Origin of the sequence: Dyadobacter sp. SG02 (assembly GCF_900109045.1) — a bacterium.
Classification (GTDB): Bacteria; Bacteroidota; Bacteroidia; order Cytophagales; family Spirosomataceae; genus Dyadobacter.
The window spans coordinates 1-40,839 of the sequence record NZ_FNYL01000025.1 but is presented as its reverse complement, the minus strand read 5'-3'; the positions used below and the strand labels follow the sequence as shown (position 1 = coordinate 40,839).

At 51.1% G+C, this 40,839-nt stretch carries 36 protein-coding genes; 17 read left to right on the top strand and 19 right to left on the bottom strand.

The features are described 5' to 3' along the window. On the top strand, window positions 1-228 hold a 228-nt coding region (locus tag BMW93_RS34565; protein WP_143061713.1), incomplete at its 5' end, for a transposase. A 126-nt stretch (window positions 229-354) separates the two neighbouring features. On the opposite strand, the gene bla is transcribed toward BMW93_RS34565, so the two are convergent. After that, window positions 355-1,242 (bottom strand): subclass B3 metallo-beta-lactamase, encoded by an 888-nt coding sequence (gene bla, locus BMW93_RS34560; RefSeq protein WP_090387317.1) that lies wholly within the window; start codon window positions 1,240-1,242, stop codon window positions 355-357. 200 nt (window positions 1,243-1,442) lie between these two features. Between bla and BMW93_RS34555 the strand changes: the two genes are divergently transcribed. The 3 genes from BMW93_RS34555 (at window position 1,443) to BMW93_RS34545 (ending at window position 5,748) form a co-directional block, all read left to right on the top strand. Continuing rightward, window positions 1,443-2,912, top strand: coding sequence for a hypothetical protein (locus BMW93_RS34555; protein WP_090387328.1), 1,470 nt, complete (start codon window positions 1,443-1,445; stop codon window positions 2,910-2,912). Window positions 2,913-2,989: 77 nt separating this feature from the next. Next, window positions 2,990-4,819 carry a cytochrome-c peroxidase gene (locus BMW93_RS34550; RefSeq protein WP_090387315.1) on the top strand — a complete coding sequence of 610 codons (1,830 nt, stop codon included), beginning with the start codon at window positions 2,990-2,992 and terminating at the stop codon, window positions 4,817-4,819. Window positions 4,820-4,938: 119 nt separating this feature from the next. Beyond that, window positions 4,939-5,748, top strand: coding sequence for an alpha/beta fold hydrolase (locus BMW93_RS34545; protein ID WP_090387312.1), 810 nt, complete (start codon window positions 4,939-4,941; stop codon window positions 5,746-5,748). Here the strand turns inward: BMW93_RS34545 and BMW93_RS34540 are convergent. The 14 genes from BMW93_RS34540 to BMW93_RS34475 all read right to left on the bottom strand — a co-directional run bounded on the left by BMW93_RS34540 (window position 5,738) and on the right by BMW93_RS34475 (window position 20,615). Next, window positions 5,738-6,976 (bottom strand): RNA polymerase sigma factor, encoded by a 1,239-nt coding sequence (locus BMW93_RS34540; protein ID WP_090387310.1) that lies wholly within the window; start codon window positions 6,974-6,976, stop codon window positions 5,738-5,740. The genes BMW93_RS34545 and BMW93_RS34540 overlap by 11 nt on opposite strands. A gap of 9 nt (window positions 6,977-6,985) precedes the next feature. Next, entirely contained in the window at window positions 6,986-7,321 is a 336-nt protein-coding gene (locus BMW93_RS34535) for a YciI family protein (protein ID WP_090387308.1), read from the bottom strand. A 198-nt stretch (window positions 7,322-7,519) separates the two neighbouring features. Continuing rightward, window positions 7,520-9,418, bottom strand: a complete 1,899-nt coding sequence (locus BMW93_RS34530; RefSeq protein WP_090387306.1) for a PKD domain-containing protein — start codon at window positions 9,416-9,418, stop codon at window positions 7,520-7,522. A 26-nt stretch (window positions 9,419-9,444) separates the two neighbouring features. Next, window positions 9,445-10,320, bottom strand: coding sequence for an anti-sigma factor (locus tag BMW93_RS34525; protein ID WP_090387304.1), 876 nt, complete (start codon window positions 10,318-10,320; stop codon window positions 9,445-9,447). A gap of 66 nt (window positions 10,321-10,386) precedes the next feature. After that, window positions 10,387-10,998, bottom strand: coding sequence for an RNA polymerase sigma factor (locus BMW93_RS34520; RefSeq protein ID WP_229241135.1), 612 nt, complete (start codon window positions 10,996-10,998; stop codon window positions 10,387-10,389). 88 nt (window positions 10,999-11,086) lie between these two features. Further along, a complete protein-coding gene (locus BMW93_RS34515) occupies window positions 11,087-12,556 on the bottom strand; it encodes a hypothetical protein (RefSeq protein WP_090387326.1) in 1,470 nt (489 codons plus the stop codon). Window positions 12,557-12,572: 16 nt separating this feature from the next. Further along, window positions 12,573-13,832: a caspase family protein gene (locus tag BMW93_RS34510; protein WP_090387301.1), complete on the bottom strand. Its 1,260-nt coding sequence runs from the start codon at window positions 13,830-13,832 to the stop codon at window positions 12,573-12,575. A gap of 29 nt (window positions 13,833-13,861) precedes the next feature. Further along, window positions 13,862-14,653 (bottom strand): hypothetical protein, encoded by a 792-nt coding sequence (locus tag BMW93_RS34505; RefSeq protein ID WP_229241133.1) that lies wholly within the window; start codon window positions 14,651-14,653, stop codon window positions 13,862-13,864. Window positions 14,654-14,728: 75 nt separating this feature from the next. Then, window positions 14,729-16,204 carry a DUF4384 domain-containing protein gene (locus tag BMW93_RS34500; protein WP_090387299.1) on the bottom strand — a complete coding sequence of 492 codons (1,476 nt, stop codon included), beginning with the start codon at window positions 16,202-16,204 and terminating at the stop codon, window positions 14,729-14,731. A 39-nt stretch (window positions 16,205-16,243) separates the two neighbouring features. After that, complete coding sequence (locus BMW93_RS34495; RefSeq protein WP_090387297.1) at window positions 16,244-16,840, bottom strand: hypothetical protein; 597 nt, start codon at window positions 16,838-16,840, stop codon at window positions 16,244-16,246. 121 nt (window positions 16,841-16,961) lie between these two features. After that, complete coding sequence (locus BMW93_RS34490; RefSeq protein WP_090387295.1) at window positions 16,962-17,777, bottom strand: hypothetical protein; 816 nt, start codon at window positions 17,775-17,777, stop codon at window positions 16,962-16,964. A gap of 11 nt (window positions 17,778-17,788) precedes the next feature. Then, the gene (locus BMW93_RS35640; RefSeq protein ID WP_177194289.1) at window positions 17,789-18,391 is read right to left on the bottom strand and encodes a hypothetical protein; all 603 of its coding nucleotides are present in this window, start codon (window positions 18,389-18,391) and stop codon (window positions 17,789-17,791) included. Window positions 18,392-18,412: 21 nt separating this feature from the next. Continuing rightward, window positions 18,413-19,537, bottom strand: a complete 1,125-nt coding sequence (locus tag BMW93_RS34480; protein WP_090387293.1) for a caspase family protein — start codon at window positions 19,535-19,537, stop codon at window positions 18,413-18,415. Window positions 19,538-19,754: 217 nt separating this feature from the next. After that, window positions 19,755-20,615, bottom strand: coding sequence for a GNAT family N-acetyltransferase (locus tag BMW93_RS34475; protein ID WP_229241131.1), 861 nt, complete (start codon window positions 20,613-20,615; stop codon window positions 19,755-19,757). A gap of 222 nt (window positions 20,616-20,837) precedes the next feature. Between BMW93_RS34475 and BMW93_RS34470 the strand changes: the two genes are divergently transcribed. The 5 genes from BMW93_RS34470 to BMW93_RS34450 all read left to right on the top strand — a co-directional run bounded on the left by BMW93_RS34470 (window position 20,838) and on the right by BMW93_RS34450 (window position 28,338). After that, window positions 20,838-21,533 carry a response regulator transcription factor gene (locus tag BMW93_RS34470; protein WP_409013134.1) on the top strand — a complete coding sequence of 232 codons (696 nt, stop codon included), beginning with the start codon at window positions 20,838-20,840 and terminating at the stop codon, window positions 21,531-21,533. 332 nt (window positions 21,534-21,865) lie between these two features. Then, complete coding sequence (locus BMW93_RS34465; protein ID WP_090387291.1) at window positions 21,866-23,116, top strand: TolC family protein; 1,251 nt, start codon at window positions 21,866-21,868, stop codon at window positions 23,114-23,116. Window positions 23,117-23,130: 14 nt separating this feature from the next. Continuing rightward, complete coding sequence (locus BMW93_RS34460) at window positions 23,131-24,219, top strand: efflux RND transporter periplasmic adaptor subunit (protein WP_090387289.1); 1,089 nt, start codon at window positions 23,131-23,133, stop codon at window positions 24,217-24,219. A gap of 133 nt (window positions 24,220-24,352) precedes the next feature. Next, entirely contained in the window at window positions 24,353-27,472 is a 3,120-nt protein-coding gene (locus tag BMW93_RS34455) for an efflux RND transporter permease subunit (RefSeq protein ID WP_090387287.1), read from the top strand. Window positions 27,473-27,630: 158 nt separating this feature from the next. Beyond that, a complete protein-coding gene (locus tag BMW93_RS34450; protein WP_090387285.1) occupies window positions 27,631-28,338 on the top strand; it encodes a hypothetical protein in 708 nt (235 codons plus the stop codon). 102 nt (window positions 28,339-28,440) lie between these two features. Here BMW93_RS34450 and BMW93_RS34445 read toward each other — a convergent pair whose 3' ends face one another. After that, window positions 28,441-28,776 (bottom strand): FKBP-type peptidyl-prolyl cis-trans isomerase, encoded by a 336-nt coding sequence (locus tag BMW93_RS34445; protein ID WP_177194288.1) that lies wholly within the window; start codon window positions 28,774-28,776, stop codon window positions 28,441-28,443. Between the two features lie 275 nt (window positions 28,777-29,051). Next, entirely contained in the window at window positions 29,052-29,984 is a 933-nt protein-coding gene (locus tag BMW93_RS34440; protein ID WP_229241129.1) for an alpha/beta fold hydrolase, read from the bottom strand. A 120-nt stretch (window positions 29,985-30,104) separates the two neighbouring features. Here BMW93_RS34440 and BMW93_RS34435 point away from each other — a divergent pair, with 120 nt between their 5' ends. The 7 genes from BMW93_RS34435 to BMW93_RS34405 are packed head-to-tail and all read left to right on the top strand — an operon-like array spanning window position 30,105 to window position 36,999. Beyond that, a complete protein-coding gene (locus BMW93_RS34435; protein ID WP_229241127.1) occupies window positions 30,105-30,488 on the top strand; it encodes an S-adenosylmethionine decarboxylase family protein in 384 nt (127 codons plus the stop codon). Between the two features lie 3 nt (window positions 30,489-30,491). Then, window positions 30,492-32,369, top strand: coding sequence for a DUF4178 domain-containing protein (locus BMW93_RS34430; protein WP_090387279.1), 1,878 nt, complete (start codon window positions 30,492-30,494; stop codon window positions 32,367-32,369). 12 nt (window positions 32,370-32,381) lie between these two features. Further along, window positions 32,382-32,564: a hypothetical protein gene (locus BMW93_RS34425; protein ID WP_143061790.1), complete on the top strand. Its 183-nt coding sequence runs from the start codon at window positions 32,382-32,384 to the stop codon at window positions 32,562-32,564. Between the two features lie 24 nt (window positions 32,565-32,588). Beyond that, window positions 32,589-32,795 carry a DUF350 domain-containing protein gene (locus BMW93_RS34420; protein ID WP_090387275.1) on the top strand — a complete coding sequence of 69 codons (207 nt, stop codon included), beginning with the start codon at window positions 32,589-32,591 and terminating at the stop codon, window positions 32,793-32,795. Then, complete coding sequence (locus tag BMW93_RS34415; RefSeq protein WP_090387273.1) at window positions 32,796-34,328, top strand: polyamine aminopropyltransferase; 1,533 nt, start codon at window positions 32,796-32,798, stop codon at window positions 34,326-34,328. Beyond that, window positions 34,325-35,938 (top strand): FAD-dependent oxidoreductase, encoded by a 1,614-nt coding sequence (locus BMW93_RS34410; RefSeq protein ID WP_090387271.1) that lies wholly within the window; start codon window positions 34,325-34,327, stop codon window positions 35,936-35,938. The genes BMW93_RS34415 and BMW93_RS34410 overlap by 4 nt, the downstream gene beginning before the upstream one ends. Window positions 35,939-35,943: 5 nt before the next feature. Beyond that, window positions 35,944-36,999, top strand: coding sequence for a hypothetical protein (locus tag BMW93_RS34405; protein WP_090387269.1), 1,056 nt, complete (start codon window positions 35,944-35,946; stop codon window positions 36,997-36,999). A gap of 29 nt (window positions 37,000-37,028) precedes the next feature. Here BMW93_RS34405 and BMW93_RS34400 read toward each other — a convergent pair whose 3' ends face one another. Together BMW93_RS34400 and BMW93_RS34395 are read right to left on the bottom strand one after the other, a co-directional pair. After that, complete coding sequence (locus BMW93_RS34400) at window positions 37,029-37,790, bottom strand: LytTR family DNA-binding domain-containing protein (RefSeq protein ID WP_090387267.1); 762 nt, start codon at window positions 37,788-37,790, stop codon at window positions 37,029-37,031. Next, window positions 37,778-39,511 (bottom strand): sensor histidine kinase, encoded by a 1,734-nt coding sequence (locus tag BMW93_RS34395; RefSeq protein ID WP_177194287.1) that lies wholly within the window; start codon window positions 39,509-39,511, stop codon window positions 37,778-37,780. The genes BMW93_RS34400 and BMW93_RS34395 overlap by 13 nt, the downstream gene beginning before the upstream one ends. Window positions 39,512-39,769: 258 nt before the next feature. Here BMW93_RS34395 and BMW93_RS34390 point away from each other — a divergent pair, with 258 nt between their 5' ends. Beyond that, the gene (locus BMW93_RS34390) at window positions 39,770-40,537 is read left to right on the top strand and encodes a phytanoyl-CoA dioxygenase family protein (RefSeq protein WP_090387262.1); all 768 of its coding nucleotides are present in this window, start codon (window positions 39,770-39,772) and stop codon (window positions 40,535-40,537) included. The last annotated feature ends 302 nt before the right edge of the window (window positions 40,538-40,839 follow it).

Below are 40,839 nucleotides of genomic sequence, written 5' to 3'. Positions count from 1 at the left end.
CAAGTAAATGTGGACCTGGAAAGACATAAACAGCAGGCAGACGAGTTACTGAAAAGTGAAGAGGGAATCCAGAAACGAAAAAAGCGGTGCTTTGATGTCGAACCTGTCTTCGGCAATATCAAGCATAACCACAACTTTCGCCGGTTCATGCTCCGTGGCAAGCAAAAGGTTGAGATCGAATGGGGATTGATTGCGATAGCACAGAATATCAGGAAGAAGGCAGCTTAGATAGGCTTGATCTAGCTCAGGAACTGCCCATGCCGCTAAAATCTTATACCAATCGGAAAACACGTTTGTAAACCATTTAAAACAGAAGCCCGTCCCAAAAATGATTTGAGACGGGCTCGAATAAAATTATCGTGGGAGTTTGATTTTTTCATCGTAGCGCTTTTTTAGCTCGGCCAGGGATTTGTCGTATCCTGCTCTGTCAAAAAATGCTTCCGGGCGGTATGGGTCGGTTGGTTTATGTTTTTCGTGCAGGTCAAACTGGCTTGCGTGCGACGAGAGCCAGATATCGAACTGTTCGTTCTTCATAATGGCCAGCGTTTTGGCATAATCCTTCCCAACCTCGGGGTAACCGGGCATGCCCGACAATTTCGTCTCGTCCAGAATGCTCGGCATATTGGCGATCAGTACTTTGTAAGCACGTTTTTCGTCCCTTACCGTGAATGAAAAACTGCTCGCGCCGGGCGTATGGCCGGGATGGTGTAAGAGTTTTACCTGCATCGTGCCCAGTTTGACAATTTCCCCGTTTTTCAGCAACTGATCGGCCTGCACGGGTTCGAAACTCTCGCCATGGCTGCCTAATGCGTAATCGGAAGCACCGCCGTCGGCCATGGCTTTGGCATCTTTTTCCTGGATCATCAATTTGGCACCGGTAGCTTTTTTAATAGCCGCCATTCCCGCCACATGGTCGTAATGCGCGTGTGTGGCAAGCAGTATTTTAATGTCTTCGAATTTGAAACCCAGTGCCTGCACATGCTTGCGGATAAGCGGTACCGACTCTTCGAGGCCGGTGTTGATCAATATATGGCCCTTGGGCGTGGCAATGAGGTAGCAGGCCAGGTCGTAAGTGCCTACGTAATACAGGTTACCGGCAATGCGGAAAGGGCGGTAGTCTTTCGACCATTCGGCCTGGACGAAGGGCGGTTTGTAGGTTTTGGTTTGTGCCTCGGATGCGAAAGGGGCGAGCAATGCACCAGCAAGAAGTGTTGTTAAGAGTGTTTTTTGAAGCTTTGGCATAGGAGATGGATGGTAAGCGGGCAAAGATAGACGGGAGGGGGCGGTAATGCAACCCGCGGCGACCATGATCTATGTTCAGCCGCAGGCCATCGCCGGTCAAATAGCGCCATCTTAACAAACTGATAATAAATGCATAAACTCCGCGAAAAGTGAATGGCTGTTCTTTGTGCTACTATTCACTTAATCAGTTTACATTCACCATGAAGCCTTTATTTACTTACTCCGCATTGGCCGGCTTGCTCGCGCTTGGCGCATGTACGGACCACCGCGATCCGAACAGCCCGGACATTACCCTGCAAAACCGCTCGGTAACACCTGTTTTGGCCAAATTGCTTCCAGGTGCTACTTCCGGACGTGTTGCGGCCAATACCGTAAACCTTTATTCACTCCTGAGCAGCGACGATCAACTCGAACAATCTCCCGCCTACGTTTTCGGTGGATCGGCAGATGGTGCCGGCCTTTTCCAGAATGCCGATGGCAACTATACGATCCTGGTAAACAATGAAGACAATTTCGCCGTATCGCGCATTACGCTCGACAAAGGTTTCAAGCCTGTAAAAGGGGAATACGTGCTCAATTCCGACGGGGGGACCTGGCGTTTGTGTTCGGCTACATTGGTAACGCCTGCCGAGCATGGTTTTGGCCCTGTTTTCCTTACTTCGGGTGAAAGCGGACAGGAATCACGTACGCACGCGCTGAACGTGGATGCGAATGTAAGCCAGGCGAATATCTCCCGCGAGGTAGCTGGTCTTGGCCGTTGGAGCGCTGAAAATGCTGTTCCGCTTCCTAAAACTGCCTATCCGGGCAAAACCGTGATCGTGATCGGCGACGACGATTCGGATGTGAATGCAGGCCAGGTGGCCATGTATTTGTCGAATACCGTGGGTGACCTCGACAACGGCTCGCTTTACATGATGAAACGTGCCGACAATAATCAGAAGGAAATGGATATGAAGCCGGGCTCGGCCTATGATGTGGAGTTTGTCAAAATCGATAACCACAAGACCTTGACGGGAGCGCAGATCAACGGAAAAGTGAATGATCTGAAAGCTATTAAATTCGGACGCGTGGAAGATGTGGATTATCGTAAGGGCGGAGCCGCACAAGGCCGCGAGGTAATTTTCGCTGTAACGGGCCAGGATAACAGCGGTGTTAATGCCGATTATTCACGTTCGAAATACGGCCGCATTTACCGCGTGGTACTCGACGCGAATGATCCGCTCAAAGGCAAACTGGAAGTATTGATCGACGGCGACGACCGTACCGGTATCGCCAAAACATTCCAGAACCCGGACAACGTTTGCGCGACGTTCGACTACGTCTACATCATGGAAGACCCGAACGGTTACGGCGACGAAAAGCATGATGGTTATGTATACCAATTCAATCTCAATACTAAAAAACTCACTCCTGTACTGGAAATCGACCACCGTCGTACCGAGGCTGATGCGGCCAAATACAATGTGGGCGGTACGTCTACATTCGGTTCATGGGAAAGCAGCGGGATGATCGACGTGTCGGATGTTACCGGCCGTCCCAACACATTCATGCTCGGCATTCAGGCGCACACATGGCGCGGTGATAAATATAAGGGAGTCGATGGCGGCTCGGTCCGGAAATCGGAGAACCAGGCCAGTCAGCTGATCCTCATTGAAGGTCTGCCTCGTTAATTACATAGTTTTCAGACTCCTGGCCGGAATTTTCGGGCCAGGAGTTTTCCTTTTGCATCAATACCCGTTCCTGCACCATGCTGAAATTCGAACGTAACCCCAATTCATTCATTTACCGCCACAGGAGGCTGCTATTTTCCCTATTCCTGATCATCGTCATCCCGCTGGTCGTATGCCTGATCTGGTGGCTCACACGCCCGGAGGTATCCCCCGCAGAAGGGGTAAAACGGACTTTCATGCAGAATATCACCGCATTCGACAGTGCCGTGAGCCGCTTGCAGGCCGATATCCGCGCGAAACGTCCGGCAGCCATTCAGGCATCTTTCCGACGCGCCCGCATTGCCTACAAGCGCGTCGAATTCATCTCCGCCTATTACAGTCCCGAAACCACCCGCGCCCTCAACGGCCCCAATATCCCCGAAGTGGACGACGACCTGCGCGTGAACGAGCCCCAGGGTTTTCAGGTTCTGGAAGAAATGGTGTTTCCCGAGGTCGCTACGGATGCTTATCCCGACATGCTGCACGCCGCCAACGTCATCCGTGCCAATGTGAACCGCCTGCGCAAGATTTCAGAGACTAATGAATTGACAGACAGTCATATATTCGATGCTATGCGACTCGAAGTTTTCCGGGTGGTGTCGATGGGTATCACCGGGTTCGATTCGCCCGTTGCATTTCACTCTCTGCCCGAGGTCGCCTCGGCGCTTGGCAGTGTGCAGCAGCAGCTGACACATTATACTTCCCAAAGTGCGGACAATGGGCTGGCCATCCGGCTCGACAGTGCCTTCAATGCGGCCATCGCGTACGTGCGCAAGTCGCGGGATTTCAATGCGTTCGACGGGCTGGAATTTATTAAGGAATATGCGAATCCGCTCAGCAGCCGGTTGCTCGATGCGCAGAAGGCGCTGGGTATTCCTGTTTTTGCCGAAAAAAGATTACTGTCCCCGTCCGCGCGTACGCTTACGGATTCAGGCGTTTTCAATGCTGATTACTTCGTCAACTTTGAAGAGCAGACTATGACCTCGCAACGCGTTGCATTGGGTAAAATGCTGTTTTTCAATCCAATACTATCCAATAATTCGGGCCGTACGTGTGCTACCTGCCACCAGCCCGATAAAGCATTTACCGATGGTGAGCCAAAGAGTTTCGCGATCGGTTTCAATGGCATTCGGATCAGCCGCAATGCGCCTACTTTGCTCAATGCCTCATTTCAGGCAGCTCAGTTCGCCGACTCGCGCGTAACCTTTCTCGAAGACCAGGCCAGCGACGTCATCCGCAACCCCGAGGAAATGCACGGCTCGCTACCCGACGCCGTGGCGGCGCTCCGCAAGCAGGACGAATCCCGTCGCCTTTTTGAAAAAACCTATTCCGACGGCGTAACCGAAAGCAACCTCAAAAACGCCATCGCCAGCTACATCCGCTCGCTTTCCTCTCTCGATTCGCGCCTCGACCGACATTTCCGCGGTTCCGGGAATGCATTGACCGTCGAGGAAAAGGCCGGTTTTAACCTTTTTATGGGGAAAGCCAAATGCGCTACCTGTCATTTCTTCCCGCTTTTCAACGGCACCGTGCCGCCTGCCTACCTCGAAACCGAAAGCGAAGTACTCGGCACCCCGGCAACTGCCGAGGGAAAGACCGTCGACCCGGACGTTGGCAAATTTGTACTCACCAAACGCGAGCCGCACCGTTACGCATTCAAAACACCCACTATTCGCCACGTCGCGCTCACCGCACCGTATATGCACAATGGTGTTTTCAAGACACTGGAAGAAGTCGTCGATTTCTACGATCGTGGTGGCGGGAATGGTTTAGGGTTTAACCTGGAAAACCAGACATTGCCGTTTGATAAACTCGATTTGAAAGATTCAGAAAAAAAGGCGCTTGTAGCATTTATGAAAATATTGTAACGACAATTTAAACGACCAACGTTTTACATTCAATTTTTTAAAACATTACTGACAATAGGTTGTCATTCTGGTGCGATTTCTTTGAAGTGAAATTAATATTCACTTCAAACAACAACCCTATGAACACGATCATCAGCAATGGTACGCCGATCAGTTACAATGTGTATGGCAGCGGCCCCGCTACGTTGCTTTTCGTCCACGGCTCTTTCATCGACCAGACCTATTGGAAAGAGCAGGTTTCTTTTTTCAAAGAGAAATACAAAGTCGTGACGATGGACCTGGCCGGCCACGGCGAATCGGGAACGAACCGGGAGGAATGGACGCTTCGAGGCATGGCAGAGGATGTCGTTAACCTCATCAAAGAATTGCGACTCGACGACGTGGTCCTGATAGGACATTCGCTTGGCGCAAACCTGATCCTGATGGCCGCCACCGCCTTTCCCGAACCAGTTATCGGCTTCATTGCAGTCGATAATTTCAAAAACCTTGCAACACCACTTCCTCCTGAATACGACAGCCAGGTCACGGAGATCATCGAAAGCTCCAAAAAGGCCTATGCCGATACTAATGAGCATTACGCCCGGATGGCACTATTTACGGCTGGTACGCCGCAATGGATTACCGACAAGGTGGTGAGCGCGTTCCGCAATTCCTACGAACCGATGGGCCGGCAGACTTTGCCTCAATTTTTTATAATGGATCAGATCGAACGGGAAGTTTTGCCTTTATTGAAACCCAAAATGAACCTGATCAATGTCAACTATATGCCGACCAACGTGGAGGCTCTGAAGAAGAATGCCGTGAATGGCTATGCATTGATCGAGATTGCCGGTACGTGCCATTACCCGATGCTCGAATCGCCGAAGGCGTTGAACGAGGCGCTCGACGAGGTGATCGATGGGGTGTTGGAAGCAAAAATCACGGCGTAATACCTGCCAGTCGTGCGTATTCGGATTCCAAAGTTTGAATCTCGGCGGGAGATTTGGCGAGGTCGAGCGCCCGGCGGTAATGTTCCGCGGCTTTTGGAACGGAAACGGGGGCGTAAAGGTAGCCGAGTAATGCGTGGTAGTAGGTGTTGCCTACCAGTCCGAGCTTTTCGGCTTCCGCCAGTCCGGCTTCGTGACCATACACTTTGGCGAATGCAAATGTCCGGTTAAGCGCCGTCGCAGCTGAGTATTCGATGACGATCAGCTGGTTGTATAAATGCAGGATATGAGCCCATTTCGCCGTTTCGGGTGGTGTGGTATGCCAGTAGGCAATACCGGCTTCGATGTGGTATTTGGAAACCGCATTCCCCGAGCAGGCGTTGACGAGGTAATAATGTCCGCGGTCGATCTGCTCCTGGTCCCACAGACTTTGGTCTTGTGCTTCGAACAGAATGGTATGGCCGTTGTCGTTCAGCCGCGCTTCGAACCTGGAACTTTGGTAGCACATCAGGGCAAGCAGGGCTTCCACCTGGCGCGCATTGGTGAGCGGGTTGTCCGCGAGCATGAGCGTGAGGCGCATCGCCTCCGCGCACAGGTCCTTGCGTATGAGGATGTTGCCGGATTTGGAAAAATATCCCTCATTGAACAGCAGGTAAATCGTTCGGAGTACCACGTCGAGGCGCGCCTGAACGTCGGCAGGCTGTAAAGTACCTATTTGAAACTGGTCGTTGCGCAGGTTGGTACGTGCCCGCAAGAGGCGTTTCTTAATCGCCTCCGGTTTGGCAAGAAACGCGTCGGCGATTTCGGCAATACTGAAACCGCAGAGGATTTGCAATGCCAGGCTGATCTGGCTTTCGGGCGAATTGGCGGGGTTGCAGACGGCGAATATCATCGCGAGCTGGCTGTCGGCGATTGTTTCGGTGGTGAAGTCGAATGCCGGTTCCGCGTGGTCAGGGCCGCGCAACAGGGTGGGAGAGACTTGCGTTTCGAAAATGCGGGTATGTTTGAGGTAATCCTTCGTTTTGTTCCTCGCCACGGTGTACAACCAGGCCGTCGGGTTCTCCGGTATGCCTTGCGAGGGCCAGGTTTCGGAAGCTTTCAGGAACGTCTCGCTCACGATATCTTCGGCGATTTCAATATGTTTTAACCCAAAATGACGGCACAAGACCGCCGTCATTTTGGTATACTCTTTTCTGAAAAGTCCGGGCAGTATTTCGGTTTTTTCAGTCATTTCTAAAAATTATTTGCGCTGTACGATTTCCCTCACCTCGATATTCCCGCCGATTTTAAAAATCGGGTTGGCCTTCGCGAGCTCGACGGCTTCTTCGATCGTCTCGGTCCTGACTATGACATAGCCGCTGACGAATTCCTTGATTTCGGTAAACGGGCCGTCGGTCACGACATTGTCGGCATACACGGTTTTGGCGCTTTCATTGGATAGGGTGTTGCCTTTGTCGGCGAGTTTGTTCTGCGCCGCGATACCGGCAAGCCAGTTCATGCGCTCCTGTATCTGCTCGGGCGTGGGTCGGAAGTCGGTCTGATTGTTAAGCCGGAAGATTAATGCGAATTCTTTCATGATACACAATGATTTGATTTACCCTGTGACGATCCTGCGGTTCGGACGGGGACAATGCGATTTGAAATAAAACGGATTGTAACAAAAACGCAAGACGATCGTCTACACCATGTCAAGTGTAAGCAACGGCTTCACATCCAAAAACAAAAGAGCAGGCGGTTCGTCTGCTCTTTTTTATAGTTTCAAATAGCATGTATTTTAAAGCTGGTAGCGGACGATGAAGGTATTTTTGACTGTCGATGTGCCGGTCAATGGAACGTCGTTGAATTTGGCATTCCCCTCAAACCAGCCTGTGGCGTAAACATAACCTGACGCGGCGTAAATTCTGTTTACCCGGTCGTCTCCGGGTCCGCCGCCCGTTTTGGCGAAGCCGGTGGGGTTCAGTTGCCCGGCGCTCACCGCTGCGATGATGATATCCTTGCCGCCGTCGGTTGTCAGTTGCGTACCGGTTGCTATCGGGAACCGCCCGTTGCTTTCGTAAGTTCCAGCTATCAGAATGGTACCGTCGGAGGTTACCGCCAGGCCACCGTGAAAATCGTCTTTGAGTTCATTGAAGCCGTTAACCCCTTTCTGAACGTCACCGTTTGCATTCCATTGGCCGAGGTAAACGTTTTGGAATGCCGAAGTCGGCAGGTTTAGTTCGTCCAAATTAGCCTGGTGCATGCCTGTGACGTACACATTTTTCGAAGCGTCTGCCACAATATCGTAAGCATATTCATCAACGCCCGAACCCGTCTTTTTTGCCCATTGGAACTGACTGGTATTCGCGGCCCATTTGGCAACGAATACATCGTTTCCGCCTGCGGATGTCAATGCCGGGGCAATGGACGGGAATGCAATGGAACCAGCGAAACCGCCCGTGATGTAGGCATTACCTTCCGTATCGACGAACATATCCTCCGGGCGCTGGGCGTCGGCGCCTCCGAGGATCGTCGGCTGACCAAGGTCACCTGTCGACGCGTCCACGAACGCGAGAAAGCCATCCATGCCGTTGGCTAACAATGCATTTCCGCCAAAATCGACGTTGGACGTCTGTGAGTTACCGGTGAAGAAGCCCGTCAGGTATATTTTGTTATTAAAATAGCCGATCGAGCGTCCCTGGTCTTCGCCTGGTCCGCCAAATGTCTTGATCCATTCGCGATTGCCGTTTTGCGCGTTGAATTTCGCCGCAAAGCCATCCAGGCCACCTTTTGGCGATGTGCCTCCCCCGACGAGCGCGCCACCCAGGAAGCCCGTTACGTACACATTACCGCTGGCATCGAGCGCAAGCCCGTTTGCGTGGTCGTCACCGTTGCTACCGGCCACCACGGCCCAAAGGCATTGCATGGAGCTGTTATATTTGGCCACAAAGAAATCAGTAGAACCGGGTTGCGATTGTTTCGAAATGCTACTACTGAACTGGACCGTGCCCGCAGCTTCGCCGCACACGAAGATATTACCGCTGTTGTCTACGATAATGTCTGTCGTAAAGTTGCTCCCTCCCGAAATGCTGATGGCATCGACGCTCGGAGCCAGCGTTTTGATCACAATGGTATAAGTTTGGGTATCAGTCACATTCTGATCATTCTTTACCGTCAGCGTCACCGTGTAGCTGCCTGCATTTAAATAGGTGTGAACGGGGTTTTGTTCGGTGCTTGTGTTGGTGGCTGAGCCCGTATCGCCGAAATCCCATTGATAGGTAGTCGCATTTTTGGACTGGTTATTAAATGTCACCGTCGCGGGAGCAATGCTGTCGTTGGTAATGGTGTATTTAAAATCCGCCTCCGGTGTAGAAGCGGCCGGGGCATCGATCTTAACCGAGCGGGTTTCTCCGCTGGTACCACCGTCAACGCCCCGCGCCATGAGTTTTACCTCGTAGATTTTGCCGGCTGTAAATTCATGTTTAACCGGATTACCTGTTAGCAATGGACTTCCATCATTAAAATCCCATTGCAAACCTATTGCATTCTCCGATTCGCTCGTAAATGTGACTTCGCAAGGCGCCTGGCAGCCGTTTTCCGGCGTGAAACTGAACTTTGCTACCGGCTTCGACGGCATATCGATGTGGCAGCTGATGGCGGCCGATGCAAGGAGCATGTAAATTATAAATCGTTTCATTGAATATCGGTGGAGGTAATTAATGGCTATTGGATTTTGGCGAGTAGTTTCCCGGCCTGTTTATGATAGGTATTTTCAGGATCTGCAATGACCTTTTTCAGCTGCGCTTCGCAGTTTTTCAGGTCGTTTTGCTGCAAATAGGCGAGGGCCTTGTACCAGTTTGCCGTGCCTTTCAACTGCTGGAAACGGCTCGTTTCAACCTGGTCGAATTCTTGCAAAGCCAGCGCGGCGTTCTGTTTGGCAAGATAACGGATACCCTGCTGTACACGGGCAGTGTCCGAGCGCCATTGCGCAATGGCAGAGGGGCTTACACCGAGTTTTTCCTGGGAAAAAGGGCTTTCTAGCGTCGCATTCGGATCGAAATAGGTGGCGAAGAACTCGCTCGCATTCACACGCGCAGGAGCTGGTTGGGCGGGCTGCTGTACGGGTGCGTTGGTTTTGGTGGTATCTGGCCGCTCTTCCGGAAGTACTTGCGTGGCAGTGTCTTTTACGACCGGCGTTTCGGGCGTATCGGAAGCTACCTCGGTGCTTTTCGGGCCGGAATTGAAATACCAAACCAGTCCGACGGCAATCAACACACTTGCCGCAGCTGCCAGGTATCGCCAGCGCGCATTTTCTTTCGGACTATGGGGTGCGAGCGGTACCACCTTCACATCGTCGTTTTCAGGTTGAGGGTTATCCGGTAATGCGCCTTCGCTTTTCAGTTGGGCATGAATGTCTTTGAAAAGCGCCTTGTATTCATTCGCTTTCAATCCGTTGCGGATCCTGCGCTGGGAGGCTACCTCTTCTGTCAGTTCTTTGTCGGCATTCATCCGGTTTTCGAATGCCGCCCGATCATCCGGCGTACCCTGTCCGCTCAGGTACTGGTGGATTTCGTGAAAGGTTTCTTCCGATAATTCCATATGTTCAAAATCGAGATTCGCTGGTGATACTTAAAGATTGATACGCGTTTCCGCCGATTCTTATCATTACAAATGAAATTTCTCTTTCAGGTATTTGGCGCATTTAAAGCGTTTTACCGTAGCCGAGGCCTCGGTCATGCCCAGTTCACCGGCAATGTCGCGCAATGAGCGGTCTTCTACGTAAAACCATTTCAGTACTTTCCGGCAGTCCTCGGCCAGGAGTTGAAACGCCCGGTCGAGTTTTTTGAATATCCAGCTGCGCTCGTCCTCGTCGTAGGCCTGCGAAACGGCGTCGGGGAGATCGGTGGAAAAGGCGTTGCCGTCATCGTCCACCCCAGCGATCCTGAACGAGCCGCCGGTCGTGCCCCGGTATGGTTCATCGTCGTCATTATCCGCCGTAAGTCGTGTTTCGAGCCTTACTTCCCCGCGTCGCGTGAGTTGTTCGAGGCTTTTTTTCCATTGGTTGATGTAAATCCGGTGAAAATAGGTGGTAATGCGCGTTCCCTCCTGGTAAACATAGCTGCCGTCCCGCACTTTGCTCACAAAAATGGCCAGGCATTCCTGTAACAGATCCTCCGCCTGTTCCTGATTGCTGCCCCGTTTCAGTACATAGGGAATGCATTGCTGATAGGTTTGCAGGTACAAACAAGAAAATGCTTCATTTTTTTCATGGAGCAATTCATTGTAAAATATTAAATCAGAATCACGATAACGTTTGCAGGAATCTGTCATTCAAATTGACATTAACTTCATTTCATTCATTAACTTAAAACAGCTTTCTTTTCGCTTGTGTCGTGATCGGAATAGTGCATTTTGCAACCTTTTCCCTACCATTATATGCGGCGGTAATATCCACGACGCTTTTTAAGTCGTCGAGGATAAATGTAAAGCCATTTTGCTCCTTTGTTTTTTCAATGGGTTTAAAATTGCCCTCGGTGGCGTAGGCAAGGAGCATTTCAAATCCAAATGGGGCCGCGCATTCGAATTTCTCGGGTATGTCAATCCATTTGCCCACGGCATCGGCCGCGATCCGGAAATCGTCGTTGCGTAACCGTACGATATTCTTGGCGGCATCCTGATAGATCATCCGAACCGTGCAAGGTTTGTTGGCCCTTACCTTCAACCTCATAATATCTCCTTCGCGGTAGGATTGTGGCCCATATCCTTTATCGGTGCTCACTTCGAGCAGCAGGGTAGCGGCATCGGGCGTGTCCTCGCGTGTAGTCTTTTTTTCGGTGATCTCGCGCAGGCGCTGCGCCTCACGCACGAGATGTTCCGCGGGCTCTATTTCCGCGTTGGGAATATTGAGGAGCAATATCTCGGCAAAAATCTCGCTGCCCACCGGCTGGTCGTACCCGTCAAACAGCTGCACGCCGATTTGCAGGAAGTTACCGGTCTTCTGATAGCCGCCTTTCAGTTTCAGCAACATTTCCAGGCTGCGTGTGGTGCTTAATCCAACCTGAATATCGCCGCTCAGACGCGTGAGGGCCGATTTCAATGTGCCGGTGAGTTGTTTGGAAAAATCATTGGAAACGCCCAGCCCCTGAAATGTGACCTCCTCGATAGCCAGCTTCCTTACGCCGTTTTTAGGAATGGCGCGCACAACCTGGCCCGACAGTTTATCGATTACTTCTGGTAAGGTGATGAATTCGAGAGGGTTACGTTGGTCGGTGAGAGAGACAATGCTTTTGCCTTTGGCTTTCAGGTCAGTGTCCATGAAGCCGATCCTGGCTTCGGTTACCTGATTGTCGGTGATTTTGATAAATACCCCCGCGCGACAAGGTACATTCTCAATTTGTAACCGCTTTTGCCCCTGGTAGTTGCCGAAAAGCGACTTTGAACCGTAAAACAATACCAGGTAACCTTCCGGAATTGCCTTAAATTCCGCTTCTTCCCAGTCGATGTGGTAGGTCAGGCCACTCTTTTTATAGCTGATGAAAGCAATGCGCTCGTATTCGTTGAAATCGATCGTTTTGGTGCCCTTATGGTCGGGAATAAGGTCGTTTTCGAAGCGGGCGTCGTCGCGCAGGCTCGCGCGCATGCGATAGCTGGCCTCGTCACGTTCCTCAGGGTCAATGATATACGGGTTTGTCAGCAGCCCGAACGCCGACTCGAAATCTTTCAGCACCTGTTTCACACGGTCGGCCGCTTTGATCTTGTAATACGGGCTCAGCTCTTGCCCGAATGAGCAATGCAGCGGTAAAACGAAGAACAGAACGGTCAGAAGCCGTTTCATAGCGCGGTGGATCATGTTACCTGGTCCGGTTCAGGATCAGTTCACGGGTGAGCAGGCTGTTTTCCATCGGGATCTGTTGGCGGTTCGTCAGTTCCATGACGCGTACGCGCACGGTGCGGAAAATGTCTTCCAGCCGCAGATCGGGCACATCGAGTGCTTTCAGCAGTTCCGAAGTGTAAGGACTGTTTTTACCGTCGCCGTCCAGGGCGGTAGAGCCGGGCTTGGTCGAAAACGTGATGAGTGTGCCCGGCGGCGCGCTCATGCCCGCGAGCCCTTTCGCACCCGAGCTGCGCGTCCAGGTACGGCTTAGCGGATTGTCACGGCAGGCGTCGAGGATCATAATGTTGGTGCGCTGCGAGTTTTCGTCGACTGCGGCCATCTGGTCGAGGATTTCGTCCGCCGAAATGGCCAGTACTTTCAGCTCCATTTCAGATTGCGGGCTGATATCGACCGGCATCAGGTAATTTCTACCTGCCACCTGAATGCCGTGGCCCGCGTAGTAAAACAACGCCACCTCGAAATCCTGGCTCTGCACGCTACTGCCAAATTGCGCCACAGCCGCGCGCAAATCGCCCTGATTGGCGTCAATTCGCTCTATTACCGTGAATCCAAGTCCCGTGAGCTTTTGCGAAATGGCCTTTGCGTCGTTTTCGGGGTTTTGCAACGCACTGCCCGATTTATATTTCGAGTTGCCGATCACTAATGCGATGCGCTTTTTAGCTTTTTCATATAATATGGAAAGCGTTTCCGAATGGGCCGCGCCCGATCCGTTGCTCGCGATGAGCCGGACGGTATTCTTACCTTCTTTCAATGCGATCTGCTGGGAAATCTGCACACCACCCGAGCAGCCTTCTTCCTTCACCGTTTTGAACGACCGCGTAGCCACGGGTGCCAGCGCCCCATTCACCTCGATCTGGATTTTCTCGGCCTCATTTACCACGCAGGCAGTCAGCCTTACTTCTGATTTATCACTGTATGAAATATTGCTCAGCCATTTGATTTCCGGCTTCCCGGTCGTATTGTAAGCATTGAAAACGTCCTTGATCCCGTTGTTATAAACGATTTCGGCAATGTCCTTCACGGGCACCGTCACGAGATTACTTCCATTCACAGATTTGTATTTTACCTGGTCGGGATAAACCTCTCTGATTTCCACCACCTTCTTTTCGCGTGTCCGCAAGTAAAGTGTATCGGCGGAAGTGTTCCCTGCAACAGCCGGTTTCGTGTGACAGAATGCCAAACAGATAAGTGCAAAGAGGGTAAAAATGTGCTTCATAACATTAAAAAGGGATAATAGGGCGGGGCTTAAAACGAAAGCGCAATCCTCAGGCCGGTTGTTTGGTACGAGGCATCGTAGAATGGCTGCAACGAAAGTTCTTTCTGTTTTCCAGCGAGTTCGGTACGGGCTTTCTGAGCTAATTGCATATTTCTAAGTCCGATCAGGTCCAGCGCGAGGCCTCCGATCAGCGCCGCAGCGCCGACATAAATGCCGGGCGAACCGAATGCGGAAAAGCTCTCTTGTTTTTGGAGATCGCTCGCCGGAGGCGCTGTTTTATAATTCGTCTGGTACCAGGCCGTGTAACTGTCGTTAGTGCCCTGTATCGCCTTTTTGTACTTGTCGTAATCGCCTGTCAGCTTCACCATCGTAATGGCGCCGGCCACAATGGCTACGCTGCCCGCGGTGAGGAACATGGTGCTTCTTTTCTGGTATTTCAAAATTTTGCGTTCCAGGTTACCCCGGTCGGCAGGCGGGTTTTTAGGCTCCTGCCTCGCCGGTTCGGATTGGATTACAGGTTCTGTTTTTCCGTTTTCATATTCGATTCTCGAAACGTCTGTGCGGAAAAGAAAATAGTCGGGACCGTTGGGATTATCATACCTTTTGTACCGGATATATTGGGAATCGGTACCTAAAACTTTCGCCTTGATTTCCTTTCCGTTTTTCTGAATGATTTTGTCCTGCGCGTGGGCATCGTACGAAAAGAAAATGTTAAAAAGCACCATCAAAGCCGGCATTATGCATGCTTTCAGGATGAAATTATTTCTGCCAGAACTGATTTTATTGCCTGCATTTTGACTGGTAGAGAATGACTTGTCCAAAACGGAGAGGATTGATGGTGATATTTTGATTTAAAAATAAGCAATTTGTATTAGCTACCGGTTTGGGAAGGCTATTTATTGGTGTACTATTTTTACAAGAACAGGCACCACGCTTCCCTTGGGATCACCTTTTACTTCATAGGCAATCTTGCCGGAATCGTAGGCAATTTCTTTGGGAGAAATAAATTCTTCGCCTAATGCCGCATATGCCTTTTGTACGATCGTCCCTTCTGCATTTTTTACCTTATTGGCCAGTTCGTCGAGGTTTAATTCGTTTTGGGAAATGAAAACCACGAAATAATCTTCGCCCTTCACCTCGTCCAGCGTGAACGACGCGTTGGCGGAAGGCATCAGCACGGTGCTGTTCGCAGGTACCATTGCACTGGTAATTACTTCTTCGGAATTGTAAGGAAAGAGCGTCGAAACACGGTTCTGCTGGTCGGAGCCGAGGATATACACGTAGGATTGTTTGGAATTGTTGATCACCATCTTGAACCGCGTTCCCGACGAATAGGGCTGGCTCATGTTGTAGGTAATCATTTCAATTTTGCTGTCTGGCTGGTCCGGCGTTACCTGGATGCCTTTGTAAAGTGTTGAATGAACGGGCATTCCGCCGTTGCTGATGGAGAAATCGACATTGCCTTTGAGCGTCACTACCTGCGGTTGCGGTTTGGCGGCGGGCTCGGGGAAAATCTGGTAAGCATTTCTTGTAAACCGGACAAGGTCATCGTATTTGGCCCATGTGAAACCATTGCTGCCCCAGGCTTTCCCCCAACTGTTGGCGATCAGGAATGAGCCGCCATTCATATTGTCGTCGTAACCCACCACTGCCATCGCGTGGCCGCCAGCCGTATTGTCGACGCTCTCTCCGGGTGCGGCCTGCCAGAACTGGGCCGCTTCCTCGATGAACGAGGGCGGTACCATCATTCCGATCAGTACGGCATTTTTGCCCTCCACGAGCGCCGATTTGATCGCATTGATACGTTGCCCGGGCGTTGCATCCTTGTCTTTCGGATTGAAAAGCGTGGCATAGTCTGCGATTTTGTAGTTGGCTGCCGCATCATCACATTGGTCATATTTGGCATCGCAATTTGCGGGTGCGCAGCTCAAAAGCGCGGTACCCTTTGTTTTCATCACTTCCAGGGCATCTTCCAGGAAAACACCCTCCGCGCAGCTATTATCAAGACCCGATTTAACTTGTCCGTACAACCAGCTGGGCGAGAATGCCGTCGCAGCGATCTTCGCCGGCTGGCCACCCAACCCAAGCTTGCCCGCTTCCATGGCCGTACGCATATAATACGCGGCCGACCATCCCACGCATGTTCCGTCCAGGCCCTGGTCGGCGATCTCGGGCAGGAGCTCACGGAGGTTGTACGATACAGGCAAAGCGCCTTTCAGTTTCACATTGGACGATTTCCGCGGCAGACGAAGGTATTTGGCGTCGTCCATTTTTAATCCCATCCGGCGGGTTTGTGCCAGCGATTCGGATGCTGGGGAAAGGGCGGCCCATGCTAGCATGGACAAGGCGGCAATTTTAATGGAGGATCTCATTTCTGGTGGTTGATTACGGTAGATAAGTATTCAGTCAGGTTAATTTTCCGTTAATGTAAGCTCGATGATCTGCCAGTAGCTTTCGGCTCCGGACGGCGATTTTTCCCGTATCGGTTTACGTTTCATCGACGTCACTTTTTCGGGAATCGGATAATCCCCGTCGAACCGGTTTACTTCGTGGAAAGTCGTGCTCCGGCAGTACCAGCGCTCGTTCGGGCCTTTGCGAAACTGGTCGTTTAGTACCAATGTGGCTTTTTTGAGTTTATAGGAAGCCTGACGATCGCGGGCGCGGGTGAGAAATTCGCCACGGGTGAGCCGCAGCAGCTGTCCGCCGGCGCTTTCGAGGTTGATATACCCACTGGTTGTGAAGAGCGAGTCGCTCCGGTCGCGAAGCTGTATAAACTCGTTGTCGGAAACGCGGTGTTGCAATTTGCCGATGAATGCCAGCGCCGTATCGATTTTCGCCCTGGCCGAAAGGTCAAGCAACGAGCCTCCGGGAGCCGTCGCTCCGGGAGCCGCCGCTCCGGGAGCCGCTGCTCCGCGAGCCGCCGCTCCGTTGGCCGGCAACCCCGCGCACCAGCCCAGGATCACAAGCAAGGTGCTGAACATCAGTTTTGAAATCGAAACACTTTTCATCGGCTTTATTTTTTAAGGTTTTGTGATACCCGGGGATGGGCTTTGGTAATTAATTCGCTCCCCGCGCTAAACCTTATCATTCTTCACTGCATTTTTTGACATTTTAAATCCATCCGGAAATCTATTTTTCAATGAGGTCGCTGATCAGCCAGCCCGAGTTTTCCTTCTCCCTTATAAATTCGCTGAGTTCTATATCCCAGTTTCCGGCAGTCAGGTAAATCCGGTTCAATACCACGGTTTCGGCCGTCAGGTGACCGCTTTGCAATGCATTTTCCACTTTTTGCCAGGCCGAATCGCGGCATTCCGGGCAATGCGTAAACGGGGCGAGGCTCTGGTAATCGTTCAGGCCACGCAACAGGGGCAGGAAACTGACCTCGTGCGTGTTGGGAGGAAGCATTACCTGTTTTGCAGTGGGCTGTTCCTTCTGTCCATTCACCTTTTCATCTCCAAGCCGGGTAGGGGCTGTAACCTTAGTAATGTGCCAGTAGGCCGCGCTGTCGGCAGTGTAATCCTTGCGCAGATGCAATTTCAAGGTATCCTGTACACCGTTATAACTCACTTTTATTCCTACAACCGCACGCATATTGCCGCGTTTCGGGATCATTATTTTACCTGCATTTGCCGATTGGACAAATGCATCGACCTGGCTCGCATACGGATGTTGCGGGCGCCCATGCCCTGGTAGCCGGGGATCGTCTTCGTTGAAAAGCGCCCGCAATGCAGCCTCGCCTTCGTTTTCAGCTTTTGCAGCATTGTTAAATCGTTCGATAAAATCACCCAGATGCTTGATCTGCCCGGTCATGAAACTTTCCGGCGCTGTTTTGCTTACATGATTACTCCCCGCTGCTTGCCGGGTCGTATCGCTTGGCGGGGACGCGACTTGCGCATGCAGGTTTGAAAACGGAGCAAATAATGCGATCAGCCAAAGTTTCGTCATCGTTATTGCCGCTAGAAACCGGGAATCGGGACAGTATCACGCACGGTAATGTCGCCGAAGAATATTTTCAAATCCTCCTTGCCCGCCTGCGCGTACACGGCTGCGCTTTGCGCGCTCACGCGGATGTCCTTGCGGTCGCGACTCCCGTAAATCAGGTTGCCCTTCTTGTCCATTCCTTTGAACTGCTGGTAATACGTGGCCGTAGCGTGGTAGTTACCATCGGTCCCTTTCTCGAACTCCGACACCACCGCGGCATCGTAATAGGTGATTTCCACCTTGTCGAACTTTACATTCATCAGGTTTTTAAAGTAAATGCGTACCGGTACGGACGAAATGGTCCCGTTCCTGCGTGACACCTGCACATAGGGCGAGTGCCTTTTTCCATTCACCATATAATCTTTCTCAAAAAGGCTTACCGCCAGCTCAACAGCCTGCTCCCGTTGGTCAATGGACAGACTTTTGTCGGCGATGAGGGAAATGTACAATTGCAGGTCGTTAACGCGCTGTTGGGTCAGTTTCTGAAACTCGGCGAGTCTATTCTGATCTATTTCGGGTTGCGCGCGCACATGCCCGATGCCGAAAAGGAGGATGATCAGGGCGGAAATGTATTTCATGATAAGTCGGGGTAAAATGGGTTACTTCGCTTTCCGTATCTCCTGCAATGTCACCAGGTCGTAGGTACACCCCGTTCCGAGGGTCGATAGCCGTTCCACGAAGTTGAATTCGTCGATCAGGGGCGCCGTGTTTACTATCCTTTTGAGAAAATGGTCGATCGGTTGCGTTTCCACCGGTTTTTCGGGGTTGCTCATGTAAATGCTCACCTGTGCCGTGGGGCCGAAAAAGCCTTTCTGGCCCAGAATCCGGAGTTTGTTTCGTTCGTTAAAGCCCAGTTTTTCATCCGCCAGCACATTCAGGAACCGGTTGATTTCCGTAAAACTGGCTTCCGGGCACGGCAGTACCGGTTCAGGAAAGCTCCGAACCCATTGCGAATGGTGTTTCAGCGAATCGGGCAGGCTTTTCAGGCTCTCCTGCAAGCGGTTTTCCGCGTCGGCGAGCAACGTTTCCCACGAAACATGCATGTTATGGTTTTCGGCATATGCCAATGCCTGCATCCAGGTATTGCTGTAAAAACTGCCTTCGCTCGGGTGCGCGGTGGCTCTTTCGCCTTTTTTCGCGCTGCTGATGAGCAGATCGCCATTGGCCTCGACGAAAAGTTTGCGGAGGATCTGGGTGTCCTGCGTTACGCCGATCCCTTTCAGTACGGGCGTCGCGGAACGCATACCGCGCCTGCCTGCGAACAGGTTATTGCAACAATCGCCCAGGGTAAGGCAAAAGCGCGGTTTCTTTTCTTTCAGCAACTTGTGAACGGTTTCCAGTTCCAGGTTTTCGTCTTTCAGATAAAGAATAGGGAAGTCGCTTTTTTCGGTAATGGTGTTGATCCCGTGGCCGGTATAATAGAAGAAAATAATGTCCTCCGGTTTGCATTGTATTTTAGAAATGGCTGCCTGAATACCGCCTTTTCCGAATTGATCCTGATGGCAAATCAGCTCCTGGTAATTGTATTGGATTTTTTTAGAAATAGCCTGCAATGTGCCCGACATTTCTTGCAGGTCTTTTTCGCAACTCGCACCGAGCGACGGATCTTTGGTATCGGCCACCAGTACGGCGTAAAATGATTGAGCATTGCATAATTGGCTGATAAATAGCGCAATAAATGCCAATAGGCCGCGGCGGATGTCGAATGTAGGAACGGAAATCATCGCGCCGGATTTTGAGATAGTACGTGAACGGAGGGTAAAATTTTCATCATGAAGATTACTTCAAACTAATTTGTAGTCAACAAATAAACATGGATTTAGTTAAAGTAAGTGAAACCCCGCGACTATTTTTTATCAATTATTCAACCAGGAATGGGATGTTATTAAACGGTTTGGATGGGTTAGTAAAGATGACTAACAGTATCTGAAAATATGGTTGTTAACCCTTTTCCGGACCGGAACTTGCCCAGATGGATTCCGGATGGTCAATTAACTTTTTACCCCTGTACATTCGCACAAATCGCCGTTGTTCCTCCAACCCGTTTGCGCTTGCCCAGCGCAACGCAGCCTTGTTAGGAGCCGGAATGTCGATGAAAATGGGCAAACCATTGAAATGATGCAGCATCGCATCGCAAATCTGCCGGCCAGCCTCGGGTGTAGACGCTACGGCGGGGCCGAGTTGTACGGCATTCCTGCCTTTGCGCGAGCCCGCATACGCGAGGTCGTCTTCGAACATGGAGTAATAAAAGATGTTGGTGCGGAGTAACGAATGCAGGAAAGCCTCGCGGTGTGTGCCCGTAATGCGAAAATCGAGGTCGAGAATAAGTGGTACCGAGGTATCCTGCGTCCAGGGCATTGCTTCGTCGTCGAGGCTCCCGCGCATTTTGGGAATGCCTTTCATGCGCACGACCTCATACTCTTCCTGAAACCCCAGCTTTTCATACAATCCCTTTCCCAAAATCGTGGCATCCAGGCGCTGCGTTTCAATGCCAAGGCCATCCAGATGGCCGATTGCGCGTTCCATCAGCTTCTGGCCTATACCCTGGTTTCGCGCAGCGGTATCGACGAGTACCATGGCAATCCACGCCACCCCGCCAAAAATACAGGTTGTAACCGTTCCGACCGGCGCAGTACCGTCTGTTGCGACATTTTGCTCTGCCAGGAAGCAACCCTCCGGATGGAGCGCGAGGGCGCGGTGCCAGTCGGCTTCGAGCTGGTTCCAGCCTGCCTGCTGCACCAGTTGCATTCCAAACTGCACGTCAGTCGGTAGCATTTGTCGGATGGTGATCGCTTTTTCCAAGAGTTTTTATTTTACGTATATGCTAATACGGTTGTTCGTTGTCGATTTACCGGCAATATTGATTAAATCTTTATTATGGGTCTGATTTTCAATTAAATAGATTTTTGCAGGCCGATATTTAATTAAAATCTAATCACTTTCAATGGGTGTTCCAAATCCCGGCCGGCAATCTTTGTACTACGCCTGACTCTTCTTTTTGACGCAAACCTGATCGGAATATGTATGAAGATGAAGAAAACGATACTCATTATCGAGGACGATCTGCGTATCGCGCAGAACATTTACAGGGTTTTACAGTCGGAAGATTTCGACGCAGAGATCGCGCGCGATGGGCTCACAGGCAAGAAAATGGCGCTGGAAGGGCGGTATGACCTGGTTTTGCTCGACATTAACCTGCCGGGAATGAACGGTTTTGACGTTTGCCGCCAAATCAGACAGTTTAAGCCGGTGTTACCGGTGATTATGCTCACAGCCTACGGCGAAGTGGAGGATAAGGTAGAAGGACTAGGGCAGGGCGCAACCGATTACATTGTGAAGCCATTCGATTTCAGGGAGTTAATGGCCCGGGTAAATGCGGCATTGCGGCTTTCGGGCATTGGGAAATTGGCTGCGGGCAAGCGCATATTGGGTATCGCCGATCTGCAATTGAACGTGGATACGAAAGTGGTCACCCGCGCCGGGAAGTTTATCGGGCTGACGGCCAAGGAGTTTGCGCTGCTCGAATACTTCTTGCTGCATCCCGGAACCGTTATCTCGAAAATGGAGCTTGCGAAGAATATCTGGCATCTGAATTTCGATCCCGGGACAAACTTTGTGGAGGTTTATATTAACTATTTGCGCAAAAAGATCGATAAAGACTTCGGGGTGAAGCTGATCCAGACGCGGCCGGGGCTGGGGTATATATTGATGGAATGCTGAGGTGGTGTTGGGAGAAAGTAAAAGTAAAAAGAAAGTTAGAAGAAAGTAAAAAGACAGTTGGGCGTAGTCTCAGACTACGTCCGAGTGTCATGCGGTCTCTGACCGCAGCATCATTCAAAGCTGGTCGGAGACCGGCGCCCGCTCGGACGTAGTTAGAAACTACGCCCAACTTCTGGCTTCCTTGACTTGATTTGTTGCGTAAGATGCTTATAATCAAATTCTTACTGGTTGTTTTAATTTTCTTCTAATTTACTTTTAAGGTTTTTCTAAACGCAAAAATGGTGGCCGCGATATGCCGTTTCCCAATCTTTGCATTGTCAAAAACAAGAGTTATGCGATTTTACCTGATCGGGTTACTGGCCTGTGTGAGCTTTCTTTCACAAGCCCAGGATACCCTCAAAGTGACCGTCCGGCAGGCGGACAGTCTCTTTTTGAAAAACAACCTGACGCTGCTCGCCGAGCGCTACCAGATCGACATCGCGAAGGCGGCCGAAATCCAGGACAAACTTTGGGATAACCCCAATCTGAGCGTCGAACTGAGTGCCTATAACCCTTCCCGCGGCCTGCTGGACATCGGAAGAGGAGGACAGAAATTTGTCAGCCTGCAACAGGTCATTAGCCGGGCCGGCAAGCGCACGAAGCAAGTGGCGCTCGATGTGGAAACAACCCGTAAAACCGAACTGGAATTTTTCGACCTGGCCCGGACACTCAAATTCGACCTCCGGCGGCTCTTTTTCGAAACCCATTTCCTGCGGAATACATTGCAACTGCTGGATAATCAGATCAGTACGCTGGCGACGACAGTGGAGGCATTTGATAAAGAGTATGGCCGCAATAACGTGTCGCTCAAAGAGGTGGTACGCTTGAAAGCTTTGCTGTTTCAGCTTCGTAACAACCAGGCGGATATTCTTTTTGAAATGACTGAAAACCAGCGGGATTTACGGGTTTATTTCAACAGCGAGGCCTATATGGTCCCGGTAGTCGACAGCCTGGAAATGGCGCGTTACCGGCTCGACACGCAAACGCCCGGGCAGCTCCGTGATCTTGCATTAACGCGCCGGACGGATTTGAAAGTGGCTGAATCTGCCGTGAAGCAAGCCGAACTGAATTACAACCTGCAAAAGGCATTGGCGAAACCGAATGTACAGGTTGGTGCAGTGTACGATCAGGCAAGTAATTACCAGAATAACTATTTCGGCATTTCAGCAGCGATGGACCTGCCGTTTTTCAACAGGAACCAGGGCAACATCCGGGCTGCGAAAAGCGGGATCAGCTATTTCAAAACGCAGGAAACCGCGAAACGGAACAGCATTGCCAATGAAGTGGATGCCGCCTGGAACAAGGTTATCGTGGCCGAAAATACTTACCGGAGTGTAGAAGATCGCTTTACAGACCAGTTTTCGCAGCTCAGCCGTGGCATTTACGAGAATTTTCAGAAAAGAAACATAACCCTCCTCGAATTCATCGATTTTATCGAAACCTATAACGAAAGCGTCCGGGAGTTTAACCGGCTGCAATCCGACCGTATCAAGGTGTACGAAGAGTTGAACTTTGTCGTCGGAGAGGAATTATTTGCCTTTTAAACCATCCAAATACAATGCAGAAAATAGCTATTGCCATCCTGGGCGGGATGGTGGCCGCGTGGGCTACGTCCTGTCAGAAGCAAACCGGCGCACAGGAAGAATCCACGGCGTTTATGTTGTCGGATTCGATGATGCGGGAGATCGCGCTCGATACCGTGCGGACGGAGACCGTGCGTAACGAGCTGACGCTGGTAGGGAAGGTCGTGCCGGATGAAAACCGGGTAATCCGCGTATTCCCGCTGGTAGGAGGGAATGTGGAAGATGTGAAGGCGGAGTTGGGCGACCATGTACGCAAAGGCCAGGAGTTGGCCACGATCCGCTCGGGTGAAGTGGCCGACATGGAACGGCAAATGATTGAAGCACAGTCGGATTTGCTGATTGCGCAGAAAAACCTGTCGTCCACCGAAGATCTTTTCGAAAGTAAGCTCGTACCAGAGCGCGAGGTGATCACGGCCCGGCAAATGGTCGATAAGTCTCAGGCCGAGCTGAACCGGGTAAAGGCAGTATTTGCTATCTATGGTGTTTCAAAATCAGCCAGTTATGTCGTTCGATCACCGATCGACGGATTTATTGTCGATAAGAATGTCAACCGCGGCACGCAGCTTCGCTCGGATAATGCGGAGAGCCTTTTCACCGTCGGCCAGATTTCCGACGTGTGGGTAATGGCCAATGTAAATGAAAGCGATATTCCCAAAATCCGGCTGGGCATGCCTGCCGACATTAAGACCATCAGCTTTCCGGATGAAGTTTTTAAAGGGAAGGTCGACAAGATCTACAATGTCCTCGACCCGGAAACGCGCGCGATGAAAATCCGCATTCAACTATCCAATACGGGTTACCGGCTGAAACCCGAAATGCACGCCACCATAGGCCTTAATTTCGAGGAAAATGCCCGAATGCAATCAATCCCGTCCAAAGCGGTGATTTTCGACAGAAGCAAAAACTGGGTACTCGTTTTCACCAGCAAAAGCAAAATCGAAGCCCGGCCCGTCGAAGTTTTCCGTAACCTTTCCAAACGCGCCTACATCAGCAGCGGGCTGGCAGATGGCGAAGCCGTTGTGTCTAAGAACCAGCTGCTTATCTATAATGCGTTGAATCAATGATTGAATGAGTGAATGTTTTTTGAATTTCTCAATTACAGATCCGCCCTCCATCCGATTAATCAATTATTCAATATTCACTCATTCAAAATTCACTCATTCACACATTCTTCCTTCAATCATTCAAAATTGAATCATGAACAAATTCATCAGAGGAATCGTGGGCTTCTCGCTCAGGAACCGCTTTTTCATATTTTTCCTGACCGGGCTGCTTGTCGTGGCGGGCGTTGCGAGTTATCGGGCGACGCCGCTGGAAGCATTTCCGGACATTACGAATACGCAGATCATCATCGTTTCGCAATGGAACGGCCGCAGCGCCGAGGAGATCGAACGCTTTGTGACCCAGCCGATCGAGATTGCCATGAATTCCGTGCAAAAAAAAGCCAATGTGCGGAGCGTGACGATGTTCGGGCTGTCGGTGATTAAAATCATATTCGACGACGGCATTGAAGATTTTTTTGCAAGACAACAGGTTAATAACCAGCTTCGTACCGTGTCGTTGCCCGACGGCGTCGACCCCGAAGTACAGCCACCCTACGGACCTACGGGTGAGATTTTCAGGTATACCCTCGAAAGTAAGGATCGTGACAGCCGCGAATTGCTGACGTTACAGAACTGGGTGATCGACCGGCAGTTACGTAGCGTGCCGGGCGTGGCCGATGTGGTCGCATTTGGAGGTCGGGAGAAGATTTACGAAGTGCAGGTAAACCCCACGGCATTGGCGAAATACAATATCACCCCTGCGGACGTGTACGAGGCGGTTACGAAAAGCAATATCAACGTGGGTGGTGACGTGATCGAAAAGAACGGTCAGGCGTACGTCGTGCGCGGGATCGGGCTGCTGGAATCGGCGCAGGATATCGAGAATATCATTGTCGAATATGTAAAGGATTACCCCGTTCTGGTGAAGCATGTGGCGGATGTGAAGGAGTCGGATTTACCGCGGGTGGGGCAGGTAGGGCTGGATGAGAGAGATGATGTCGTGGAGGGTATTGTGGTGCAGCGAAAAGGGGAAAACCCGAGCGAGGTACTGGCGCGCATCAAGGAGAAAATCACGGAATTGAATACCAAAATACTACCGCCGGATGTGAAGATGGTTACCTTTTATGACCGCGACAACCTGATCGAATTCTGCGCCGATACGGTAAAGCATAACCTCATGGAAGGTGTTGTGCTCGTGACGGTTATCGTGTTTTTGTTCATGGCCGACTGGCGTACCACCGTCATCGTGTCGATCATTATCCCCCTTGCATTGCTCTTTGCATTTACCTGTTTGTATCTCAAAGGCATGTCGGCCAACCTGTTATCGATGGGCGCGATCGATTTCGGCATTATCATCGATGGGGCGGTAGTAATGGTCGAAGGTGTGTTCGTAGCCCTCGACCACCTGGCGCACAAGCGGGGGATGGCGCGGTTCAACCGTTTGTCCAAGTTAGGATTGATTAAAAAGACGGGCGGGGAGCTGGGTAAGGCTATTTTCTTCTCCAAACTCATCATTATCACCGCATTGATACCCATTTTCAGTTTCCAGAAAGTGGAAGGCAAAATGTTCAGTCCGCTTGCTTACACGCTGGGTTTCGCATTGCTCGGCGCATTGTTTTACACACTTACGCTGGTGCCGGTGCTTTGTTCTTTTTTGCTGAACAGGAATGTGCGGGAGAAGAATAATCCCGTCGTTAATTTTTTTGATAAAACTGTTTCCAAAGGTTTTGAATGGTGTTACGCCCGTAAAAAGATCAGTATGATGGCCGCGACGGCATTCCTGTGCGTGTCGCTTTTCTCAGCTACTTTGCTGGGTACCGAGTTCTTGCCCCAACTGAACGAGGGTGCATTATGGGTGACGGCCGAGCTTCCGATGAGCATGTCGCTGCCTGAGAGTGTGAAAATGTCGCAGAAAATCCGCCACGATCTGAAAACCTTTCCAGAAGTGAAGCAGGTGCTTTCGCAGGTAGGCCGCTCCAACGACGGTACCGACCCTAATGGCTTCTATTTCTGCCAGTTTCAGGTAGATCTCGTGCCGCAAAAGGAATGGAAACGGAAGATCAACGTCGAGCAGCTGACCGACGAAATGAACAAGCGGCTCGGCAATTATCCCGGTGTTTTGTACAATTATTCCCAACCGATCGTCGACAATGTGGCCGAAGCCGTGGCGGGATACAAGGCCAGCAACGGTATCAAGATATTCGGTTCCGATTTGCAGGAGCTGGAAAAGTACGCCAACATCGCGATGGACGCCGTGCGGAACGTGGACGGCATCAAAGACCTCGGCCTGATCCGTAATATCGGCCAGCCTGAGATCAGCGTGATCCTCCACGACCACAAAATGGCACAGTACGGCGTAAGTACCGCCGACGCGCAAGCGGTAATCGAAATGGCGATCGGGGGAAAGACAGCCTCCATTTTATACGAAGGCGAGCGCAAATTCGATATTCGTTTACGCTACAAACAGGAGTACCGCGCCGACGAACAGAGCATCCAGCAACTGATGGTCCCGACGCTCACAGGCAGCAAAATTCCTTTGAAGGAAATTGCGACAATCCGCAAAATCACTGGTCCGGCTTTCGTTTACAGGGATAATAACAAGCGATTTATCGGTGTTAAATTTTCTGTTCGCGGCAGAGATTTAGGTGGGACCATCGCGGAAGCGCAGCAGCGCGTAAAAGAAAAACTGACGGATTTGCCCAAGGGATATTCCGTAGAATGGGTAGGAGAGTTCGAAAACCAGGTGCGCGCCACCGACCGGCTGGCGCAGGTGGTGCCGGTGAGCCTGATCGGCATTTTTATCTTGCTCTTTATCATGTTCAGCAATGCCAAAGATGCCGGTTTGGTGCTCGCGAACGTACCCTTTGCATTGGTAGGCGGTATCCTCGCACTGCACGTCACGCATATGAACTTCGGAATTTCGGCGGGTGTCGGGTTCATTGCATTGTTTGGATTATGCGTGCAGAATGGGGTGATATTGATTTCGGTATTCAACAAAAACCTGGCGGCCCGCATGCCGTTGGAAGAGGCGGTGCGGCAGGGCGTGAAATCGCGTATCAGGCCGGTGGTCATGACGGCGCTGATGGCGGCGATCGGCTTGCTGCCGGCGGCAATGTCGACCGGCATTGGGTCCGAAACGCAGAAGCCGCTGGCCATCGTGGTGATCGGCGGGCTCATTACGGCGACCATCCTGACGCTTCTCGTTTTTCCGATCATTTACACGTTTTTCAACCGCAAAAAGCACGGCAGAGCAGCCCGGATCGTCGCTTCGTAACCAGGCGTTTTAATAGGGTTACTTAAAAAAATAACACAACCTAGGCCGCTCATTTTCAGGCGGGCAGCGGCGGGCGAGAATAACTTTTGTGGCGCTATTCCAACCAAACCAACGCGGTTTTACGTCACTTAGGTGATTTTAAAACCAAATAACAGCTCATGAAAAAGTTAGTTTTTTTGCTCGGCCTGCCGTTCCTGTTCCTGTCCTGCAACGACGACGACGGCGCACCGAACCTGCCTCCGCAGATGGAGCTCAACGACCAGTTTAACGGCGACAAGAAGGGATGGACAGCCGGTTTTTCCGACTATCCGGTGAAGATGGAATCGGACTGGAAACTCGAAGAAGGCATCGGCAACCTGCCCGCGCCGCTCGACACCCAGAAAAAGGGTTTCCGCATTTCGGGCAACAACCACAGCGACGACCTGTTTATGTATTTCAAAAAGAAAATGACAGGGCTAAAACCGAACCAGGAATACAATGCGGCATTCACACTTGAATTCGCGTCTGATGCGCCCTCGGAAGGCTGGGCAGGCGCAGGCGGGGCGCCTAATGCGGTGAGCGTGGGAATCGGCGCGGTGGGCACGGAGCCCAAGACGACGGTCGATAACCTGGATCATTACCGCATGAACATCGACAAGATCCAGCAGAAAAATGACGGTAAGGACATGAAAGTGATCGGCGACATTGGCAACGGTACCGATAAAGTGGGGTACAAGCTGCTCACCAAAACCGGTGAATTCAAAGGTAAAACCGACGCGAGCGGCAACCTATGGCTCATTTTCGGAACGGATTCCGGTTTCGAAGCGACCACTACATTGTATTATACATCCGTAAAAGTGAAACTGACGGAAGCGACTACGAAATAGCATCTGTTTTATTCAAAAGTTGGAAAGGAGGCGGTACCTGGTATCGGCCTCCTTTTTTTACAAGCAGACCTTAACCCTGACCCATCTTCGTTCGCATTGCGCTCAGAGGATTTTGTGCAGGATCATTTTGATTACCAGCGTCGAATCGGGATGGACATTAGGCGGATAGCCGGTTCTTTTCACGAGATAGGGAGGTGCGACGATCTTTTTGATCTCCCCCTCGCGCATACCCACGAGCGCCTCATCAACCGCCTTCGTGGCCTGTTTACCGCCGATGAGCACCTTCACCGGCGTAGTCGTATTCTCATTGGAATACAATACCTGCCCGGTCCGGTAACTAGTCGTCTCGAAAAGCATAATCTGTTGCCCGGATTTCGCTTTCGGGCCGTGGCCTTTCTTTAATATGGTGTATTGAAGGCCGGTAGGGGACTGTTTCATTTTTCCGGTGGAGCATGACAGCAGGAATGCCAGGCCAAAAATCCGGGATGTTCTGATTAATTGAGGTAAACCGTTTCTATGCATATATTATTCTTTAACAGTTCTGACATATAACCCGAAATCCTTCCCCACCGATTTTCAAACATACTGGTTCTGCTTTTTTTCGTGCCCAGGCAAGTTGTAAAAGAATGTTAAGTACTTGTAAAAGTTGGTTTGCGGCCCGGTTTGCTTCTGATTGAGATAGTATAATGTGCTGTTAATCAGTTAACTATGATTTATTTAAGCCAACCTTTCAATGCTCCGATAAACTTCGCCTGCTGATCGATAAAAACGGTATGCGAACAATTTTCAAGGTAAATGAGCCTGGACTTGCCGGTGATCTGACGTAAACGGGTGATCTGGTTCGAGGAATAGAGACCGTCCTGTTTTCCATAAATAGCATATATTGGAATCCCGGCTCGCGCGAGTTTGTGCAAAACGGGCGTCACGTCAATATTTTTCCGCTCTTCATTTTTCCAGAGCGTTTCTACCGCGCGTTCATTTTTGACATAGCTCTTGATTAATGTATCTGTTTTGTAGGTCGCATAGATTCGCTGCGCCTCGGAATCCGGGTTTTGCAGATTAAAAAAGCCGTTTTTGGAGGCATGCGCGAAAACCTCGGTGCGGTAGGCCAGGGACAGGGTGTCCATTTCGCTGATCCTGCTCAATGTCGCTAAACTTGCGGTGTCGTTTTGATCCCTGTAAATGCGCTGAACGGAGCGAAGGATGGTATTATAGGAAGCCTGTTGAGAAACCAATGCGCTGGTCAGGATAATGGACTTTACCTTGTCGGGATATTTTTCTGCAAAAAGCGTGGTAACAAGCCCGCCGAAACTGAACCCGATCAGGTGGGCGCCGGTAATGTGATATTTTTGGTAAATGCGGTTTACATCGTCCAGGAATTCTTCGTAATTCATTCTCGCCAAGCTATCTCTCGACCTGCCTTCGCCGCGCCGGTCATAAATTATCACGTAAAAACCTTCATCGGCCAGTTTTTGAGCAGTAGTAGCCTCGAAATAGACCGAACTGCTTCCCGGACCGCCGTGTAGAAATAGGACGGGCTCGTCGGTTTCCTTGCCAAATGCTTTCGAATACAATGATTGTCCCCTGATCTGACAGGAAAATAAAAATGCGGCCGAGATAAGCGATAGTCGTATAAGTAAATGCATGAACCCAATTAATGATAGTAACAGCTGGGCGGGCAGCCGTCAATTCATGTCACCATTAGTTTCACGCAAGTAACCATTTAAATAAATTACACCTTGTGCATTGCCGGGTTTTTTATAAAATTGCCTGTTATCAAAGACCTGACGCTATTGGAAACTTATACCCCCGGACTGCACCTTATTGCCACGCTCCATTCGGATAAAACACCCTTGTTAGTCGAGTATACCGCTTTTAAGACCCTTGCCGACGACCTTACCAGCACATTCGGCCTGCAAAAACTGGGGGAAGTCTACCACGATTTCGAACCAGGCGGTTTCACTGGTATTATCTGCCTCAGCGAGAGCCATTTGTCGGTGCACACCTGGCCGGAGTTTGGCAAAATTAACCTGGATATTTACCTCAGCAATTTCCAGCGGGTCAATAACGGCACCGTCCGTGCCATTTTCGACCGGATCATCGCCTATTTCGAGGCAGAGGTTGTTTCTGAACATCAAATTGTCCGATGAGCCATGGGAACAAGCAAACTTGCAATTTGCCCATCCTGCGGCAAGCCGGTGTATTTTCAGGGTTCGAATAATCTGGCTGGCTGCGGGTGCGGAAAGGTTTGGTACCGCTCAGGTGATGACCTCACGGAAGTCAAAATGGAACCGCTTTCCGGGACGTCGGATGTGATCCAGCCAGGTACTACGGGAAACTGGAAAGACATTGCGTTTACTGTTACCGGGAGGTTGAGGGTACTTTTCGAAGACCAGGCTTATAACTATTGGACGCTCGACTGTAACGACGGCTTTACACGCCATTTAGCCGAAGGGTACGGAATGTACACGATTTGCGAGACCCTGCCGTTCAAGGACGCGACGATCGCCCGCAAGTTCAGATCGAATGCGCAGGGGCTGAACTTGCCCGACGACCGTGAATTTTTGGTGACAGCCCGGAACGAAAGCCGCGTCGTCGAGATAGAGGGAAATGTGTTCGCGCCTACACTGCCCGACCGCTTGAATAGTATCGAGGCAAGTTCAAATACGGAACGGGTGGAACTGGTCGCTTACAGCGAAGAGGTAGCCCTGGCATTTGCCTGTCATGACATAGCACCTGAAATGCTTTTCCTCAGCAATACGCGGGAAGTTGCGTTAGACGGTAAAGTTTTTAACTGCCGCAATTGTCATGCTGAAAACCGGGTGCTGACCTATCCTTACGGTCAAAGCTGGGTTTGCGGCCAATGCGAAACCCGGCATTCGTACCTGAGCGGGGAGTGTGCGACGCGTGGTGCACAACAAACTTATTATCAGCACTTTTCTTTCGATATCGGGGAGCGGATTACCCTCGACGGCGGCGATTACCAGGTGGTAGGGCTCGCCCAGAAATACGACACCGATTCGCGCACAGATTACTGGCACGAATACACGCTTTACAGCAAACTGCACGGGTTTATGTTCCTCACCGAGTCGGCCGGGCATTGGACTTACCTGAAAGAGACGCGGCACGCTCCGAAGCCGACCGAAGCCCGCTTGCACCGGATTGAGTTTGATAATCAGCATTTCAGGCGGTATTCGAAATACCATTACCGCATTCTTTATGCTTTGGGTGAATTCCCGGGCGATGTGTTTTCGAAGCATGAGGAAATGGAGTCGATGGACTACATTGCGCCGCCGGAGATAATGAGCATCGAGCGGGACCATAAGAAGCGGGCCACCTGGTTTCGGGGGAAATATGTTCCGCGGGCGGTGATTGCTGCTCAAAGCTTCAAATCGCTTCCGGAGCGCCAAGGTGTAGCGCCTGCGCAGCCGCCCTGGATCAAAGTCGATACCGGAACGATTGCCAGATCGGGCGTGATAGCCTGGGTGCTGGCAGTACTGGTTCAGTTGCTGACAGGCAGTATGCACAGCGACCGCCTGGTTTTGGATTCAAACTACTATTTTGCAGATTCGCTTAATACACAGCTCTTTCTCTCTGAAAAATTCGAACTGGAAAAAACGAGCAGTGGGCTCGAACTGAATTTCCGGTCGCCGGTGGAAAACTCATGGTTGGAGCTGAATGCCACGCTCGTCAATACGATCGACGGCAGTGAATACAGTGCGGAGAACGGTGTTGAATTTTATTCGGGTTATGAAGATGGGTCTCACTGGACGGAGGGTTCGCAGGAAAATAGTATTCAGTTTACAAAAATACCTGCCGGGACTTATGTTTTACAGATGACGGCCACCCGCGATTCGAATATGTATGGCCAGGCACGAGTTTTCACCGCCAAGCTTTTTTATGATCCTGTTACCTACCGAAATATGTGGATCGTGATTCTCCTCATTTTGGTGTGGCCCCTGGTAATGGGCATCGCACGATATTACACCGAAGGTACGCGTTGGGGCAACAGCGAATTTGCCAATTCCTAAAACATGACCCGCATGAAAGAACTTTTTTTGAAATACGTCTTGCCGATGAAATGGTACTTTGTGTACGTCGCTGCACTACTGGCCTGGCTGGCATATGCCAACCTTACAGGCGATCGCATCTTGTCGTTCAACAACCAGGAGCAATGGAGTTCCGGAGGCCGCTCGCACGGCAGCGGTATCATGCACCATAAATAGTCATTAAAACCTAAACATATATCGATGCAACAATACATTATCAGTTCGCTCGTGTACTCGGGCATTGGGATATTGGTCCTGTTTGTCACATTTGCGGCCATTGAAATACTCACCCCGAAGCACAATCTGCGGCGGGAGATCATGGAAAACAAAAATGTGGCGCTGGCCATTTTTGCGGGCTTTTTCATGCTTGCGATCGCCATTATAATCGCGTCGGCAATTCACGGGTAAATGAAAAATACGGCAGGCAGGCACAGCGCGCAGTGGGTGTTGCTGGTAGCGGTGTTCATCATCGCAACTTGCGGATTGATTTACGAACTGGTGGCGGGCACGCTCGCGAGCTACCTGCTCGGCGATAGCGTCACGCAGTTCAGTATCATCATCGGTGTGTACCTTTTTTCGATGGGGATAGGCTCGTACCTCTCGCGGTTTTTCAAGGATCATCTGCTCGAATGGTTTATCAGGATCGAGTTGCTGGTTGGACTGGTGGGCGGTTTCAGTGCGATACTGTTATTCCTCGTGTTTCCGCTCGCGTTCAGTTTTCAGCCGGTTCTGTATGCGCTCGTAGGCGTCACGGGAATTCTGGTCGGGATTGAAATACCGCTTTTGCTTCGGATTTTGAAGGATAAGGTCGAGTTTGCGGAGCTGGTGAGCAGGGTTTTTACCTATGATTACATCGGAGCATTGCTGGCGTCGCTGATCTTTCCGTTGATTTTTGTGCCTTACCTGGGGCTGATCCGTACGAGTCTGTTTTTCGGCTTGCTGAATGTCGGTGTGGGGTTGTACCTCTGCCGGTACTTTGCCGGCGAGGTGCGGGGCGTGAGGGCTATCCGCTTCGGCGGCGTGTTGATCCTCATTGCCGAAGTGGCGGCATTCATTTTCTCCGAACAGATCATGAGTTTCAGCGAAACGCTTGCCTACAATGACCACGTGGTTTATTCCACCTCCACACCTTACCAGCGGATCGTGATCACCAAAAACCGGCACGATCTTAGGCTTTACCTGAACAATAACCTGCAATTCAGTTCGGCCGACGAATACCGGTACCACGAGGCGCTCGTGCACCCGGCCATGGGGGCATCCGGGCTGGCGCGCAATGTGCTTATCCTGGGCGGGGGTGACGGGCTGGCTGCGCGGGAAATTTTGAAATACAAATCGGTGAGAAACATCCAGTTGGTCGACCTCGACCCGGTGATGACGAAACTGTTCACCGAGCAGGATATTCTTGCTGAAATCAACAGGCATTCATTGAAAGACCCGCGGGTAACAGTGACCAATGCGGACGCATTTATCTGGCTGAAAGAGAACAAAAAGCAGTTCGATTGCGTCATCATCGACTTTCCGGACCCTTCCGGCTTTGCGGTCGGCAAATTGTATACAACAGCTTTCTACCGGCTTCTGCAAACGGCCATGACGCGAAATGCCGTCGCCGTGGTGCAAAGTACATCGCCCTATGTGGCGCCGAAGAGCTTCTGGTGCGTGAATGAAACACTCAAAGCATCCGGATTTCAGACTATTCCCTACCATAATTATGTTCCGTCGTTCGGCGAATGGGGTTATATCATGGCCTATAAGCCTAACGATTTCCATCTTCCGGTCACATTTCCCATCGAGAAAAAGTACATTAGTGAGGCTGTAATGGAGCAAATGCTGCAATTTCCGGACGACATGCTGGCCCACGGGCCTGTGGAGGTGAACAAGCTGAACAACCAGGCGCTGGTCAATTATTTCGAAAAAGAGTGGGGCAAATACCTGGAACAATGAAAAGGGGCGAATTCATCAGACTAACCGCCGGAATGGCCGTTGTCGCTCCGCTCGTAAATGCCTGCGACGGGCAAAAGCGTAATGCGGCGAAGACCATTCCCGGAAAGATCGTAGGTGCTTCGGCAGCGGCGGGGCATTTGCTTCGTGATCATGCATTCAATCCGCCTTCCGAATTCGAAACGAAAGAGGTAGTGATCATCGGCGCGGGCGTCAGCGGACTTTCGGCGGCGAGGCATCTGGTGCAACAAGGGATTGAGGACATCGTGGTACTGGACCTGGAAGCGCATCCCGGTGGTAATGCGGCTTCGGGCGGCAATGCGTTTTCAAAATATCCGTGGGGCGCGCATTATGTGCCTGTTCCAAATAATAACCTGACCGACTATCTCGCATTTTTGGAAGATGCCAAAGTGATAACCGGCTATGATCAGGCGGGTTTGCCGGTGTACGACGAGTTTTTCCTCTGCCACGACCCCGAAGAGCGGTTGTACATCAACGGGCACTGGCAGGAAGGCCTGGTACCTAATTTCGGGTTGAATGCGGTTCAACTGGCGGAATTCAAGACGTTTTTTAAATTCATTAATCATTTCAAAAACCTGAAAGGCGCTGATGGGCTCGATGCGTTCAGCATTCCGGTGGATACATCGAGCCGCGACGAATCGCTGCGTGCGCTGGACCGTGTGACGATGAAGGAGTGGATGGATAACCAAAACCTGTCGAGCGAATATATCCGCTGGTACGTCGATTACTGCACCCGCGACGATTTTGGCACACCATTCGACCAGGTGAGCGCGTGGGCCGGCATTCATTATTTTGCCTCGCGCAAAGGAAAGGCCGCCAATGCACAGCATAACGATGTGCTTACCTGGGAGAACGGCAACGGGTTTCTGATTGACGAACTACGTAAGCTGCTCGACGGCAAAATCAATACCGGCGCATTGGCAACTTCTGTAAAAACGTCGGCAAATGGCGTAAAAATCAGCTATCTCGATGTGGCATCGCGCCAGTTGAAAGGGTTGGAAGCGAAGCATTGCATTATGGCGGTGCCCCAGTTTGTCGCGGCGCGTCTTTTGAGCGATACCGGGCGCGGCAAAGCGTTGGCCGGGCATTTTCATTACGTGCCCTGGATGGTCGCTAACCTGACTGTCAAGGAATTGCACGAGCGCTCCGGGCAGCCGGCCAGCTGGGACAATGTGATTTACGGAAGCCCGTCGCTGGGTTATGTCGACGCCACGCACCAGCAGGTACAGCAGCGGAAGGAGCGGCGCAACCTTACCTATTACCTCCCGCTCACGCACGCGTCACCCGAGGTTGCACGCAGGGAGGCGTACCGCGCGGAACACGCATTCTGGGCCGAAAAAGTGCTTTCCGATCTCCAACGCGTACATCCGGACATCCGGGAGCAGACAGAGCGTATCGATATCATGCTTTGGGGGCACGCGATGGCGCAACCGCGCCCGGGAATGGTCCACGGCGACGTGAGAAAAACGCTCGCCAACAGCATTGGTAACGCCATCCACTTCGCCCACACCGACCTTGCGGGGGTGAGCATATTTGAAGAGGGTTTTTACCAGGGCCTTAATGCCGCGAAGAAAATCCTGCAACAATCCTGACCGCCATGGAAAACAAGCAGCCCTGGCTCGGTAAGCCGTTGACCGACATTGTTTTTATCCTTGCTCCACCGTTTCTGAGCCTGCTGGTGGTGATTGGCTTTCCCCGGATTTTCCAGGACAATGCCCATATGCCCGATGCCTGGTGGGTGGTGTTGATATTGCTCATAGATGTCGCGCACGTGTACAGCACGCTTTACCGCACGTACCTGAACCGGCAACTCTACCACCGTTTCAAGCCGTTGCTGATCGGTATACCGGTGCTGGCGCTGGTCATTGGTTCGGGTATTTATCTGATGAGCGGACTGTGGTTCTGGCGCGTGTTGGCTTACCTGGCGGTTTACCATTTTGTGCGGCAGCAATATGGATTTATGCGGTTGTACAGCCGTTTTGAGCGGACGCCCGGTTGGTACCGGCACATCGATCAGTTTGTGATCTACTATGCCACCATTTACCCGCTGCTGTACTGGCACCTGCACGGAGGCCGGAATTTCAACTGGTTTATCGAAAACGAATTCCTGATTTCCGCCTCCCGGCCAGCGTTGAATGTAGCCACGGGCTTGTATTTTATCATGTTAGCAGCCTATGTTTTTAAGGAAATGCATTACTGGCTGCATTTCAGGACGCTCAACATTCCCCGCATCGCTGTGATTACCGGTACTTTGGTATCTTGGTATTTTGGTATTGTGTATTTCAATGGCGACCTGGCATTTACGCTGCTGAACGTCGTCAGCCACGGTATCCCGTATATGGCGCTGATCTGGGTATTCGGACAAAAGGAGGCTGCCCGGCGGGAATCAGGAAGGTGGTTACCACTGTTTTTCGGGCAATATGGCGTGGTTCTTTTCCTGGGGCTGATATTCCTGCTGGCCTATTTGGAAGAAGGCCTTTGGGACTGGACGGTCTGGAAGGAGCACCGCTATCTTTTCTCGCTATTCCATCAGTTCCCGCTGACCGTTCACAAGCCGGCATTGGCGTTGATCGTGCCGCTGCTGGCCGTTCCGCAGATCACGCATTACGTAATCGACGGGTTTATCTGGAAAAAAGGAAACGAGCGGCATTGAGGTATTTTGACGGGTCATTTTGTCAATAGTTAAGCGAATAGTTCTTTCAACAAATGCCTGCGTTGTTTACTCACAATGGCCTGATAACCACCTTCCATTAACAAATACCCGCCATCTTCTCTTTTGAAAGACACGATCCTGTTTTTACTGATCAGATAGGATTGGTGTGTCCTCACAAAACCATAAGGTTCCAGTATATTTTCGTATTCGGAGATGGGTTTACTCACGGTTATCTTTTTGTTTCCGGTGAGATAAAATGTGGTATAACTGTTATCCGATTTGCAGAAGATAATGTCGTCGATCAATACATAATGGATTTCATGAGCCTCCGCCAATGCAATTTTTTTCTGCCGCTGCGACGGCAGGTTTTCAAACGACTGGATCAGCATCGCGATCTGTGCGCCCTGGTCGCGTTCTTTCTTCCTTTCCATCGCTTTTCTGACGGCCTCCGTCAGTTCCAGGTGATCAAGCGGTTTGAGCAGGTAATCGGTGGCCGAAAACTTGATGGCCTGAATGCCATATAAATCGTAAGCCGTCGTGAAAATGATGCTGCCCGGAAAATGGTTGAGCTGTTTCAGCAGGTCGAAACCCGTTTCGTTTTGCAAGCGGATGTCCAGGAAAAGGATATCCGCTTGCTGCCGGGTCAGGAAATCGTATGCGTCGCCCACATGATGCGCATAACCCGCTACTTCCACCTGCGGGCAATGCGTTTCCAATGCCAGGCGCAGGTTATGCACGGCCTGGATCTCGTCGTCGAGTATAAAACATCGGATAGGGGTCAGGAGAGCCATTTCAATAGTCTGATTTCCGTGGTGGTCCCGGAACCCGGGCTGGATTTGGTTTGAAGTACGATTTGCATGGCTGGCAACTTTTCGTTGATCAATGCAATGCGCTTACCGGTTAAGGAAAGGCCGTGCCCGGGCACTTTTACCGACGTGTCGTAGCCGATACCATTATCGGCGATGGCTACAATGAGGTCGGAGGCATCGCAACGGATGGTTACGGTGAGCGTGGGATTACGTACGCTTTCGGCGAGGCCGTGGCGGATGCTGTTTTCAATCACCGGTTGCAAAAGAAGTGGCGGGAAATCAATAGAGCCGAGGTCGTTCCCGCACTCGTTTCGAAAGGTGTACGTAAATGTTTTTCGTTTTTGTTCCAGTGCAATATACTTTTCCTCGATACCCAATTCCTCGGCGAGCGATACCAGTTCTTTCCGGCCGCTGTCCATGATCGTGCGCATGAAAGTCGCCACGTCGGTAATGTACTGGTTGGCCGCTTCGGGGGCATTCTGCCGGATCAGCGATTGGACGGCATTGAGGGAATTGAAGAGGAAATGCGGGTTCAACTGTCCGCTGAGCAATTGGAGCTGGTTTTCTATTTCGTTTTTCTTGCGGTTGAGGCGGGCGAGTTGTCTTTTGTGTCTTTGTTTTTGAATAGAAATCGCCAGTAACGCAAGGGTAACCACGCCCAATATCCATTGTACCAAGGTAATCCAGCCCGGTTGTCCCGGCAACGGTTTTACATCGATCGTTACCTCGTTGACACTTTCCCGCTGATGCGCGTACCGGAGGTATACCTTGACGGCCTTGCCCGGTTCGGGTTTATCGAGGTAAATGTAGGAGTAGCCCTGCGTAAACTTGATGTCCTCGCTGCCGCCCAGCCGCTGCCAGTTTTCGGGCTTCCCGATCGCGTATTCGATTCCGCTGTTGCGGGGAATTTTTCCGAAAAAATAATATTGCTCATTGTTCGAAAACCGGAGAAATGCGGAATGCCCGCCCTCGATTTCGAAATGGTTGGCCTGTGGCCCCTGTTCGGTGCGCGCCTTGTTGATTTCGGTATTCAGGATATCCTGAAAGTTTTTATCCGATGAAAATTCCACGAAATTGAAATAATCCGGAACGCTACGTACGCGGGCGATGGAGAAATGGTACACATCTGCCAAGGTATTCTTGTTCCTGAACGCCACGTTGAGCGAGTCGCCCAGCAGGAGCTCGAACTTCCCGGCATGGTAATGCTCCGCAGGCGTGGTTTCGACGTCTTTGATCTCATGGCGAATGTCTGCACTGGCATGGCCGATGTAAAAATCCGGGTCGTTTTTAAGAGAAACAATGTCAGTCCAATCGTTTTTTAGTTTACCATTGACAGCCGTCCTGAACTGCAAATCCTTGAAATCCATGTAAGGGATTTGTTCTCCTCGCCCGACCAGGATTTTGCCATAAGGATAAAAATCAAGCGAAAAGCGACCCATGGCGACGAAAAACTTAGAAGGATCGACGGTCGAAAGCTCCCTTGTTAAAGACGGGTCGGAGTAAAGGAACTGGTTGTCGAGGTTGGGTGTGAGAAAGGAAACTTTTTCCGCGCTACCGCTTACGTTACCAGCCATCGTGACAATGCAGGAGTCGCACACAACGCCGCCATGGATTTCCTTGATGGCGAGTATGCCGTTCGCGCTGTATTGCCCGCGGGCTGCCATCGGAATGAGCAGAAAAAGAAGCAGGGTTATTTTTTTCATGTCGTGAAATGGTCTGGTTCTGCCGCAAATACGTGACCGTAGCTGACAGCGGGCCAGCCAAAACTGAATCTGGCGTTTTTGAACTTGAATTCGGAATGTTATCAGGCAAAATAGCATACAATCCTTAACTTTGTAACCATGAGATTCGCACCAATGCTCTGATATTCCTTCACGTGCAGCCCTTGCACTTTGTCCCCGCTTCCCGGGGATCAGGATTTTATTATCTCAATTTTTCAATCCATCACTTATTGAAATCCTATGGAAGGAATACTGAATGCACAGCAAATAGATCAGTTTATTACCCGGGGCTTTATCCGCATCGACGATGCGTTCCCCACCGAAGTAGCGGCACAGGCGAGGGATATTTTGTGGAACGACCTCGGCGTCGACCGGCACGATCCGACGACCTGGACCAGGCCTGTGATCCGTCTCGGCATGTACCCGCAGGAGCCGTTCGTCGCGTCCGCCAACACGCAGGTATTGCACACTGCCTTCGACCAGTTGGTGGGAGCAGGCAAATGGCTGCCTTGCCGTAGTATGGGCACATTCCCGGTACGATTCCCATCCGATCAAGACCCCGGCGACGCAGGCTGGCACGTCGACGCCAGTTTCGCGGGCGACGATCCGGCCAATTTCTGGGAATGGAGAATTAACATCAATTCAAAAGGTCGCGGGCTGTTAATGCTTTTCCTGTACTCGGACGTGAGCGAACACGACGCGCCTACGCGCATACGTATAGGGTCGCACGCGGATGTGGCGCGTGTACTGGCGCCAGAAGGAGAAGCTGGCCTGTCATTTATGGAGCTTGCGGGCAAACTGGATACCATGCCCGAACGTGAAATCACATTGGCTACCGGCACGGCGGGTACGGTTTATCTCTGCCATCCGTTCCTGGTCCATGCCGCGCAGCCTCACCGTGGCAAGGAGCCAAAGTTTATGGCGCAGCCGCCATTATTGTTGCGGGAAGATTTGTCGGTTGATGGCGGTTCTCCCGTTGAGCTAGCCATTAAGCAAGCGCTTATTTAGGGGAAGGAAGGAGGAAGGAGAGGAAACAGACGTAGATAAATAGTTGGGCGTAGTCTCCGACTACGTCCGAGCGACAACTGGTCTCTGACCAGTAAGCAACATTAAATCAACGTTAGATAAGCCGGTCTGAGACCGGCACTCGCCCGGGGCTGACCCAAAAGCAAAAAGCCCTTTTTCTACTATGTAGAGCGAGGGCTTTTTTGTATTTTTAATTACGACATTAGAAATACATGGGCAAGATAAAAAAATCTGTTGTTTTTAAGGAATATGACCCCGGGCAATTGCTATTGTTGCCCCCTTCA

Excerpts from the sequence above, each read along its gene's own strand:
- BMW93_RS34455 (WP_090387287.1), top strand. The coding sequence starts at position 24,353 with ATGAACAAATTCATCAGAGGAATCGTGGGCTTCTCGCTCAGGAACCGC.
- BMW93_RS34535 (WP_090387308.1), bottom strand. The coding sequence starts at position 7,321 with ATGAAAGAATTCGCATTAATCTTCCGGCTTAACAATCAGACCGACTTC.
- BMW93_RS35640 (WP_177194289.1), bottom strand. The coding sequence starts at position 18,391 with ATGAAATACATTTCCGCCCTGATCATCCTCCTTTTCGGCATCGGGCAT.
- BMW93_RS34405 (WP_090387269.1), top strand. The coding sequence starts at position 35,944 with ATGGAAAACAAGCAGCCCTGGCTCGGTAAGCCGTTGACCGACATTGTT.
- BMW93_RS34390 (WP_090387262.1), top strand. The coding sequence starts at position 39,770 with ATGGAAGGAATACTGAATGCACAGCAAATAGATCAGTTTATTACCCGG.
- BMW93_RS34440 (WP_229241129.1), bottom strand. The coding sequence starts at position 29,984 with ATGCATTTACTTATACGACTATCGCTTATCTCGGCCGCATTTTTATTT.
- bla (WP_090387317.1), bottom strand. The coding sequence starts at position 1,242 with ATGCCAAAGCTTCAAAAAACACTCTTAACAACACTTCTTGCTGGTGCA.
- BMW93_RS34410 (WP_090387271.1), top strand. The coding sequence starts at position 34,325 with ATGAAAAGGGGCGAATTCATCAGACTAACCGCCGGAATGGCCGTTGTC.
- BMW93_RS34510 (WP_090387301.1), bottom strand. The coding sequence starts at position 13,832 with ATGAAGCACATTTTTACCCTCTTTGCACTTATCTGTTTGGCATTCTGT.
- BMW93_RS34530 (WP_090387306.1), bottom strand. The coding sequence starts at position 9,418 with ATGAAACGATTTATAATTTACATGCTCCTTGCATCGGCCGCCATCAGC.
- BMW93_RS34495 (WP_090387297.1), bottom strand. The coding sequence starts at position 16,840 with ATGAAAAGTGTTTCGATTTCAAAACTGATGTTCAGCACCTTGCTTGTG.
- BMW93_RS34400 (WP_090387267.1), bottom strand. The coding sequence starts at position 37,790 with ATGGCTCTCCTGACCCCTATCCGATGTTTTATACTCGACGACGAGATC.
- BMW93_RS34445 (WP_177194288.1), bottom strand. The coding sequence starts at position 28,776 with ATGAAACAGTCCCCTACCGGCCTTCAATACACCATATTAAAGAAAGGC.
- BMW93_RS34550 (WP_090387315.1), top strand. The coding sequence starts at position 2,990 with ATGCTGAAATTCGAACGTAACCCCAATTCATTCATTTACCGCCACAGG.
- BMW93_RS34395 (WP_177194287.1), bottom strand. The coding sequence starts at position 39,511 with ATGAAAAAAATAACCCTGCTTCTTTTTCTGCTCATTCCGATGGCAGCC.
- BMW93_RS34500 (WP_090387299.1), bottom strand. The coding sequence starts at position 16,204 with ATGAGATCCTCCATTAAAATTGCCGCCTTGTCCATGCTAGCATGGGCC.
- BMW93_RS34450 (WP_090387285.1), top strand. The coding sequence starts at position 27,631 with ATGAAAAAGTTAGTTTTTTTGCTCGGCCTGCCGTTCCTGTTCCTGTCC.
- BMW93_RS34430 (WP_090387279.1), top strand. The coding sequence starts at position 30,492 with ATGGGAACAAGCAAACTTGCAATTTGCCCATCCTGCGGCAAGCCGGTG.
- BMW93_RS34415 (WP_090387273.1), top strand. The coding sequence starts at position 32,796 with ATGAAAAATACGGCAGGCAGGCACAGCGCGCAGTGGGTGTTGCTGGTA.
- BMW93_RS34465 (WP_090387291.1), top strand. The coding sequence starts at position 21,866 with ATGCGATTTTACCTGATCGGGTTACTGGCCTGTGTGAGCTTTCTTTCA.
- BMW93_RS34425 (WP_143061790.1), top strand. The coding sequence starts at position 32,382 with ATGAAAGAACTTTTTTTGAAATACGTCTTGCCGATGAAATGGTACTTT.
- BMW93_RS34545 (WP_090387312.1), top strand. The coding sequence starts at position 4,939 with ATGAACACGATCATCAGCAATGGTACGCCGATCAGTTACAATGTGTAT.
- BMW93_RS34490 (WP_090387295.1), bottom strand. The coding sequence starts at position 17,777 with ATGACGAAACTTTGGCTGATCGCATTATTTGCTCCGTTTTCAAACCTG.
- BMW93_RS34420 (WP_090387275.1), top strand. The coding sequence starts at position 32,589 with ATGCAACAATACATTATCAGTTCGCTCGTGTACTCGGGCATTGGGATA.
- BMW93_RS34480 (WP_090387293.1), bottom strand. The coding sequence starts at position 19,537 with ATGATTTCCGTTCCTACATTCGACATCCGCCGCGGCCTATTGGCATTT.
- BMW93_RS34555 (WP_090387328.1), top strand. The coding sequence starts at position 1,443 with ATGAAGCCTTTATTTACTTACTCCGCATTGGCCGGCTTGCTCGCGCTT.
- BMW93_RS34540 (WP_090387310.1), bottom strand. The coding sequence starts at position 6,976 with ATGACTGAAAAAACCGAAATACTGCCCGGACTTTTCAGAAAAGAGTAT.
- BMW93_RS34515 (WP_090387326.1), bottom strand. The coding sequence starts at position 12,556 with ATGAAACGGCTTCTGACCGTTCTGTTCTTCGTTTTACCGCTGCATTGC.
- BMW93_RS34525 (WP_090387304.1), bottom strand. The coding sequence starts at position 10,320 with ATGGAATTATCGGAAGAAACCTTTCACGAAATCCACCAGTACCTGAGC.
- BMW93_RS34470 (WP_409013134.1), top strand. The coding sequence starts at position 20,838 with ATGAAGATGAAGAAAACGATACTCATTATCGAGGACGATCTGCGTATC.
- BMW93_RS34460 (WP_090387289.1), top strand. The coding sequence starts at position 23,131 with ATGCAGAAAATAGCTATTGCCATCCTGGGCGGGATGGTGGCCGCGTGG.